The 56,394-nt window shown below is 71.1% G+C and carries 53 protein-coding genes (1 of these 53 only partly in view); 25 read left to right on the top strand and 28 right to left on the bottom strand.

Annotation, left to right across the window (positions count from 1 at the left end):
* The 8 genes from ABZ860_RS36845 to ABZ860_RS36810 form a co-directional block, all read left to right on the top strand.
* Positions 1–571, top strand: partial view of a sigma-70 family RNA polymerase sigma factor gene (locus ABZ860_RS36845; protein ID WP_142565707.1) — the 3' portion only. Its footprint begins 71 nt before the window's first position; the window shows 571 of its 642 coding nt (coding positions 72–642); the start codon falls outside the window, past its left edge; it ends in the stop codon at positions 569–571.
* Positions 568–834, top strand: a complete 267-nt coding sequence (gene rsrA, locus ABZ860_RS36840; protein WP_357229624.1) for a mycothiol system anti-sigma-R factor — start codon at positions 568–570, stop codon at positions 832–834. Before ABZ860_RS36845 ends, rsrA begins: the two co-directional genes overlap by 4 nt.
* A gap of 84 nt (positions 835–918) precedes the next feature.
* Positions 919–1,836, top strand: a complete 918-nt coding sequence (locus ABZ860_RS36835; protein WP_357229622.1) for an NAD-dependent epimerase/dehydratase family protein — start codon at positions 919–921, stop codon at positions 1,834–1,836.
* 25 nt (positions 1,837–1,861) lie between these two features.
* Positions 1,862–2,458 carry a hypothetical protein gene (locus ABZ860_RS36830; RefSeq protein WP_357229620.1) on the top strand — a complete coding sequence of 199 codons (597 nt, stop codon included), beginning with the start codon at positions 1,862–1,864 and terminating at the stop codon, positions 2,456–2,458.
* Between the two features lie 330 nt (positions 2,459–2,788).
* Positions 2,789–4,144, top strand: a complete 1,356-nt coding sequence (locus tag ABZ860_RS36825; protein ID WP_357229619.1) for an HD-GYP domain-containing protein — start codon at positions 2,789–2,791, stop codon at positions 4,142–4,144.
* Positions 4,141–5,430: an HD domain-containing phosphohydrolase gene (locus ABZ860_RS36820; protein ID WP_357229617.1), complete on the top strand. Its 1,290-nt coding sequence runs from the start codon at positions 4,141–4,143 to the stop codon at positions 5,428–5,430. The genes ABZ860_RS36825 and ABZ860_RS36820 overlap by 4 nt, the downstream gene beginning before the upstream one ends.
* Before the next feature lie 133 nt (positions 5,431–5,563).
* Entirely contained in the window at positions 5,564–6,898 is a 1,335-nt protein-coding gene (locus tag ABZ860_RS36815; protein WP_357229615.1) for a biotin carboxylase N-terminal domain-containing protein, read from the top strand.
* 31 nt (positions 6,899–6,929) lie between these two features.
* Complete coding sequence (locus tag ABZ860_RS36810) at positions 6,930–7,142, top strand: biotin/lipoyl-binding carrier protein (protein ID WP_357229613.1); 213 nt, start codon at positions 6,930–6,932, stop codon at positions 7,140–7,142.
* Between the two features lie 14 nt (positions 7,143–7,156).
* Here ABZ860_RS36810 and ABZ860_RS36805 read toward each other — a convergent pair whose 3' ends face one another.
* Positions 7,157–7,534, bottom strand: coding sequence for a hotdog domain-containing protein (locus tag ABZ860_RS36805; RefSeq protein WP_357229611.1), 378 nt, complete (start codon positions 7,532–7,534; stop codon positions 7,157–7,159).
* A 491-nt stretch (positions 7,535–8,025) separates the two neighbouring features.
* On the opposite strand from ABZ860_RS36805, the gene ABZ860_RS36800 reads away from it, so the two are divergent.
* Entirely contained in the window at positions 8,026–9,741 is a 1,716-nt protein-coding gene (locus tag ABZ860_RS36800) for a serine/threonine-protein kinase (protein WP_357229609.1), read from the top strand.
* A 54-nt stretch (positions 9,742–9,795) separates the two neighbouring features.
* Here ABZ860_RS36800 and ABZ860_RS36795 read toward each other — a convergent pair whose 3' ends face one another.
* From ABZ860_RS36795 to ABZ860_RS36775, 5 genes are all read right to left on the bottom strand, one after another.
* Positions 9,796–11,442 carry an acetolactate synthase gene (locus ABZ860_RS36795; protein WP_357229607.1) on the bottom strand — a complete coding sequence of 549 codons (1,647 nt, stop codon included), beginning with the start codon at positions 11,440–11,442 and terminating at the stop codon, positions 9,796–9,798.
* 157 nt (positions 11,443–11,599) lie between these two features.
* Positions 11,600–12,598 (bottom strand): biotin synthase BioB, encoded by a 999-nt coding sequence (gene bioB / locus ABZ860_RS36790; protein ID WP_357229605.1) that lies wholly within the window; start codon positions 12,596–12,598, stop codon positions 11,600–11,602.
* 34 nt (positions 12,599–12,632) lie between these two features.
* Positions 12,633–13,355, bottom strand: a complete 723-nt coding sequence (gene bioD, locus ABZ860_RS36785; RefSeq protein ID WP_357229603.1) for a dethiobiotin synthase — start codon at positions 13,353–13,355, stop codon at positions 12,633–12,635.
* Positions 13,356–13,631: 276 nt separating this feature from the next.
* Positions 13,632–14,360 (bottom strand): GntR family transcriptional regulator, encoded by a 729-nt coding sequence (locus tag ABZ860_RS36780; RefSeq protein ID WP_142565677.1) that lies wholly within the window; start codon positions 14,358–14,360, stop codon positions 13,632–13,634.
* On the bottom strand, positions 14,357–15,544 hold the full coding sequence (locus tag ABZ860_RS36775) for an 8-amino-7-oxononanoate synthase (protein ID WP_357229601.1): 1,188 nt from the start codon (positions 15,542–15,544) through the stop codon (positions 14,357–14,359). The genes ABZ860_RS36780 and ABZ860_RS36775 overlap by 4 nt, the downstream gene beginning before the upstream one ends.
* A gap of 68 nt (positions 15,545–15,612) precedes the next feature.
* On the opposite strand from ABZ860_RS36775, the gene ABZ860_RS36770 reads away from it, so the two are divergent.
* Positions 15,613–17,076: a PAS domain-containing sensor histidine kinase gene (locus ABZ860_RS36770; protein WP_357229599.1), complete on the top strand. Its 1,464-nt coding sequence runs from the start codon at positions 15,613–15,615 to the stop codon at positions 17,074–17,076.
* 280 nt (positions 17,077–17,356) lie between these two features.
* On the opposite strand, the gene ABZ860_RS36765 is transcribed toward ABZ860_RS36770, so the two are convergent.
* Together ABZ860_RS36765 and ABZ860_RS36760 are read right to left on the bottom strand one after the other, a co-directional pair.
* Entirely contained in the window at positions 17,357–17,611 is a 255-nt protein-coding gene (locus ABZ860_RS36765) for a WhiB family transcriptional regulator (RefSeq protein ID WP_357229597.1), read from the bottom strand.
* 287 nt (positions 17,612–17,898) lie between these two features.
* Complete coding sequence (locus tag ABZ860_RS36760; protein ID WP_357229595.1) at positions 17,899–18,891, bottom strand: diacylglycerol kinase family protein; 993 nt, start codon at positions 18,889–18,891, stop codon at positions 17,899–17,901.
* A 298-nt stretch (positions 18,892–19,189) separates the two neighbouring features.
* Between ABZ860_RS36760 and ABZ860_RS36755 the strand changes: the two genes are divergently transcribed.
* Positions 19,190–19,591: a hypothetical protein gene (locus ABZ860_RS36755; RefSeq protein ID WP_357229593.1), complete on the top strand. Its 402-nt coding sequence runs from the start codon at positions 19,190–19,192 to the stop codon at positions 19,589–19,591.
* Positions 19,592–19,730: 139 nt separating this feature from the next.
* On the opposite strand, the gene ABZ860_RS36750 is transcribed toward ABZ860_RS36755, so the two are convergent.
* The 3 genes from ABZ860_RS36750 to sodN all read right to left on the bottom strand — a co-directional run bounded on the left by ABZ860_RS36750 (position 19,731) and on the right by sodN (position 21,571).
* On the bottom strand, positions 19,731–20,531 hold the full coding sequence (locus ABZ860_RS36750; RefSeq protein ID WP_030511447.1) for an RNA polymerase sigma factor SigF: 801 nt from the start codon (positions 20,529–20,531) through the stop codon (positions 19,731–19,733).
* Positions 20,531–20,956 (bottom strand): ATP-binding protein, encoded by a 426-nt coding sequence (locus tag ABZ860_RS36745; RefSeq protein WP_079316287.1) that lies wholly within the window; start codon positions 20,954–20,956, stop codon positions 20,531–20,533. Before ABZ860_RS36745 ends, ABZ860_RS36750 begins: the two co-directional genes overlap by 1 nt.
* A gap of 213 nt (positions 20,957–21,169) precedes the next feature.
* Positions 21,170–21,571 (bottom strand): superoxide dismutase, Ni, encoded by a 402-nt coding sequence (sodN, locus tag ABZ860_RS36740; RefSeq protein ID WP_139580370.1) that lies wholly within the window; start codon positions 21,569–21,571, stop codon positions 21,170–21,172.
* Between the two features lie 84 nt (positions 21,572–21,655).
* Here sodN and ABZ860_RS36735 point away from each other — a divergent pair, with 84 nt between their 5' ends.
* A complete protein-coding gene (locus ABZ860_RS36735) occupies positions 21,656–21,970 on the top strand; it encodes a S24 family peptidase (RefSeq protein ID WP_357229591.1) in 315 nt (104 codons plus the stop codon).
* Positions 21,971–21,989: 19 nt separating this feature from the next.
* On the opposite strand, the gene ABZ860_RS36730 is transcribed toward ABZ860_RS36735, so the two are convergent.
* Complete coding sequence (locus ABZ860_RS36730) at positions 21,990–22,517, bottom strand: CGNR zinc finger domain-containing protein (protein ID WP_357229589.1); 528 nt, start codon at positions 22,515–22,517, stop codon at positions 21,990–21,992.
* A 294-nt stretch (positions 22,518–22,811) separates the two neighbouring features.
* Between ABZ860_RS36730 and ABZ860_RS36725 the strand changes: the two genes are divergently transcribed.
* Together ABZ860_RS36725 and ABZ860_RS36720 are read left to right on the top strand one after the other, a co-directional pair.
* On the top strand, positions 22,812–23,975 hold the full coding sequence (locus ABZ860_RS36725; protein ID WP_357229587.1) for an NADP-dependent malic enzyme: 1,164 nt from the start codon (positions 22,812–22,814) through the stop codon (positions 23,973–23,975).
* A gap of 221 nt (positions 23,976–24,196) precedes the next feature.
* Complete coding sequence (locus ABZ860_RS36720; RefSeq protein ID WP_357229585.1) at positions 24,197–25,618, top strand: hypothetical protein; 1,422 nt, start codon at positions 24,197–24,199, stop codon at positions 25,616–25,618.
* 16 nt (positions 25,619–25,634) lie between these two features.
* Here the strand turns inward: ABZ860_RS36720 and ABZ860_RS36715 are convergent, their stop codons facing one another.
* From ABZ860_RS36715 to ABZ860_RS36700, 4 genes are all read right to left on the bottom strand, one after another.
* Positions 25,635–26,756: a hypothetical protein gene (locus tag ABZ860_RS36715; RefSeq protein WP_357229583.1), complete on the bottom strand. Its 1,122-nt coding sequence runs from the start codon at positions 26,754–26,756 to the stop codon at positions 25,635–25,637.
* 170 nt (positions 26,757–26,926) lie between these two features.
* Complete coding sequence (locus tag ABZ860_RS36710; RefSeq protein WP_357229581.1) at positions 26,927–27,211, bottom strand: hypothetical protein; 285 nt, start codon at positions 27,209–27,211, stop codon at positions 26,927–26,929.
* 68 nt (positions 27,212–27,279) lie between these two features.
* Positions 27,280–28,461 carry a hypothetical protein gene (locus tag ABZ860_RS36705; protein WP_357229579.1) on the bottom strand — a complete coding sequence of 394 codons (1,182 nt, stop codon included), beginning with the start codon at positions 28,459–28,461 and terminating at the stop codon, positions 27,280–27,282.
* Positions 28,462–28,746: 285 nt separating this feature from the next.
* Positions 28,747–29,865 carry a hypothetical protein gene (locus tag ABZ860_RS36700; RefSeq protein WP_357229577.1) on the bottom strand — a complete coding sequence of 373 codons (1,119 nt, stop codon included), beginning with the start codon at positions 29,863–29,865 and terminating at the stop codon, positions 28,747–28,749.
* A 211-nt stretch (positions 29,866–30,076) separates the two neighbouring features.
* Between ABZ860_RS36700 and ABZ860_RS36695 the strand changes: the two genes are divergently transcribed.
* Entirely contained in the window at positions 30,077–30,568 is a 492-nt protein-coding gene (locus tag ABZ860_RS36695) for an SSI family serine proteinase inhibitor (protein ID WP_357229575.1), read from the top strand.
* Positions 30,569–30,701: 133 nt separating this feature from the next.
* Here the strand turns inward: ABZ860_RS36695 and ABZ860_RS36690 are convergent, their stop codons facing one another.
* Positions 30,702–31,862 (bottom strand): serine protease, encoded by a 1,161-nt coding sequence (locus ABZ860_RS36690; protein WP_357229573.1) that lies wholly within the window; start codon positions 31,860–31,862, stop codon positions 30,702–30,704.
* A gap of 347 nt (positions 31,863–32,209) precedes the next feature.
* Between ABZ860_RS36690 and ABZ860_RS36685 the strand changes: the two genes are divergently transcribed.
* Positions 32,210–33,172, top strand: coding sequence for a zinc-binding dehydrogenase (locus tag ABZ860_RS36685; RefSeq protein ID WP_357229571.1), 963 nt, complete (start codon positions 32,210–32,212; stop codon positions 33,170–33,172).
* On the opposite strand, the gene ABZ860_RS36680 is transcribed toward ABZ860_RS36685, so the two are convergent.
* The 7 genes from ABZ860_RS36680 to ABZ860_RS36650 form a co-directional block, all read right to left on the bottom strand.
* A complete protein-coding gene (locus tag ABZ860_RS36680; RefSeq protein WP_357229569.1) occupies positions 33,162–33,401 on the bottom strand; it encodes a hypothetical protein in 240 nt (79 codons plus the stop codon). The genes ABZ860_RS36685 and ABZ860_RS36680 overlap by 11 nt on opposite strands.
* 52 nt (positions 33,402–33,453) lie before the next feature.
* Positions 33,454–34,194: a helix-turn-helix transcriptional regulator gene (locus ABZ860_RS36675; protein WP_357229567.1), complete on the bottom strand. Its 741-nt coding sequence runs from the start codon at positions 34,192–34,194 to the stop codon at positions 33,454–33,456.
* Positions 34,195–34,237: 43 nt separating this feature from the next.
* Complete coding sequence (locus ABZ860_RS36670) at positions 34,238–35,062, bottom strand: DUF4097 family beta strand repeat-containing protein (protein ID WP_357229565.1); 825 nt, start codon at positions 35,060–35,062, stop codon at positions 34,238–34,240.
* A 209-nt stretch (positions 35,063–35,271) separates the two neighbouring features.
* Positions 35,272–35,445 (bottom strand): DUF6104 family protein, encoded by a 174-nt coding sequence (locus ABZ860_RS36665; protein WP_167530605.1) that lies wholly within the window; start codon positions 35,443–35,445, stop codon positions 35,272–35,274.
* A gap of 79 nt (positions 35,446–35,524) precedes the next feature.
* Positions 35,525–39,208, bottom strand: coding sequence for a multifunctional oxoglutarate decarboxylase/oxoglutarate dehydrogenase thiamine pyrophosphate-binding subunit/dihydrolipoyllysine-residue succinyltransferase subunit (locus ABZ860_RS36660; RefSeq protein WP_357229563.1), 3,684 nt, complete (start codon positions 39,206–39,208; stop codon positions 35,525–35,527).
* A gap of 196 nt (positions 39,209–39,404) precedes the next feature.
* Positions 39,405–40,046: a phenylalanine--tRNA ligase beta subunit-related protein gene (locus ABZ860_RS36655; RefSeq protein WP_357229561.1), complete on the bottom strand. Its 642-nt coding sequence runs from the start codon at positions 40,044–40,046 to the stop codon at positions 39,405–39,407.
* A gap of 10 nt (positions 40,047–40,056) precedes the next feature.
* Positions 40,057–40,632 (bottom strand): TetR/AcrR family transcriptional regulator, encoded by a 576-nt coding sequence (locus tag ABZ860_RS36650; RefSeq protein ID WP_357229559.1) that lies wholly within the window; start codon positions 40,630–40,632, stop codon positions 40,057–40,059.
* Between the two features lie 70 nt (positions 40,633–40,702).
* Between ABZ860_RS36650 and ABZ860_RS36645 the strand changes: the two genes are divergently transcribed.
* Positions 40,703–41,479 (top strand): SDR family oxidoreductase, encoded by a 777-nt coding sequence (locus ABZ860_RS36645; protein ID WP_357229557.1) that lies wholly within the window; start codon positions 40,703–40,705, stop codon positions 41,477–41,479.
* A 108-nt stretch (positions 41,480–41,587) separates the two neighbouring features.
* Entirely contained in the window at positions 41,588–42,322 is a 735-nt protein-coding gene (locus ABZ860_RS36640) for a type 1 glutamine amidotransferase (protein ID WP_357229555.1), read from the top strand.
* 66 nt (positions 42,323–42,388) lie between these two features.
* Here the strand turns inward: ABZ860_RS36640 and ABZ860_RS36635 are convergent, their stop codons facing one another.
* Positions 42,389–44,926 carry a glycoside hydrolase family 9 protein gene (locus ABZ860_RS36635; RefSeq protein ID WP_357229553.1) on the bottom strand — a complete coding sequence of 846 codons (2,538 nt, stop codon included), beginning with the start codon at positions 44,924–44,926 and terminating at the stop codon, positions 42,389–42,391.
* Between the two features lie 194 nt (positions 44,927–45,120).
* Here ABZ860_RS36635 and ABZ860_RS36630 point away from each other — a divergent pair, with 194 nt between their 5' ends.
* The 3 genes from ABZ860_RS36630 (at position 45,121) to ABZ860_RS36620 (ending at position 48,185) form a co-directional block, all read left to right on the top strand.
* A complete protein-coding gene (locus ABZ860_RS36630) occupies positions 45,121–45,702 on the top strand; it encodes a helix-turn-helix domain-containing protein (RefSeq protein ID WP_357229551.1) in 582 nt (193 codons plus the stop codon).
* A 37-nt stretch (positions 45,703–45,739) separates the two neighbouring features.
* Positions 45,740–47,059 (top strand): MFS transporter, encoded by a 1,320-nt coding sequence (locus tag ABZ860_RS36625; protein WP_357229548.1) that lies wholly within the window; start codon positions 45,740–45,742, stop codon positions 47,057–47,059.
* Between the two features lie 61 nt (positions 47,060–47,120).
* Positions 47,121–48,185, top strand: coding sequence for an MBL fold metallo-hydrolase (locus ABZ860_RS36620; protein WP_357229545.1), 1,065 nt, complete (start codon positions 47,121–47,123; stop codon positions 48,183–48,185).
* A 43-nt stretch (positions 48,186–48,228) separates the two neighbouring features.
* Here ABZ860_RS36620 and ABZ860_RS36615 read toward each other — a convergent pair whose 3' ends face one another.
* The gene (locus tag ABZ860_RS36615; protein ID WP_357229542.1) at positions 48,229–49,743 is read right to left on the bottom strand and encodes an FAD-dependent oxidoreductase; all 1,515 of its coding nucleotides are present in this window, start codon (positions 49,741–49,743) and stop codon (positions 48,229–48,231) included.
* Between the two features lie 415 nt (positions 49,744–50,158).
* On the opposite strand from ABZ860_RS36615, the gene ABZ860_RS36610 reads away from it, so the two are divergent.
* Positions 50,159–50,638, top strand: coding sequence for a MarR family transcriptional regulator (locus ABZ860_RS36610; protein ID WP_357229539.1), 480 nt, complete (start codon positions 50,159–50,161; stop codon positions 50,636–50,638).
* A 152-nt stretch (positions 50,639–50,790) separates the two neighbouring features.
* Complete coding sequence (locus tag ABZ860_RS36605) at positions 50,791–51,699, top strand: SDR family oxidoreductase (RefSeq protein ID WP_357229537.1); 909 nt, start codon at positions 50,791–50,793, stop codon at positions 51,697–51,699.
* Positions 51,700–51,727: 28 nt separating this feature from the next.
* Here ABZ860_RS36605 and ABZ860_RS36600 read toward each other — a convergent pair whose 3' ends face one another.
* A complete protein-coding gene (locus ABZ860_RS36600; protein ID WP_357229534.1) occupies positions 51,728–54,145 on the bottom strand; it encodes a glycosyl hydrolase family 65 protein in 2,418 nt (805 codons plus the stop codon).
* Positions 54,142–54,885, bottom strand: coding sequence for a beta-phosphoglucomutase family hydrolase (locus ABZ860_RS36595; protein ID WP_357229531.1), 744 nt, complete (start codon positions 54,883–54,885; stop codon positions 54,142–54,144). Before ABZ860_RS36595 ends, ABZ860_RS36600 begins: the two co-directional genes overlap by 4 nt.
* 156 nt (positions 54,886–55,041) lie before the next feature.
* Between ABZ860_RS36595 and ABZ860_RS36590 the strand changes: the two genes are divergently transcribed.
* Positions 55,042–56,229 (top strand): ROK family protein, encoded by a 1,188-nt coding sequence (locus tag ABZ860_RS36590; RefSeq protein WP_357229529.1) that lies wholly within the window; start codon positions 55,042–55,044, stop codon positions 56,227–56,229.
* 19 nt (positions 56,230–56,248) lie between these two features.
* Positions 56,249–56,394: ATP-binding cassette domain-containing protein (locus tag ABZ860_RS36585; protein ID WP_357229658.1), on the top strand; the 146-nt coding region annotated here is incomplete at its 3' end.

The raw sequence follows: 56,394 nt of genomic DNA, 5'->3' as shown, positions 1-56,394 counted from the left end.
GCCGTTTCTCGACCAACTGTACTCGGCGGCGCTCCGGATGACCCGAAACGCAGCGGATGCGGAGGATCTCCTGCAGGAGACCTTCGCCAAGGCCTTCGCCTCCTTCCACCAGTTCCAGGAGGGGACGAACCTCAAGGCCTGGCTCTACCGCATCCTCACCAACACGTTCATCAACAGCTACCGGAAGAAGCAACGGGAGCCCAAGCAGGCGGGCACCGAGGAGATCGAGGACTGGCAGCTCGCGCGGGCGGAGTCGCACACGTCCAGCGGGCTGAAGTCGGCCGAGATCGAGGCGCTCGAGCACCTTCCCGACAGCGACGTGAAGGACGCTCTCGCCGCGCTCCCCGAGGAGTTCCGCATCGCCGTCTATCTGGCGGACGTGGAGGGCTTCCCGTACAAGGAGATCGCCGAGATCATGGGCACGCCCATCGGGACCGTGATGTCGCGCCTCCACCGGGGCCGCCGGCAGCTGCGCAACCAGCTCGAGGACTACGCGCGCGACCGCGGCCTCGTGCGGTCGGACTCCCGCGGCGCGGGTCTCGGCGGGACGCTTGGCGAGGAGGAGCGATGAGCTGCGGGAACCACCACGACACCCCGTGTAGCGAGGTGCTCGACCGGGTGTACACCTACCTGGACGGCGAGCTGGACAGCGAGCGCATCGCCGAGATCAGGAAGCACCTCGACGAGTGCTCCCCATGCCTGGGGGAGTACGGCCTCGAGGAGGCCGTCAAGCGGCTCGTGGCCAAACACTGCGGGTGCGACCCCGTGCCGCAGGACCTGCGCAGCAAGGTGCTCACCCGGATCGAGCAGGTACGCGCCCAGATGGCGGAATAGCCCCGATCCACGGAAGGCGTGATCGGGCCGTGCCGGGGCAATGCTCGTTAGGATCTTCCGTTACAGGCCGGGAAGGGCGGGGACATGCGGGCACTGGTCACGGGCGGGGCGGGGTTCATCGGGTCCACCCTCGTCGATCGGCTGTTGGAGGACGGCCACGAGGTCGCGGTGGTGGACGACCTGTCGTCCGGCCACGTGCGCAACCCCGACGCCCCCCTCCACGTCATGGACGTGCGCGACCCGGCGCTCGCGGAGCTCGCCGAACGCTGGCGGCCGGAGGTCGTCTGTCACCTGGCCGCGCAGATCAGCGTGCGCAGGAGCGTGGCCGACCCGGTGACCGACGCCAGGATCAACGTCGAGGGCACGGTGAACGTCCTGGAGGCCGCCCGCCGCGGCGGGGCCCGCAAGGTCGTCTACGCGTCCTCGGTCGCCGTCTACGGCAGGCCGGCCGCGATCCCGGTCCCGGGCGACGCCCCCACCGATCCCCGCTCGCCGTACGCCGCCTCCAAGCTTGGCGGCGAGCTGTACCTCGCCACCTACCGGGCCCTGCACGGGCTCGAATACACCACGCTCGTGCTGTCGAACGTCTACGGGCCGCGCCAGTCGCCCGAGGGCGAGGCCGGCGTGGTGGCGATCTTCACCGACGCCCTGCTGGCGGGAAAGCCCACGGTCGTGTACGGCGACGGCTCCCAGACGCGTGACTACGTCTTCGTGGAGGACGTGGTGGACGGCTTCGCCCGCGCCTGCGGGCCGCACGGCGACGGCCGCCGCGTCAACCTCGGCACCGGCGTCCAGACCACCGACCGTGAGCTGCACAGCCTGATCGCCGCGGCGGCCGGAGCACCCGACGAGCCGCGCTTCGAGCCTCCTCGCATGGGCGACCTGCCCGCGATGGCGGTCGACCCCACTCCGGCGTACGAGGCCCTCGGCTGGCGTCCCCGGCACGATTTGCCCACGGGCCTCAAGGCCACCGTCGAATGGGCCCGCCAGGCGCTCGTCTGATCGCGCGCCGGTTGAACCGCCGGCCATGGCGGGACGTCTCAGCGGTGTGATGCGTTCGCGCCCGACCGCCGTCCTCGTCGTCGCCGCCGCCGTGTGCGCGGGAGCCGTACTGGCCGCGTGCGCTCCGGAGCCGAAGGCGGTGCCGGACGCGTGCCCGCAGCGCTGGGGCGGCGCGGGCATCGGCGGCTGGGTGCCCGCCGCCGCGGACGTGGACGGCGCGGACGAGTCGCTGGTGCCCGGCTCGCCCGTCCGGGCGCTGATCTGCGCCTACCCCGGCAGCAACACCGATCCGGGCGGCGAACCGCTGGGCGGGTCGCGGACGCTGACGGACCAGGCGGCGGCGATGGCCCGCGACCTCGCGTACCTGCCGGTGACCACCCAGGAGGCCGACGGGCCCTGCACGCTGGTGGGGGGACCCATGACGAACTACCTGGTCCGGTTCGCCTACGCCGACGGCTCGGCGCTGTGGGTGGGCAGCGCCGAGGAGGTGAACTCCTGCGTCTCGACGACGAACGGCACGGTCCGGACCCGCTCGTACGTCGGGAAGGCCCTGACCGCCGCCTACCAGGAGGGAACGTGGCGGATCACCCGGCCGACGCGGTCGGCGACGTCCGTCGGCTGATGGCCCGGCTCGCCCCGTGAGAAGGCACCGACATACCGGTGCAATTGCACGCGGTGTGATGGCTTGGTTACGGTTTGGCTGCGATGGTCGCGACATCCCGGACCGGCCGCCGGCCCTTCTGTAGCCTGAGTGCGACATCGACGTGGAGGCGGCGCAATGCTTGGGAAGACCGTCGTCAGGCTGATAGTGGCGCTGGCGCTGCTCACTCCGGTGGTGGCTCTGGCTGGTCTCGCGGCCGGCACCCCAGGGATTTCCTGGACGTAGTCACTGCCCGTGGGCCGGCCCATCAGGGCCGGCCCACGGGTCCGATCCGCATTCAAGGTGGCCGCAATGCGGGAACTTCCGTGGCCCGCCAGGGTCTACTTCGTCGCACTCGTCGGAACCGCCGGTCTCGTGATCACGCGTGGTCTCCTCGCGCATCACGGGCTCGTGGCGGAGGACTGGTCGGCGCTTCTCGTCCTGGCGCTGCTCTTCCTGCTCTGCGAGTCGGTGCCGACGCTGCTCAACGTGCCGCACGTCGCGGTGTCGGTGAGCTTCTCCGCCGCGCTGGCCGCCGTGGTGCTCGTCGGCCCGGAGGGCGCGGCCCTGGTCGGCCTGGCCGCGGTCGTGAGCGTGCGCCCCGGCCTGCCGATGGTGAAACGGCTGTTCAACGGCGCGCAGTACGCCCTGTGCGGGTACGCCGCCGGGTGGGCCTACGAGAGCGCGGGGGGACGGGCCGAACTGCCGGAGCCGGCCGACTTCCCGGGCATCCTCGTGCCCTACGCCGCGGCGACGGTGGTCTTCGTGGCCGTCAACTTCGCGCTGACCGCGGTCATCCTGCGGTTGGCGTCCGCGGTGCACAGGGACCAGGTCTCGCTCCGGGCGATGGTGCAGTTCCTGAGTTCCTACGTCGGCTTCGCCACCTTCGGCCTGCTGATCGCGGCCCTGTGGTCGACGGTGCAGTCGATCTCGGCCGTGCTCGTGCTGCTGCCGCTGTTCGTGGCCCGGTGGGCGCTGGGGCACTATCACGCCGAGCAGCGGGCGTACGACGCGACCATCGCGGCGCTGTGCCAGGCGGTGGAGACGAAGGACTACTACACGCGCGGGCACTGCACGCGGGTCTCCGCGGCCTCCTCCCTGATCGCCGAGGAGATCGGGATGGGCACCGAGCGGCTGCGCGCGATCCGCTACGCAGGAATGCTCCACGACGTGGGCAAACTCGGCGTGCCGACCAAGGTGCTGCAGAAGGACGGCCGCCTGACCGAGGAGGAGTACGCCGCGATCCAGCTTCACCCGATGCGCGGGCTGGAGATCGTACGGGGAATCGACTTCCTGGACGAGGCGTTCGCCGGGATCATGCACCACCACGAACGACATGACGGGAAGGGCTACCCGATGGGCCTGGCCGGCTCGGAGATCCCGGAGTTCGCCCGGATCATCGCGGTGGCCGACGCGTTCGACTCCATGACCTCCGACCGCTCCTACCGCAAGGCCAAGTCGATCGAGTTCGCGGTGGCCGAGCTGCGCAAGAACGCGGGGACCCAGTTCGACCCCGACATGGTGTGCGCGTTCGTCAAGGCGCTCGACCGGCACGGCTGGGATATGGCGCAGCCGGTGCCCGTCCCGCCGGACGACGCCGCCGTGGTGACCACCGTGAAGGACCACGACGACCCCACGACGCCCATCCAGGTGGTGTCGGAGCGGTGAGGGAGCGTCGGCTGACGGCCAGGCCGGTGGGGCTCGACTCGGGCCAGCTCCTGCTCATCTGCGCCGCCGGGATGCTGACCGTGGCGGGGATCGCCCACACCACGGCGGAGGGCCTGACCGATCCGCGGGTCGCCATCGGGTTCGGCGCGCTCATCGCCGCCGGTGAGCTGGCCCGGCTCACGATGCCCGGCAACCGCGAGGTCGCCCCGATCTCCACCGCCGCCTCCCTCGGGTACGCCCTGCTGCTCGACGTGGGCGGACGGCCGGCGCACCACTCGGCCCTGCAGGTCGTGGCGGTGATGTCGGTCGGCATGATCGCGGGCGGGCTGCCGCACCTGGCGGTAGGCCGGCCGCCGCGTCTCGACGCGATGGCCCGGCGGCTGCTCGCCGGGTCGCTGCTCGCCTTCGCCTACCGGCCGCTCACCGGCCCGCTGGGGGAACTCTCGCGGGACACGGCCGAGCGGCACGGCAACTGGTGGCCGGCGCTCGGCGTGATGGCGGTGCTCGTCACGGTCATGCTCGCGGCCGACGTGGTGATCGCGGCCATGCTCCGGGCCGACCAGGTCAGGACCGCGTTCGTCGTGGCCGTACGGGACGAGATCAGGATGGCCGCGCCGCTCGGCGCGGCCGTCGCGGCGTCGGGCATCCTGCTCGCGCTCGCCTCGCACAGCATGGACATGACCGCGCTGCCCGCGTTCGCCGCGCCGCTGCTCGTCACGCAGGTGGCGTTCCGCAAGTACGCCGGCATCCGGGCGACCTACCTGCAGACCGTGCGCGCGCTGAGCCGGGTCACCGAGGTCGGCGGGTACGTCGAGCCGGGCCACTCGCGCCGCGTCAGCCAGCTGTCGGTCGCCATCGGCAGGGAGCTCGGCATGGCGGAGCCGCAGCTGCTGGAGCTGGAGTACGCCGCGCTCATGCACGACATCGGCCAGCTCTCGCTGCGCGACCCGATCCCCGGCGGCGCGACCGTGCTGGCCGACCCCGCGCAGGCGCGGCGGATCGCCGAGCTGGGCGCCGAGGTGATCAGGAAGACCGGCGTCCTGCACGGCGTCGCGGAGATTGTCCGGCGGCAGTGCGACACGCTCGGCGAGTCCCCGCCGATGGCAAGCCGCATCATCAAGGCCGCCAACGCGTACGACGACCTCGTGGGCGGATCGACCGACAGGGACCGCGCCGCGGCGGCTCTGGAGCGGCTGCGTCTCGACGGCGGGTCGGCCTACGACCCCGGAGTGGTGGAGGCGATGGCGCGCGTCGTCGACCGACTCGTGCTCGTAACGCGCTTGTAGCAGACGTAGCATCGGAACGCTTCCAACGGCACGCCGGGCCCGTCGTCGTTGTGGCGACCCTACAGATTCGGCCCCCGCGTTCAGTCGGAACGGTCGGAGGGACGGAGCGGGGGATCACCCTAGAGTTGGGTGCGTGTTCGACTCAGTTCTCGTCGCCAACCGTGGTGAAATCGCGCGCCGGATCATCCGCACGGTGCGGGGCATGGGGCTGCGCGCCGTCGCGGTCCACTCCGAGGCGGACGCCGATCTGCCGTTCGTGCGTGAGGCCGACGACGCCGTGCTCCTCGGCCCCGCGAATCCGGCCCAGAGCTACCTCGACATCGACAAGGTCCTCCAGGCCGCCCGTACGACGGGAGCGCGGGCGGTCCACCCCGGATACGGGTTCCTCGCGGAGAACGCCGCGTTCGCCCGTGCGGTGATCGACGCCGGTCTCGTCTGGATCGGCCCGGACCCCAAGGCCATCGAGCAGATGGGCGACAAGATCAACGCCCGCAACCTGATGGAGTCGGCGGGTGTGCCGGTCGCCGCCGGGACCAGGGAGCCGGTCTCCGACCTCGCGCAGGCCGGGCGAGCCGCCGAGGAGATCGGGTTCCCCGTGATGGTGAAGGCGGCCGGCGGAGGCGGCGGAATCGGCATGGGCGTCGCCCGCGACGAGGAGTCGCTGGCCAAGGCGTTCGAGCAGGCCTGCCGGGCGGCCGCCCGCTTCGGCGGCGAGCCGGCCATCCTGCTCGAGCGCTACATCGAGCGGGCCAGGCACGTCGAGGTGCAGATCCTCGGACTCGCCGACGGCACCGTGGTCGCCCTGGGCGAGCGCGACTGCTCGGTCCAGCGGCGCCACCAGAAGGTCGTGGAGGAGAGCCCGTCCCCCGGCGTCACCCCGGAACTGCGCGAGCGGATGCTCGCGGCGGCCGTACGGGCCGGGGAGGCCGTGTCGTACCGCGGCGCGGGCACGGTGGAGTGCCTGGTGGACGCGGACGCCCAGGACTTCGTCTTCCTGGAGATGAACACCCGGCTCCAGGTGGAGCACCCCGTCACCGAACTGGTCACCGGCCTCGACATCGTGGAGCATCAGATCCGTGTCGCGGCGGGCGAGGTCTACTCCGTCGAGCCGCGGGTGAGCGGCCACGCGATCGAGTTCCGCGTCTACGCCGAGGACCCCCGCAGGTTCCTGCCCGGCCCTGGCAAGATCGGTGTATGGGAGGAGCCGGCGGGCGAGGGGGTGCGCATCGATTCGGGATACGCGGCGGGCAACACCGTCACGCCGTTCTACGATCCGCTGATGGCCAAGCTCTGCGTCGTCGGCGCCACCCGCGAGGAGGCGCTGGAGCGGGGCCGGCAGGCCGTCGCCGGGTTCCGCATCGAGGGCCCGAAGCACAACCTGCCGTTCTGCGCCGAGTTGCTCGACCATCCCGAGTTCGTGAGCGGGGACTACGACACCGGGCTGGTCTCCCGGATGAGAAAAGCCTGATCTGCTGAATTGAGTTGAGGGGAGTTCCCGCGTGGCCGAGGTGCGCGCCGAGATGGTGGCGAACGTCTGGAAGATCGTTGTGAGCGAGGGGGAGGCCGTCGAGGAGGGCGACACCCTTGTGATCCTGGAGTCGATGAAGATGGAGATCCCCGTCCTCGCCGAGGACGCCGGGACCGTCTCGAAGCTTCACGTGCAGGAGGGCGACGTCGTCCAGGAAGGAGACGTCATCGCCGTCATCGAGTAGAGCGGGCCGGGTGTTCAGAGACGGGACAGGAACCGTTCCCGGTCGACGACGACCCGCTCGATCGTGCCCGTGGCGACCAGGGCCCCGGTCTTGTCGACGGCCCTGACCGAGAAGACGAGCCGCCTGCCGTCCACCTCCGTGAGCTCGACGCCGATCTCGACGTGCATCCCGACCGGGCTGGGCAGACGGTGCTCGAGCAGCACCCTGGTCCCCACCGTGGTCTGCCCCGGCTCCAGGTGATGCTGGACGGCCTTGACCGTGGCTCCCTCGGCGAACGACAGCAGCCGCGGCGTGCCCAGCACCGGCACGTCGCCGCTGCCGACCCGGATCGCCGTGTCCTCGCGCTCCACCATGATGAGGACCTCGGCGCGCAGACCTGGAGCAACACTCATGCGGGTCAGCCTATTGGCTCGTCATTCCGCGGACGCCTGTGGAGACCGCGAGGCAACTAAAAGGGGCCCGGAAGCGTCTTAGTTGGCAGCGGGGACTCCATGATGCTTTCCCGGCGGCGGAGGCGGGCAGCGGTTAGGGTGGTGCACTGTGGACCTCTACTGCGATCACTGCGGCCGTCCGGCCGGGAACGGTGATCACGCGGCCTGCCTGGCCGCCAGGGCGATGGAGCCACCGCGTTACTGCCCGCACTGCCGCCGCCGCATGGTCGTCCAGGTCACGCCCACGAACTGGACGGCTCGGTGCTCGGTGCACGGTAGTACGGGCGGGTAACAGGTAGGCTCGACCTTCGATCCCCCGAGCCTGGATCCCTTGCGCGTACAGGGTTCCGTGAACTTGTCGTTATCTGCCCGCGACACGAACCTGCTTTGTTGGACACCTTCGGGGGTCGATTTGACTTAGGGGGTACGGGGCGCAAATGGTGGCCCAAGGCATGACCCTGGCTGGGCGTTACCGGTTGGACGCCCGGCTCGGCGCCGGGGGCATGGGCGAGGTATGGCGTGGTGAGGACACTGTCCTCGCCCGCACCGTCGCCGTCAAGGTGCTTCTCCCCGGTCGTCTCGACGACCCCGGATTCGCCGTCCGCTTCCAGGGCGAGGCCCGCGCGATGGCGACCGTGAACCACCCCGGCGTCGTCGACGTCTACGACTACGGGGTCACCGAGGTCCCCGGCGACGGCTCCACCGCGTACCTGGTCATGCGGTTCGTCGACGGCGAGCCGCTCGACCGCCTGCTGATGCGCCTCGGGCGCATCGGCGCCGAGCCCGCGATGGAGCTCATCGCGCAGGCGGCCTCCGCCCTCCAGGCCGTGCACGAGCGGGGGATCGTGCACCGGGACGTCAAACCGGGCAACCTGCTGGTGCGGTCCGACGGCACGCTGGTGCTGACCGACTTCGGGATCGCCCGCGCCGACCAGGGCAGCCGCCTCACCGACGCCGGAATGGTGCTCGGCACCGCGGCCTACTGCGCGCCGGAGCAGGCCGAGGGCGCTCCGGTCACGCCCGCCGTCGACATCTACGCGCTGGGCGTGGTGGCGTACGAGTGCCTGGCCGGGCAACGTCCCTTCGACGGCGACTCGCCGGTGACGATCGCGCTCAAGCACATCCGCGAGGAGCCGCCGCCGCTGCCGCCGGACGTGCCGCCCGCCGTCCGGGCCATCGTCGAACGGGCCATGTCGAAGGACCCTGCCCGCCGCTGGCCGTCCGCCGCCGCCATGAGCCAGGCCGCCCGGCAGTCGGTGCTGCCGCCCGGTGTCGGAATGCCCGGCACGGCGGTCCCGGACGCCGCGGCCGCGTACGGCCCGCAGGGCATCGCCGGAGGGGGCTACGGCCCGCAGGGCGTCACCGGGGGCCCGACCGCCACGGGCATGGGGGCGCCGCCTCCGCCCACGGGCCCGGCCACCCAGGCAGGTCCCTACCCGGGCGGGCCGGAGGCCGTCCCGGCCACCGGTGCGACCTACCGCGTCACGCGAGAGTCCTGGAACGACGCCCCGGCCGTGCCGCCGGCGACCGTCGCCTCCCCGCAGCAGGGCTCCCGTACGGCCCGGCGCGCGGCGCAGCGGTCCAGGAAAGGCCGGGGGATGCCGGTCGCGGCCGGCGTGGCGGGGTTCGCGGTCGTCGGCGGCCTGGCCGTCCTCGGCATCAACATGGCCTCGGCGGGGTCCACGACCCCGGAGTCGCCCGCTCCGTCCCTGACGGTGCACACCACCGACCCGCCGACACCGTCGCCCACGCGGACCTACTCGCGGCCCCCCGCGAGGCCCTCCCAGGACGTGCCGGTGTCGCGGCCGAGCCCGACCAAGACGAAGCCGAGTCCCACGCCGAGCCCGACTCCCAGCCCGTCGCCGAGCCGCACCGCCTCGCCGACGCCCTCGCCGAGCTCGACCAAGGGCATGGTCAAGGTGCCTCAGCTCAAGGACCTGCCCGAGAGCTCCGCGCTGGCGCGGCTCAACATGCTGGGTCTCACCCCGAAACCCGTCTACGACGGCGAGGGGGAGTGCAAGGGGACGGTCGTCAGCCAGAAGCCGGCGGCGAACACGCTCGTCAAGGAGGGCACGGCGGTCACGTTCACCGTGAAGAAGGACTGCCCGCCCCCCTCGCCAACTCCGTCGCCCAGCCCGGCCGCGACCCGCTCTCCCGCATCGTCCTGAGGCCCGCCGGACCGGAGCCCCGCGCGACGGACGTACGCGGGGCTCCGCCCGCGGTCACACTCCGGTCGTGTTCCGCGGGTAGGCGATCGCCGGGTCGGTGGCGATGTTCACCAGATAGGGCACGCCGGAGTCGAAGGCGCGGCGCAGCGCCGGGCCGATCTCGCCCGGCGACGTGACGAGCTCACCGCCGCCGCCGAGCGCGGTGACGACCTGGTCGTAGCGGCACTGCGGCTGGAGCTCGGCCGCCACGTCGTAGCCGTACAGCATCTGCATGGGGTGCTTTTCCAGGCCCCACATGCCGTTGTTGCCGCAGATCATGACGACCGGCATGCGGTGGCGGACCAGCGTGTCGACGTCCATCAGCGAAAAGCCCGCGGCGCCGTCGCCGAGCAGCAGCACGACCTGCGACGACGGCCTGGCCAGACGCGCCGCGATGGAGTAGCCGAGCCCGGTGCCGAGACAGCCGTACGGGCCGGGGTCGAGCCAGTTGCCGGGCCTGCGCGGCTCGACGTACTTTCCGGCGTAGGAGACGAAGTCGCCGCCGTCGCCGATGACGACCGCGTCGTCGGCGAGCACCTTGTTGAGCTCGCCGTAGATGCGCATCGGGTGGATCGGGTCGGCGTCCGACTCCAGCAGGGCCGCGTCACCGGCGGTCGCCGCCGCCGCGGCCTCGCCCAGCCTGCTCACCCACGGCTCGTACGCCTTGGGGTTCACCCCGGCGGTCCCGCAGGCCGCCGACAGCCCCCAGAAGATGACCGACAGGTCGCCCGCGGCCGACCCGGACAGGCCGGTGTGCGTCGCGAGCTGGGAGGGCGCGTCGGCGATGTGGACGACCCTGGCGAGCGGCGCGCCCTCCTTGCCGCCGAACCAGCCGTACGCGAGCCGGAAGTCGAGGGGGGTGCCGACCACGATGACGAGGTCGGCCTGGCCGAAGGCGACGCCCCGGGCGCGGGTGACCAGCAGCTCGTGCCCGGCGGGCAGGACGCCCCGGCCCTGGCCGTTGGGGACGACGGGCAGGCGCCACTCCTCGGCGAAGTCCCGCGCGGCCTCCTCGGCGCGCTCCATCCACACGTCCGAGCCGAGCACCAGCACCGGGCGCTCGGCCTCGGCGAGCAGCCGAGCGATGCCGGCGAGCGCCTCGGGGTCGGGCTCCAGCGGCGACGGGGTCAGCGTCTCCGAGACGTACTCGGGCGACGGGGAGAACAGGTCGTCCATGTGGACGTCCAGGAACACCGGGCCGCGATGCGGGGCCAGGGCGGTCCTGAAGGCCATCTCGACGTCCTGCCCGATGGAGTCCGCGCCCGATCCGGTGAAGGCGAGCTTGGTGATGGGCTCGAACAGCGGCGGATGGTCCATCTCCTGCAGGGCGCCGGCGCCCCAGCGTGAGCGCGGAGCACGTCCGCCGAGCACGACGACCGGGGAGCCGTTGAAGTGGGCGGTGGCGACTCCCGAGACGCCGTTGGTGACGCCGGGGCCGGCCGTGAGCACGGCGAGGCCGGGCTTGCGGGTCAGCCGGGCCGTCGCCTCGGCCGCGAACACCGCGCTCTGCTCGTGGCGCACATCGAGAATGCGCATGTTCTGATGGACGGCCCCGTCGTACAAGGGGAAGACGTGCCCACCGGACAACGTGAACATCGTTTCCACGCCGTAGGCCTGGGAGACGGCGACGGCGATGTCGCCTGCGTGTTTGGGGGACTCCATAGAGTGAAACCTACCAGTCGGTCACTTACCGGAACAGATGGGCGGCCAATGCCCTCCAGCCACAGGAGAACCTCGGTCACTCCCGCTGATGCCCGGTGTCGTCGCGGCTACTCCGCCCCCGCAGGCTGGGATTCCAGCCGATCGTTCGCCGACGGCCTCAGAGGGTCTGGGAGAGCGCCTTGACGGGCATCTTCAGGTCGGCGAGCAGCTCCAGATCGCGCTCGGGCGCACGGCCCAGAGTGGTCAGGTAGTTGCCGACGATGATGGCGTTGACGCCGCCCAGCATGCCGTCCCTCGTGCCGAGGTCGCCCAGGGTCAGCTCGCGGCCCCCGGCGTACCGCAGGATCGTACGCGGCAGGGCGAGGCGGAACGTGCCGATCGTCTTCAGCGCCTCGGTGCCCTCGACGAGCGGCTGGTCGGCGAACGGCGTGCCCGGGCGGGGGTTGAGGAAGTTGAGCGGCACCTCGTCGGGCTCCAGCTCACCCAGCTGGGCGGCGAACTCGGCCCGCTGCTCCAGGGTCTCTCCCATGCCGACGATGCCGCCGCAGCACAACTCCATGCCCGCCTCCCGGACCATGAGGCAGGTGTCCCAGCGCTCCTCCCAGGTGTGGGTGGTGACCACGCGGGGGAAGTGCGACCGGGCGGTCTCGAGGTTGTGGTTGTAGCGGTGGACCCCCATCTCGGCCAGTTCGTCCACCTGCGCCTGGGTGAGCATGCCGAGCGAGCAGGCCACGTTGATGTCGACCGCCTCGCGGATCGCCTTCACGCCCTCGTGGACCTGGTCCATCAGCCGCCTGTCGGGTCCGCGTACGGCCGCGACGATACAGAACTCCGTCGCCCCGGTCGCGGCCGTCTCGACGGCCGCCCGGACGAGCGAGGGGATGTCGAGCCAGGCCGCGCGCACCGGGGAGGAGAACTGGCCGGACTGCGAGCAGAAGTGGCAGTCCTCGGGGCAGCCGCCGGTCTTGAGCGAGACGATCCCCTCCACCTCGACCTCGGGACCGCACCACTTCATCCGCACCTCGTGCGCCAGTGCGAGCAGGTCGGGCAGGCGCTCGTCCGGCAGCGTCAGGCACTCGAGCGCCTGGGCCGCGTCGAGGCCCCTGCCCTCGTCCAGAACCTGAACGCGGGCGATCTCCAGGATGTCGGTCTTCACGCGGCACTCCCGTCGGTCCTCGGCGGCACTCCTGTCACAGGGGCAGCTTAAGGGTCGAGCGGAATCCGGCCGGGTCGAACATGCCGCCGAGCGCGGGAGTCAGTCCGGCGCGGGCGGCGCGGGCGAACGCATCCCGGCCGAGCGCGCCCGCGCCCTCCGGCAGCGCGCCCGACAGCGGCCGGGCGGCGAGCATCTCCAGGTCCGCGACGTTCGACCGCTCGGCGAGCCCCGGATCGGCCGGCCAGGACCCGATCACCAGGCCCGCCAGGTCGAGGCCCCGGCCCGCCATGGCCTCGAGCGTCAGCGCCGTGTGATTGAGCGTGCCCAGCGCGGCGCGCGCCACCACGAGGACGGGGGCGTGCAGCCGCCGCGCCAGATCCGCGAGCGTGCCGCCCTCCTCGTCGTAGCGGACCAGCAGGCCCCCGGCGCCCTCGACGAGCACCAGCCGGTGCGACTCGGCCAGCTCCTCGATCCTGGCCGCCGCCGACGCGAGCGACAGCGGCGGCATGCCGGAGACCCGGGCCGCCGCGGCGGGGGAGAGCGGATCGGGATACCGCGTCATCTCGAAGGTCGTGGTCACCCCCGACAGGCGGATCACCTCGTCGAGGTCTCCGGGCTCGCCGGCCGCCACCCCGGTCTGCGCCGGCTTCACCACCGCGACCGTCGCGCCCCGCGCCCTGGCCAGGACGGCGAGTGCGGCCGTCACCACCGTCTTGCCAACCCCGGTGTCCGTCCCGGTCACAACAAGAATGCTCACTGTGTTTCCCGCTTCGCTCTCGGGGCGCTTATACCCGCCAGGTCGTGCCGGAGGCGCGCCGTAGGCACTTCCCTCGTCGCGCTTGGTCGCTGTGTTTCTTCGCCTCGCTCCGCTTGGCTGCTCGGGGCGCCTTTAGGCCGTGTCTTCCCTCGTCGCGCTTGGTCGCTTCGCTCCCGCGCGCTCCTCAGTCCAGATCACGGCCGCGCCCCTCGCAGCTCCCGCGCGCTCCTCAGTCCAGATTGGCGGCGCGGCCCCTCGGCTCGCTCGGATTTCCGCTCAGGGGCGGCGGAGGCGGGTGACGAACTTGTAGCGGTCGCCGCGGTAGAGCGACTGGGCGTACTCGACGGGGTTGCCGTCGGCGTCGAAGGCGTGCCGGGTCAGCAGCAGCATGGGCAGGCCGACGTCCACGCCCAGCACCTGCGCGTCGTACGGCGTGGCGAGGACGGTCTCTATGACCTCCTCGGCGTCGGTCAGCCGCACGTTGTAGGCGTTGTGCAGGGTCTCGTACAGGGAGGAGTGCACCTCCAGCTCGCGCCGCAGGCGCGGGAACCGGCGGGCGGACAGGTGCGTGGTGTCGATGGACATCGGCTCGCCGTTGGCCAGGCGCAGGCGGTGGATCCGCAGGACCCGGCCACCGGGGTTGATGGCCAGCCGCCGCCCGAGCGCCTCGTCGGCGGTGATGTAGCTGATGTCGAGGATCTTGGTGTCCGGCTCCAGGCCGACCGTGCGCAGGTCACCCGTGTAGGAGGTGAGCTGCAGGACCTGGGCGACCTTGGGCTGGGCGACGAACGTGCCCTTGCCCTGGATGCGCAGCAGCCTCCCCTCGACCACGAGCTCCGACAGCGCCTGCCGGACCGTCGTCCGGGAGGTCTCGAAGCGCACCGCCAGGGCGCGCTCGGGCGGGAGCGCGCTGCCCGCGGGCAGGCTCTTGGTGAGCTCCAGAAGGCTGCGCTTCACGTCGTAGTACTTCGGAACCCGGGGAGAGTCCTCGCTGTGCTCCGTCACCTGTCCACCCTCAACTCGGCCACATCGCCCAGCTCGGGCGATGTCGTCAACTCGGCCACAGCGGTGAGCGCACCCCGGACCACCGCGAGATCATCGGACCTCAGATCGGCCCTCGCGGTCAACCGCAGACAGGACCGGCCCCGAGGCACCGATGGTGGGCGGAAGCATCCCACGCGGACCCCGAGTTCCGCACACAGGGCTCCCGCTGACAGGGCGAGCCTGGGCGAGCCGAGCACGACCGGCACCACGGCGGCCGCCGGATCGGCCGTCTCCAGGCCGAGCTCGCGGGTCAGCGCGGCCAGTTCCCCGGCTCGCTGCCGGGCGCGTCCGGGCAGGTCAGAAGTGCTCTCCAGGATGTCGAGGGCGGCCAGGGCGGCGCCGGCGCAGGCCGGTGCGAGGCCGGTGTCGAAGATGAACGACCGGCCGGTGTCCACGAGCGTGCCGATCATCTCGGGAGCTCCCAGGACGGCGCCGCCCTGGGAGCCCAGGGACTTCGACAACGTGACGGTTCTCACAACGTCGGCACATCCGGCGAGGCCCGCCGCGTGCACCGCGCCCCTGCCGTGGTCGCCCACCACGCCGAGCGCGTGGGCCTCGTCCACCACCAGCAGCGCGCCGTGCCGTACGGCCGCCTCGTGCAGGGCGCGCAGCGGCGCGAGGTCGCCGTCGACGGAGAAGACGGCGTCGGTGACGACGAGGGCGTGCTCCTCGGCGCGCTCGGCCAGGGCCCTGTCCACCGCCTCCGCGTCCCCGTGCGGCGTGACCACGACCCGCGCCCGTGACAGCCGGCAGGCGTCCACGATCGAGGCGTGGTTGCCGGCGTCCGAGACGATCAGGCCGCCCCGTCCGAGGGCGGCGACCGCGGCGAGGTTGGCGAGGTAGCCCGAGGAGAACACCAGGGCCCGGGCCGCTCCGGTGAACGCGGCGAGCCGGTCCTCCAGCTCGGCGTGGAGCCGGGTGGAGCCGGTGACCAGACGCGAGCCCGTCGAGCCCGCCCCCCACTCCCGGGTGGCCCGTACGGCCGCCTCGACGATCCGCTCGTCCCGCGCGAGCCCCAGATAGTCGTTGGAGGCCAGGTCGAGCAGGCCGTCGTGGTCGGGCGTGCGCGGGCGAAGGACGCGGCGCAGGCCGGCGGCCTCCCGCTCGGCGGCGGCCGCGCGCAGTCTGTCCAACGGCCCTGTCATGAGGTGCATCTTGCCAGGTGGCGATGGTCGATTCGCTTTCGACCCGGACGGCGGCGCATCATGCACTCGTGCCGACTCTCAGCGACCTGGTGTCGCGCCACACCGCACTCGATTCCGCCGGCGTCGACTGGATCCACTCGCTGGTCTCGGACTGGCAGCTGCTCGCCGATCTGTCGTTCGCCGACCTCATACTGTGGGTTCCCGACCAGGGCGGCACGAGGTGGGTGGCGGTGGCCCAGATGCGGCCCACGACCGGCCCCACCGTCTACCACGACGACGTCGTGGGCGCGTCCATCGCCATGGGGGAGCGGCCGCTGATCGACGTGGCCTGGACCGAGCACCGCATCTGCAGGGAGGGCGACCCCGACTGGTCCAGCGGCGTGCCGGTGCGCGAGGAGACGATCCCCGTACGGCGCGGCAAGGACGGCCCGATCATCGGGGTCATCCAGCGCTCGACCAACCTGTCGTCGGCGCGCACTCCGTCGCGCCTGGAGCTGACCTACCTCCAGAGCGCGTCCGATCTGGCGCAGATGGTGGCCGAGGGCAGGTTCCCCTTCGCGGAGGAGGAGCCGATCCTGGTCAGGTCGCCCCGGGTGGGCGACGGCCTGCTCCGCCTGGACAAGGCCGGACGGGTCACCTACGCCTCGCCCAACGCGCTGTCGGCCTATCGCAGGCTCGGCCTGCACGCCGATCTCGTGGGCGCGGACCTGGGGAAGACGACCGCCGACCTGTGCTACTCCGACGAGCCGATCAACGAGGACCTGATGGTCGTCGCCAGCGGACGGGCCCCCCGGGAGACCGAGGTGGAGAACGGCGGAACGGTCGTGCAGCTACGGGCGATCCCGCTGATCGTCGGTGGTGGCCGCATCGGCGCGCTGGTGCTGATCCGCGACGTGACCGAGCTGCGGAGGCGCGAGCGGGAACTGCTCACCAAGGACGCGACGATCCGCGAGATCCACCACCGGGTCAAGAACAACCTGCAGACCGTGGCCGCGCTGCTGCGGCTCCAGGCGCGCCGGCTGAACAACCCGGAGGGCCAGGAGGCGCTGAACGAGGCCGTACGGCGGGTCGGCTCGATCGCGATCGTCCACGAGATCCTCGCCCAGATGCCGGAGGAGATGGTCGAGTTCGACGACATCGCCGACCGGGTCATCGCGATGACGGCGGAGGTGGCGCTCGCGCAGGTGGCGATCAAGCGGGTCGGCAGCTTCGGCGTGCTGCCCGCCGCGGTCGCGACCCCCATCGCCATGGTGCTGACCGAGCTGCTGCAGAACGCGGTCGAGCACGGGTTCGCCCACTGCTCCGGGAACGTCCAGATCGTCGTCTCCCGAGACGCCGACCGGCTGGAGTTCGCGGTGGCCGATGACGGCAAGGGCCTGCCCGAGGACTTCGACCTGGAGGCCACGGGAAGCCTCGGCCTTCAGATCGTCCGCACGCTGGTCGTCGGCGAACTGTCGGGCCGCCTGGGCGTGTCCAGGAGAGAGAGCGGGGGCACCGAGGTCAGTCTCAGCATCCCGGTGCAGTCGGGCTGAGCCCCCGCGGGAGGCTCGATCTCAGGGGCCTCGATCTCAGGGGCCTCGATCGCCGGGGCCCCTGTCTCCCGCGCCGGCCCGGGCATCGCGCAAGGCTCCACAGGGGGTCCCGCTGTGCGAGACCGGTGTGGGGGATGCCATAGTGGACGCGATGCGTTGGTGGACAGACGGCCCTATGGGCGGGAGGCTACGCGGCCGTCTCGGCCGGGCTCCGGCGCCCCGCGAATCGGTGAATGCCATGGCAGGCATTCACCGAAGGCGTTCGCGTGTGGCGGGGGAGTCAGACGGCGGCGCGGGCGCGGGCGCGAGCCGTACGGCGCTTGAGGGCGCGACGCTCATCCTCGCTGAGCCCGCCCCAGACTCCGGCGTCCTGACCCGACTCGAGGGCCCACTTGAGACAAGAATCGGCGACCGTGCATCGCCGGCATACCTGCTTGGCCTCTTCGATCTGCATGAGCGCCGGACCAGTGTTCCCGATCGGGAAGAACAGTTCGGGGTCCACGTCACGGCAGGCAGCGCGGTGGCGCCAGTCCATGCGTTCCACTCCTTCGTAAAGTGGAGCCTCCGTGGCTCCTCTGGCCGTCAACTTTGTGAACTCTTTCACTAGCTGATGCGAACGATCACCCGGATCCTGGGTGGGGGCCGGGGCTCGTCCGCGTGATCGCCGGGGCTCCTCACGGAGGCGGTGGTCTCCGTAAAGGTCCTACGTTCCGACGTCGTAGTTCAGCTTTTCAGCCGTTCCAACACCACACAAGAGGTTTGGGACAAGGTTTTGCCCGTCGTGGCTGTCGGATGCGTCACACTATGACTACATGTAACAGGCTAGACGAGGACTTGTAACGCGTCCGGGATAGCGCGGAAGATCACCCACTCGTGTTCTCCCAGATAGTCGCCGTCGAGCTGGAAGGCGACCGGGCGGGAGGCGTGGAGGGTGAACTCGGCCTCGTCATGGAGCTGAACGAGGTGTTTACCGCGCGGCAATCCCCGGTGTTCGCCGATGATCTGCCGGGCGAGCGTGAGCACGGTCGGCAGGCTCATCTTCCGGAGCCCGAGCATGTCGAGCCCCGTCTCGAAACCGGCCCACGGCGTCGGGTTGATCGGACGTGTGCCGGCGTATGTCCACGGCGACGTGTTGGACACGATCGCCATGAAGATCCCATCCTCTGTCGGCCGGCCGGGACGTGTCAGCCGGATCGCCGGCCGCTGCCGGTCCGTCACGAAGAAGTGGCGGACCGTCGTGTTCACGTAGAGAGCGGGCAGCGCGCGATGCCCCGCGCTCCGCAGGCCCTCCACGGCTCGGACGACCTCGGCGTCGTATCCCAGCCCAGCACAAAATGTGAAATATCTGGACCTCTTCTGGTCAGGTGGCGCATCTGCCCCCGGGTCCGGACCCGAAACCTCATCGTGCCAAATCGCCTGTCCCAATCCGATAATCCGGCGGCGTCCTTCGCGTAGCGCCTCCAGGACGGCGCCGGTCGCCTCGACCGGGTTGTTGGGCAGCCCGAGTGCGCGGGCGAAGACGTTGGCGCTGCCTCCGGGGATCACGATGAGCGCGGGCCGTTCGCTCGCGCCGCCGCCGGGCCGGGCGTCGAGCAGGCCGTTGACGGTCTCGTTGATCGTGCCGTCGCCGCCGAGGACCGCCACCGCGTCGAAGCCCTTGGCGTGCGCGGTGGCCGCGAGCGCGGTCGCGTGGCCGCGGTAGGCGGTCTCCTCGACCGACAGGTCGACGGCGGCGCCGAGCGCCCGGATCAGCACGTCCCGGGTGCGCCGGTGCGTCGAGGTCGCCTTGGGATTGACGAGGAGGAGTGCCCGCATGCCTGAAGGTTAACGAACGGTTTACCGCTCGTGTCGGGTGACGCCTCCTCGTGCCTCTCCCTCCGACCTTCGCCCCGTCGCGTCGCCCAGAGCGGCACCTCGCTACGTTGTCGCCCCACCCACGAAAACTCCTCGCAAGCTCGGACTTTCCGCGGGGCCCGGGAAGATCGTTCGTAGCTCCGCTACGAGCTCCTCCTCCGCCTTGCGATGCACCACTCTGGACACCGCGCCGTACGGGCGGATCTTGTCGGTCGAGGCACCCGAGAAGGCGCGTGTGCCTGCGGGTAGGGTTGGGCGCGTGATCAGCAGTTCCGTCGGCCGCCCCGGCACACTGACCGTGGCCGCCGCCATCCTGGGCGCGGAGGGCCTGCTCGCCCTCGCCCTGGGCGGTTATGTCGCGGTCGAGACCGTGATCGGCGAACCCACCGACATGGTCACCAGCATTGCGGTGGCCGGGTTCGGCGTGCTCGGCGGCGCCCTGCTGCTCTGGGTGGCCTGGGGCGTCTGGCAGGTGCTGCGCTGGACCCGGGGCCCGGCCGTGGTGACGCAGATATTCGCGCTTCCTGTGGCGATCAGCCTCATCCAGTCCGCGCAGTACGCGTTCGGCGTCCCGCTTATCGCCGCGGCGGCGGTCGCCCTGGTCGCGTTGCTCGCGCCGGCCTCCACCCACGCCCTCATGGGCGAGGACGGCGCGCGCTGAGTGGACACCGGCGTAGAGACTGGTGCAGGCGCCGACGCTGACAGTCGGTGCGGGCGTCGACACTGACCGGGCGCCGCCGGGGGGAGCGCGGCGTCGCGGTCGTCCGTCTCCGATCGTTCCGGGCCGTGCGGCCGGACGATCAGTCCTCTGCGGTGAGGCCCTCGCGGAGCTGGGCCAGGGTCCTGGCGAGCAGCCGGGACACGTGCATCTGCGAGATCCCCAGCTCTGTGGCGATCTGCGACTGCGTCATGTTGCCGAAGAAACGCAGCAGCAGGATGCGCTTCTCACGCGGAGGCAGGCGCTCGAGCAGCGGCTTGAGCGACTCGCGATACTCCACACCCTCCAGCGACTCGTCCACGATGCCGAGCGAGTCGGACACGGCGGGAGCGTCGTCGTCGCCGGAGTCCGGCGCGTCGAGCGACACGGTGGAGTAGGCGTTGGCCGACTCCAGACCCTCCAGGACCTCCTCCTCGCTCATGCCCAGGTGGACGGCGAGCTCGGCGACCGTGGGCGCGCGGCTCTCCCGCTGCGACAGTTCGCTTATCGCCTTCGTGAGCGAGAGCTTCAGCTCCTGAAGCCGGCGCGGCACGCGGACCGCCCAGCCCTTGTCGCGGAAGTGCCGTTTGATCTCGCCGACGATGGTCGGCGTGGCGTACGTGGAGAACTCCACGCCGCGTGCGAGGTCGAAACGGTCGATCGACTTGATCAGTCCGATCGTGGCGACCTGCGTGAGGTCGTCGAGCCACTCGCCCCGGTTGCGGAAGCGGCGGGCCAGGTACTCCACCAGTGGCAGGTGAAGCTCGACCAGCTCGTCGCGGATGCGCTGGCGCCTCGGGTCGTCCGGCGGGAGCTCCGACAGCTCGGCGAAGAGTGTGCGCGCGCGTACGCGGTCCGGCACCGCCGAGTCGCCGGAGGTCATCGCACTCGTCCTTTCCGTCATCACGACGGCCTCGCCGTGCTCCGGCGCTTACGCAGCACGATCGCCAGGTGGTCGGCGTGGTCGGAGATGGCGTCCACGTCGTCGGCCAGCGCGGTCAGCACCATCCAGGCGAAGTCCTCCCGGTTGGGCGAGCTGACTCCGAGCGTGTTGACCTCGACGCGAACCGTCATCTCCTGGCCCGTGAGTTCGAACTCCGCGAGGAGGTCCGTTCCGGGCACGGCGTGCCGCAGCAACATGGCGCACGCCTCGTCGACGGCGATGCGCAGGTCCTCGATCTGGTCGAGGGTGAAGTCGAGCCGTGCGGCGAGCCCGGCGGTTGCCGTGCGCAGCACGGACAGGTAGGCGCTCACGGCGGGCAGCCGGACACTCACAGCATCGCGAATCCCGGTCAGATCCACCGCAGGCGTCTCGGTTTCCTCGGTCACGTTCCTCCTCGCCCCTTCAGCCGGCTGAGTGCCGCTGACTGCAACCTACCGCCACTCGCGCGGTGCTGCCCCGGCTGGACGCGCTCATTGTGGCGATCCTTGGAGGTAACTGCACGTAAATTCCGTACTACCGAATATGGAGTTTGTATGGGCCTTGGGATGATCTGGCCCCGCGCGACCGTGGAGGCCGTGCGGGGCCTGAGATCCCGCGGCTCAGGCGGCCTTGGTCTCCCAGAAGATCTTGGCGATCTCGTCGATCTTCGCGAGGAGGTCGTCGGCCAGGGAGGGGTCGACGGTGCCCTTGGCTCCGGCGGCGCCGGCGAGCTTCGTGGCGTCCCAGAAGAGCTGGTGGAGCTGCGGGTACTGCTCGAGGTGCGGGGGCTTGAAGTAGTCGGTCCAGAGCACCCACAGGTGATGCTTGACCAGCTCGGCCCGCTGTTCCTTGATGATCAGCGCGCGGGTCCTGAAGACCGGGTCGTCGTTGTCGGCGTACTTCTTAATGATCGCCTTCACCGACTCGGCCTCGATGCGGGCCTGCGCCGGGTCGTAGACCCCGCACGGCAGGTCGCAGTGGGCGGACACCTCGTGCCGGGGTCGCAGCAGTCGTGCGAGCATCGGAATCCTTCCTTAGGAATGCTGGTGACAGCACTGTTCCAGGACCGACCTTACTCGTCTCGAAATCACTGTGCGGAGGGGGATGTGCTCACCGCCGTGTGTGTCTCCGGCGATTCGATGCTGCCCGCGTTGCGGCCCGGAGACTGGCTGCTGGTACGGCTCGGCGCCCCTGTCCGCCCGGGCGACCTGGTGGTCGCCAGGCGGCCGCACGGGCTGATCGTCAAGCGGGCCTTCCGGCTCACGGGCGACGGCTGGTGGCTGGAGAGCGACAACCAGTCGGCCCCCGGGCGCCGCGACAGCTGGGACTTCGGCGCCGTGCCCGAGGAGGACGTCGTGGGCAGGGTCGTGCTGCGCTACTGGCCAAGGCCCGCGCTGCGCTTCCCCGCTCCGGCCGCCTGACCAGGCCGGCCCGGCCCTGTCAGGCGCCCCGCTTGCGCGCCCGGTAGGCGGCCACGTTGGCCCGGCTGGCGCACCGCTCCGAGCAGTAGCGGCGCGACCGGTTGGAGGAGGTGTCGAGGTAGGCGTTGCGGCACGGCGTCGCCTGGCAGATGCCGAGCCGGTCCACGCCGAGCCGGGTCACGACGCTGGCCAGGCCCATGACCGACCCGACCGCGAGGGCGTCGGCGACCCGGCCGCCCTCGGTCAGGTGCAGGTGCCAGGGCTGCCCGTCGTGCCCCGAGATCTGGGGATGCACGGGATGGCGGACCAGCAGCCCGTTGAGCCGCTCGACCACGTCCACGTCGTCGCCCTCGGCGGCCGACGCGAAGACCTCCGCGAGCTCGTCGCGCAGCTCGCACAGCGCGTCGATGTCACGACGGGTGAGGCGGGCTGCCGCCTCCGTACGGCCCGTCTCCTCCAGCAGGGCTCGCAGGGAGAAAGGGTTTTTGAGTTCGTCGCCCATGTTGACCAGCTGAACGGCCAGCTCGGCGTAAGACGTCAAGTCCACTGGGGCGCCCAAGTACGTAAGAGATCACCGGCAAAGCCGAGTATTACACGCCCGGTGGCCTGGGGGAACACCTGGGCTCGCAACGATATGTGACCCGATCGGGCAGGGGCGGTTGTCACTTCGTGTGGCACAATCAGGGAACGGGTGACCCCCGTACCCCCCTCAAGAGACGACCGTCAACGACGACGGCCTCCGGCGGCTACCGAAGCCAGGGCTCTCGTTCTCTTGACGGCGTCTACCGAAGGAATTCGTCCTTTCGACACTGGGGTCGCTGTGACCGTCACATCTGTTTCCTTGGAATCTCTCGACCTGGATCCCGCTTTCGCGCTGCACCGCGGCGGCAAGCTGGAGGTCCGCTCCACCGTCCCGGTCCGCGACGCCGACGACCTGTCGCTCGCGTACACGCCTGGGGTCGCCCGCGTCTGCACCGCCATCGCCGACAACCCGGACCTGGTCAACGACTACACCTGGGTGTCCAACGTCGTGGCCGTGGTCTCCGACGGCACCGCCGTCCTGGGGCTCGGCGACATCGGGCCGGCCGCGGCCATGCCCGTGATGGAGGGCAAGGCCCTGCTGTTCAAGCAGTTCGCCGACGTCGACGCGGTGCCCATCTGCATCGACTGCACCGACGTGGACGCGATCGTCGAGACCGTGGTCAGGCTCGCGCCGTCGTTCGGCGGCATCAACCTGGAGGACATCAGCGCCCCCCGCTGCTTCGAGGTGGAGGAGCGCCTGCGGGCGCTTCTCGACATCCCCGTCTTCCACGACGACCAGCACGGCACGGCGATCGTGGTCCTCGCCGCGCTGCGCAACGCGGCCCGCCTCACCGGGCGGTCCCTCGGCGACCTGCGGGCGGTGGTGGCCGGCGCCGGCGCCTCCGGCGTCGCCGTGTCGCGGATCCTGCTGAACGCCGGGATCGGCGACATCGCGGTCTCCGACTCCAAGGGGGTCATCCACGCCGGCCGCGAGGACCTGAACCCGGTCAAGCGGGCGCTGGCCCGCGACACCAACAGGGCCGGCCTGTCCGGGTCGACCGAGCAGGCGCTCGCCGGCGCCGACGTCTTCGTCGGCCTGTCCGGGTCGACGGTCTCGGAGCAGGCCATCGCGGCCATGGCGCCGGACTCGATCGTGTTCGCGCTGTCCAATCCCACTCCCGAGGTGGACCCCGCGGTGGCGGGCCGGCACGCCCGCGTGGTCGCCACCGGCCGGTCCGACTATCCCAACCAGATCAACAACGTGCTGGCCTTCCCCGGGGTCTTCCGCGGCGCGCTCGACGTCCGCGCCACGACGATCACGGAGAACATGAAGGTGGCGGCGGCGGACGCGCTGGCGGCCGTGGTCGGGGACGACCTCGCCGAGAGTTACGTCATCCCCTCGCCCTTCGACGCCCGGGTCGCGCCCGCGGTGATCGCCGCCGTGGCGCGGCAGGCCCGGGAGGACGGCGTCGCCCGCAAGTAGCCGTCCTCCGGCAGGCACGGACGTAGGGACGGGCAGGCACGGACCCGGAAGGGCCGCGCACCGCGTGACGCACGCGGTGCGCGGCCCTTCGCCTTTCCTCGTCAGTCTGTCCTTGTCAGTGCCGTCAAACATTTGGGAATCCCTTTAGGTCCTCACGGTTAGTGCTATAAAGAAAGCTCTCCGTAACCAACTCGGCTATTGCCTGTCCCGGTTGGAGAGCGATGCGACGTGACCCCAACCGCCTGCTCCAGCAGCACCTCACCGAAGCCGGACTGTCCCGCAAGGGCCTTGCCCGGCGGCTCAACGGTCTCGGCTCGGCCCGGGGGCTGCGGGGGATGCGGTACGACCACGGTTCCGTGCTGCGCTGGATCGGCGGCCGCCGCCCGCGCGAACCGGTTCCCGGCCTGCTGGCCGAGATCTTCTCGCTGCGGCTGGGGCGGCAGGTGTCCAGGGAGGACATCGGCATGCCGCGCGGAACGGTCCCCGCCGATCTGGGACAGGAGTTCCCCCATTCGTGGGAGGAGGGTGTGGCAAGCGTGACAGCACTGTGGAGGGCCGACGTCGAGCGGCGCAGGTTCCTGCTCGACTCCACCTTCGCCCTGGGAGCGGGCTCGGCGGGCATCGTCCGCTGGCTGGCGGCCCCCGACGGGGAGCGGCTCTCCGCGAACGGGCCGCGCCGGGTCGGGCCCTCTGACGTGGCCGCGATCCGTGAGGTCACCCGGTCGTTCGGCGAACTGGACAACCGGTTCGGCGGCGGCAGCATCCGCGGCCCGGTCGTGCGCTATCTGCACACCGCCGTGACGCCGCTGCTGCGCGAGGGCGCGTACGGCGAGGCCACCGGGCGCTCGCTGGCGACGGCGGCGGCCGAGCTGACCCGGCTGGCGGGGTGGATGGCCTACGACCTGGAGCAGCACGGGCTGGCCCAGCGCTACCTGATCCAGGCGCTCGGCCTGGCGCGCGGTGCGGGCGACCACGCCCTGTGCGGCGAGATCCTGGCCGGGATGAGCCACCAGGCCGTCTACATCGGGCATCCCCGGCACGCGCTGGAGCTGGCCAGGGCGGCCGTGGCGGCGGCCCGGCGCTCGGGGGTCGGCACGCTGCTGGCCGAGGCCCGGGTGCTGGAGGCGCACGCCCTGGCCCTGCTCGGGGAGCGCACGGCGTGCGGCGGCGCGCTGCACGAGGCGGAGGTCGCCTTCGACAGGCGCAGACCTCAGAACGAGCCCGGCTGGATCGGCTACTTCGACGAGGCCTACCTGGCCGCGAAGTCGGCCCACTGCCTGCGCGACCTCGGCGACGGGGCGCGGGCCGTACGGCAGGCCCGGCGCTCGCTGGTGATGGACGGGCGCTACGTGCGCGGCAAGATGTTCAATCTCTCGCTGCTCGCCACGGCGCTCATCCAGGAGGGCGAACTGGAGGAGGCGTGCCAGGCGGCGTCGTCGGCCCTGGATCTGGCCGACGGCATCCAGTCGGCGCGCACCCGGACGTACGTGGCGGACATGTGCCGCCGGTTCGCGCCGTACGCCGCGGAGCCGCGGGTGGCGGAGCTGCTGGAGCGCGGCCGGGGCCGCGCAGGGCACAGGGAGAGCACGGGCAGCCAGAGCGTGGACAGGCGGAGCGCGAGCATGGAGGCGGTCGGCGTCTGAGCGGACGCCGACGGCCTCAGCCGGCGCGCCGGGCCGTGTTGTAGACCTGGAACAGTTCTCCGTCGAAGTACGGCGACAGGCCGGTTCCCGGGCCGGACAGGCCGATCGTCAGGCCGTTCAGGTATCCGAGACCGCGCACGCCGCGGTAGGCGGCCAGCCACGGTGACCCGGAGGCGGCGGTGAAGGCCGAGCGGACGGCGATCAGCTCGTTCGCCCTCCTGGACAGGTCCTGGGCCAGGTAGGGCCTGCCGTAGGCACGGGTGAGCCGGGTGCGGCCGCCGGCGAGGCCCTCGGCGGTCCGCATCGGATAGCCGAAGATCGCGAGCGGCCGGTCGACCGGCAGGTTGTAGGCGAGGCCCTGCCCGCCGACCTTGTCGCCGAGACGCCCCGCGGGCAGCAGCCTGACGCCGGTGTAGCCGGTGGCCGTGCGGTACTTCGGCCCGGCGGAGAACGCCGCGTACTGCGCCGCGTCCCGCAGCGCGACGCGCTTGGGTAGCAGGCCGGCGTGGACGCTGACGAACGCGTAGTCGCGGTCCAGGTCGCCATATCTGGTGAAGTCGCTGTGGGCGAAGGCCCGGTCGCCGGCGTAGACGCCCCAGGGCGTGCCGCCGCCGGCGAATGCCGGAATGAAGATCCAGTAGCGGTAGGGCGCCGGGGTGGCCTCTCCTGCGGACTCTGCCGGGGAGTTCGTGGCATACACGCAGTGGCCGGCCGTCGCCACGAGATTGCGGTGATCGGACTGTACGGACGTGCCCGCGCACCAGTGGGGGCGGCCGTCCGAGCCGACGAAGAAGACCTTGCCCGTCGTCCTCGGCAGGTTGACGTTCCTCGACGGACCCGCGGCCCGCTTGACCCCGGCGGAGGCGGGCACCACGCCCCGCACGCCGCCGGGAGCGGTGTCCCCGGCCGTGACGGGAGTGGCGTCGATCCCGGCCGGCGCGGAAGCGGGAGTGGCCTCCGCGAGCTGGCGTCCGCCGTCCCTGAGCCAGTAGGCGATCACGGACGCCGCCTTCGCGCCGGAGACGAGGGGCGTGGTCACGGTGATCTCGTAGGCGTGAGCGGGCACCGCCGTCCCGCTGACGAGCAACGTGGCCGTCGCCGCCGCACCCCACAGCGGGGGGAGGAGGATGCGCTTCAACCGGATCTCCTTGCTGTGGAACGTCTCCCGCGCCCCAACACGTGAATGGGCTGCGAAGGAACATACAGCGATGGGGATCAAGTCGGGAAAACAACGCGGACGGAGCGTCGTTCTTCCCGGAACGCCGAAGTGCCCCGCCGCGGCGCGACGGGGCACTTCCTGGGGGGTGCTCAGGCCTGTGGCGTGAGACCCGGGGCCTCCTGGGCGAAGGTGATGACGATGTCCCGGCCGTTGGCGTAGCTGACCACCGGCCGTCGCAGCTCCTCACCCACCCTGCGGGCGACCGTCTGCCACAGGTCCACCATTTCCGGGCTGTCCGCGGTGATCCTGAACCGCCCCTGCGTGACGAGGTGTTCGGCGACGAGCTGCGAGAAGGCGATCTCGCCGCGCGCCCTTTCGTCCGCGTCCAGGGGGGTGCGACGGAAGGCGGGCTGCGTACCGGAAGGGTGGGTCATCCTGATCTCCTCGTGATCGCCGTCCACTCAGCATGCCACTGGCGGACCGGCAGCGAGGTGTCCGCGACTCAGGCGATGGAGCCGGACCAGTTGTTGGCGGCGGCCTTGTAGACGCCGTAGGTCTCGCCGTCGAAGTACGGGGAGACGCTGGTGTCGATCCGCTGGTTGCCGTCGGTGTCCGAGACGCCGCTGGTGACGCCGTTCAGGTAGCCGAGCCGCTTGGCGCTGCTGTACCTCAGCAGCCACGACGAGCCCGAGGAGCCCTCACCGGTGAAGGACGACTTGACGCCCACGAGCTCCTCGGCCTTGACCGAGGGGGCCTTGGCGGCGAAGGTCTTGCCGTACGACCACTTGAGGGTCTGGCCGGTGAAGGCGTGGTTGCCGTCCGGGTGCGACCCGCTCGGGTAGCCGAACACGTAGACCGAGCTGCCGACCTTCTGGTTGTAGGCCAGGCCCTGACCGCCGACGTTGCTCTCGAGCCGGCCGACGTCGGTGAACTTGACGACGTAGTACTTGCCGCCCTGGCTCCTGCGGAGGAAGCGGTCGTAGCTGGAGTAGGTCTTCCTGTCGACCTGCTTCCAGTTCCACTCGGCGACGTTGCGCAGGTCGCCGCCGCGCCCCGCCTTGATGCCGTTGTAGACGGTCACGAAGGCGTAGTCGCGGTCGCCGTCCTCGTAGACGTCGAAGTCGTAGTGCGTGTAGGCCGTCTTGCCGACGTAGATGCCCCACGGCGCCTTGCCCTGGTAGTAGCCGGGGATGAAGACCCAGCGGTCCAGGGTGGCCTTGTTCGTCTTGGTGTCGTAGACGCAGTGCCCGGCCGTGGCGACCAGGTTGCCGTACTTCGACTGGACGGAGGTCGCGCTGCACCAGTGCGGCCTGCCGTCGCCGCCGCGGAAGAAGACCTTGCCGGTGGTGCGCGGCAGGTTCACGTTCTTCAGGGAGCCGCTGGGCTTCCCGGTGCTGGTCGGCGAGACGGTGCCGGGCTTGCTGTCGGCCGACGGCCCGCCGGTCGAGATGTGCTTGGCGCTGACCTGGCTCTCGTACCCGTACGGGGTGGCGTGGACCAGGTTGGAGGCCTTCTGGTTGAGCCAGTAGGCGATGACGTTCTTCGCGGCGATGCCGCTGCCGGCCAGCGTGTCGGAGGCCGTGTCACCGGCGGCCTGAGCGGGGACCGCCAGGGTGGCCCCGACGAGGCCGGCGACGGCCACGCCCCCGATGGGGAGGATCAGGCGCTTGACTCGCGTGTTCATGAATCTCCAGGTGCTGTCGTGGTCCGCCACATGCGTCCCACCCGTCAGTAAAGGGCTAGTAAAGACAGTACCTCTCACGTTTATTCGTGTTTTACGCGCTTTCCGGCCCGTCGCTCGCGTGACTTTTCCGTGATCTCAACAACGCGTGTCAAGATCGAGTGAGTGCCGGGAGATCAGTGCAGGTCTCCTCGGACGCCTTCTGTGTCAAATCGAGCACTCGGTGCAGTCGGGGAGGGGCGGGTGATGTGACGGAGATCACATCTTCGCCTCGCCGGCGGAGAGAGCTCAGTCCGTGCCCTGCTTGCCGGCCTGGGTGTACACCCGCTCGGTCAACTGGTTGAAGTAGGGCGTGGAGACGGCGTCGAGACGTCCGCCGCCGCTGAGATTCCAGGTCAGGCTGGTGATCCCGGTGAGGTAGCCGGTCCGCGTGGCGGCGCTGTAGCCGATCACCCAGGGGCCGCCGCTCGCGCCGGCGGTGAACGGGCAGCCCGGCAGCCGCACCCCGTGTTCGAGCTGCCATGTCGGCGCGCTGACGAACTTCTTCTCGGTGGTGCCGTCGCAGGACTTCACCGTCTGGCCGGTGTACGGGCGGCTGCCGTCGGGGTTGGCCCCCGCGGGGTAGCCGAAGACGTACGTCGGCCGTCCGAGCGGCTTGCCCGAGGCGAAGCGGAAGGCGCCGACCTTGTCCTCCAGCCGGCCCACGTCGACGGCCCGGTACTTGAGCCGCCCGTTCTCCACGTACGGCTGCCAGGAGAAGCCGCGGTGCACGGTGACGAAGGCGTAGTCGCGGTCGAAGTCGCCCTGGCCGGCGAAGTCCTCCTGCATGTAGAGCGTGTGGCCGACGAAGATGCCGGAGGGGGCGACGCCGTCGTGGTAGCCGGGGATGAAGACCCAGTTCTGCACCGGCTTGTCCTGCGACAGCGCGTACGCGCAGTGCCCTGCGGTGGCGACCAGGTTGCGGTGGGCGGAGTGCACCGCGGAGGCGGAGCACCAGTACTCCTTGTCGCCGACCTTGAAGAACACCTTGCCCACCATCGGCGGGGAGGCCACGGGCGGGGGCGCCGCGGCGCGCGGTGCCCCGGTGCGCGTCTTCGCGTCTCCCGGACCCACCTCCACCGCGGAGGTCGTGCTCTTGGTGGAGGGCGACGGCTTCGTGCTCGGCACGTAGCTGCTCGCCTGCTTGAGCCGCTCGGGGCTCCAGTAGGCCGCCACCCGCTGCTCGTCGGCGTCGCTGGGAGCGAGGGGGAAGGCGCTGACCCCGTTCTTGTTGACGCCGGTCACCGGCGTCGTGGCCGCGCGGGACGCGGCGGTCGCGGGAACGGCCGGTCCCTGACTCCACAACACGGCGACCGCACTCGCGGCGGCGACGACGCCACCGGCGGCGAGTGTGAGCTTCCTGGTCACCGTGAGCCTCTCGGGGCGGAGATATGGACAGTAAGGGGTGATTTTTCCAGATCCATACGGTTGTGGCACACCTTCTTGTCCAGCTCGTTATGAATCGAGCGGAACAGATGTGATCTGTGGTACGTCACGTTTCCGGTGAGCTCCGGAGTGGACGCTTGCCCCGAGGGTCTCCCATGAGAACGCTGGTCACCAGCGGAAACGGGGGGATCGCATGAAACCGCTGCTTGTCCTACTGGCCGGTGCGGCGCTGGCCGCCGGCCCCTCTGCCCAGGCCTGGGCCCAGCCGGGCGCCTTCGGCGACGGCGGGACGTCGGCCCCTGCGCGGGCGGACACCCTGCCGGCTCCGCCGCCGCCCGAGGTCGCCCTGCGGGCGTCCCGGCCGCCGGCCTTCCGGGTGCGGGCGGTGATCCTGACCGTCGCCAACGGCGAGCAGGCGGAGCCGCCGGCGCGGTCGGTGTTCCTGAACTGCGCTCCGGTGGGCGGCTCGCACCCTTCGGCGGACAAGGCGTGCGCGTGGCTGAACAGGGCGGGCGTCGACCCGAGCGCTCTGCGGGTGAACGCGGCCGAGCCCTGCACGATGATCTACGCACCTGTCACGGTCACCGCCAGCGGCATCTGGGACGGGAAGTACTTCCAGTTCCGGCGCACCTTCGGCAACGACTGCGAGTTGCGGTCGGCCGCCGGGGCGCTGTTCGACTTCTGACAGGGACAGTCGACCGCACGCGGCGTACAGGGAACGTAAAGGTCGACCGGGGAGCCGTGACACGAGGGGGCCCGGCGGATCGTCCGCCGGGCCCCCTGCCTGACCGAACGGCCGTGCGGTCAGACGTCCGCGATCACTGTGTCCACCGGTTGGCGGCCACCTTGTAGACCTCGTAGGTCTCGCCGTTGAAGTACGGCGAGGAGATCCGGTCGTACCGGTCGTTGCCGTCGCTGTCCCACGCCACGCTGCTGATGCCGTTCAGATAGCCCGTGCGGGTCGCACTCTTGTAGCCCGTCAGCCAGGGGCCGCCGCTGGCGCCGGAGGTCATGCCGCACGCGACCCCGAGGTGCTCCTGGATGTCGTACTTCGGCACGGCCGGCATCGGAGCCGACCGGCCGTAGCACCACTTCATCGTCCGGCCGGTGAAGGGGCGGTCGCCGTCCGGGTGCGGCCCGGCGGGATAGCCGAACGCGAACACCTTGACCTTGGTGCTGCGGTTCCAGGTGAAGCCCTGGCCGCCCACGTTGTCGCCGAGGCGGCCGACCGGGGTGCGTACGTAACGGGTGACGTTCCCGTCCTTCTTCGGCGTGAGTGTGAAGCCCGACGACACGTTCACGAACGCGTAGTCGTAGTCGTAGTCCTCCCTGACCACGAAGTCGTCGTGTGCCTGGAACCACTTCGCCGGGTAGATGCCGTACGGCGCCTTTCCTTCCCATGCCTGATTTCCGTCCCAATACGACGGGACGAACACCCAGTTGTCGTAGAACTGGTTGGTCGCCGGGTCGTACACGCAGTGCCCGGCCGTCGCGACGACGTTGCGGTAATGGCCCTGCACGGAGGTGCCGGAGCAGTATTTCCAGCTTTTCGGGTCCAGGGGGTTCCTGCCCGGCAGGGTGAAGAACACGCGGCCGACGGTGCGGGGCAGGTTGACCTGCCTGCTGATCGTGCCGGACCCGCCGGCCCCGCTTCCGGCGGCGCCGGCCGGCGGGACCGTGCCCGCCCTGCCGTCCGGAGTGGCGTCGCCGGCCCTGCCGAAGCCCTTGACGGAGTTGCCGAGTTCCTCGGTGTAGTCGGTGGCCGCCCGCAACCGCTGCGGCGACCAGAAGCCGGCCGCCGCGTCGGGCGTCTGGGGCGCGGCCTTGGCGGTCACGTCGCCGGGGGCGGCCTGCGCCGCCGCGATGGCCCTGGCCGCACCGGTCGCGGCCGAGGAGGCCGTGGGGATGGCGCCGACCACGCCGGCCGCGAGGAGCGCGCCGGTGAGGGGAACGGCCAGACGCCGTGCTGGGGGGATCATGGAGCTCCTTTCCCTGGGACGGTGAGGGTGCGTCCCATTCCTCAGGAAAACGCTCCGAGGGTAATGACCGGATCTTTCAAAATGCTGTGGATATAACCAGAACAATCGGCACTTTGCCCTATCTGTTATCCATAGCGAGTGGTTATGAGTGACGTGGTGCCAGGTCATGACCCTTCGGTCGCGGCACGTCGCGTTGGGATGCCAAGTGGTTTACGGCCATTCTTGACCGGTCTTGTTTGATTTCCATCGCTCTGGTCCCGCTGATGGACACGAGCATCAAAAGGCGCCGGCGGCGAGCCGCGCGGGGGCCGTCGGGTCCGGCGCGACGGCCGGAGTAATGTTCTGGCATGTTCGCCGTCACCGCCACACAGTTCGATCCGGACGACCCGATCAAGGGCCTGACGCTCGGGGAGCACCCCGAGCCCGCCGTACCGGAGGGATGGACGACCGTCACGGTCCGGGCCGCCGCGCTCAACCACCACGACCTGTGGACCCTCAAGGGCGTGGGGATCAGCCAGGAGCGGCTGCCGATCGTGCTCGGCTGCGACGCGGCGGGGGTGGACGAGGACGGCAACGAGGTCATCGTCCACTCCGTCATCGGCACGCCGGTCGGCGGGGACGAGACCCTCGACCCGGCGCGGTCGCTGCTGTCGGAGAAGTACGACGGGACGTTCGCGGAGAAGGTCGCGGTGCCCCGCCGCAACCTGGTGCCCAAGCCCGCGGCGATCTCCTTCGAGGAGGCCGCCTGCCTGCCCACGGCGTGGCTGACGGCCTACCGCATGATCTTCGACAAGGCCGGGCTGGAGCCGGGCTCGACGATCCTGGTCCAGGGCGCCGGCGGCGGCGTGGCGACCGCGCTGATCGCGCTCGGCCGGGCCGGCGGCTTCCGCGTCTGGGCGACCAGCCGCTCACAGGACAAGCGGGAACGGGCCCTCGCACTCGGCGCCGACCGGGTCTTCGAGACGGGCGCGCGGCTGCCCGAGCGGGTGGACGCCGTCATGGAGACCGTCGGCGAGGCCACCTGGAAGCACTCGCTCAGCTCCCTGCGCCCGGGGGGCCGGATCGTCACCTGCGGCGCGACGAGCGGCATGGTCGCCCCGACGCAGCTCGCGCAGGTCTACTTCCTGCAAAAGTCGATCATCGGATCCACGATGGGGACGCGTGAGCAGCTCGCTCGGCTCGCGGTGTTCCTGGAGCAGACGGGCGTCCGGCCGGCGATCGACCGGGTGCTGCCCCTGGCCGAGGCCGAGGAGGGCTTCACGGCCATGCACCGCGGCGAGGTCTTCGGCAAGGTGGTCTTCACGCTCTGACGGCCGCCCGCGCGGCGCGGGCGGCGCTCTCGTCGCCGCCCTCCCGCTGCCGGTCGCGCCGGAGGACCCGGTCGCCGTGGACGTTCCGTCCGTCACCCGGCCGTTCCGGCTCGCGGACCGGCCGGGCATACGGCGACGGGGGGAGGGGTGAGCGCAGGAACGGATTGCGCCAGCCGTACGGGCTCAACTCGGCTCCTCGCTGGTCGGTGGTGTTCGTGGGGGGTGTCACAGGCCGGTCGAGAGCGGTTTCAGGGACGAAGAGTTCAGAAACGGGGGCGGTCTCAGGAGCGCAGTGCCCGGCGGATGCGCTCGGCCGCCTCGTCGAGGGCTGCCCGGCACTCGGCCAGCGCCCGTTCGCCGGGCACGCCCGCGCCGGATGCCCGGTGGACGTCGGCGACGAAGTCGGCCAGCATCCGGCTGAGCGCGGCGTCGTGGCCGCCCTGCCGGCCGCCGCCGAACCCCCAGGACTCCTCCCAGATACGGCGCCACTCGTGCTGCCAGCGCTCGCTCTCCTCCTGCCACTGGCGCTTGTGGCGGCGCCACTCCTCCTTCTGCCTGCGCCACTCCTCCTTGGCGTGGTCGCGCTGCCGCCGCCACTCCTCCTTCTGCTCACGCCGGGTGTCACGGTTGTCGTGGCCGATGTCCCTGGCCATCTGGGTGAGCTCCTCGCGCAGGGAACGCACGGTCTGCCGCACGTCCTCCTTCACCTCGCGCGCGATGTCCTGGACCGAGGCGGTGATCTCCTGTTCCAGGTCGGCCAGCTCGTCCATCCGGTCGTTCAGCTCGGCCCGCCCCTTGTCGGTCAGCGTGAAGACCTTCTTGCCGTCCACGACCTCGTGGGTGACCAGGCCCTCGTCCTCCAGCCGGGCGAGCCGGGGGTAGATCGTGCCGGGAGAGGGGGAGTAGACGCCGAGGAAACGGTCCTGGAGGAGCCGGATGATCTCGTAGCCGTGCCGCGGGCTCTCCTCCAGCAGCTTTAGCAGGTACAGCCGCAACCGGCCGTGCCCGAACACCGGGCTCATGCTCTCTCCTCGCCGTGTTCCCTGATCCGCTCGCTGCGCTCGCTCATGCTTTCTCCTCTTCTCGCCTGCCGGCGGGCTGGCCGCTCAGCAGGGTGACGGCGCCGGACACCGTGGTCGCCGAGAGGGACGCCATGCCGCCGCCCAGCCGGCCGCTGAGCGAACGGGCCCCGGGGACCGAGGCGACGTACAACTCGGGGAAGGCCGACTCGATCCTGCCTGAGGTCGAGTGGGCGGACACGTCGGTGTCCACGTCGTGCGGGAGCCGTACGACGATCGCGCCCGACATGCTGTGCACGGTGACGTGAGCGGTGGGCTCCAGTTCGAGGTCGGCGGTGACGCGGCCGGACACCGTGTTCGCGCGCAGCCGCCGCGGCCGGCCCGCGGCGACGGTGAGGTCGCCGGAGACGCTGGAGAAGGACAGGTCGCCGGCGAGCCCCCGGCTCTCCACCGAGCCCGAGACCGTCTCCGCCTGCACCTCGCCGCTGACGCCGTCGAGGACGATCTCTCCCGACACGCCCTTCACGCCGGTGATCCCCTCCATGCCCGCCACGACGGCGGAGGCGGAGACGACCCCGGCCTGGACGGGGCACGTCCTCGGCACGGTCAGCGTCAGCGTCGTCCTGCGCGGGCCCGGGCGTAACCAGCCCAGGATCCCGTCCCACGTCAGGTCCTTGTACGCGACGGTCAGGCGGCCGTCGTCCTCGTCGTGGGTCACCACCAGCGGCGAGCCGTCCACCTCCGTCACTTCGAGGGTCGGCGGGCCGTCACTGGCCAGCACGGCCAGCCGACCGGCCACGACGCGCACGTTGAGCGCGGTGACCTCTCCGAACGTGAGCCGTCCGGGAGAGTCGATCGTCCATTGGGGCATCGCTCAGGCCCTTCCACGCGAAGTCCTGCGTCCGCGCGGGTCGGCACCACACGGACGAACCATCCACAAACAAGATATATCGCGTTTGTGCAAAGTCAAGATGTATCGCGTCTTCGCGTTCGTCTCAGGGGCTGAGCCTCGCCGTGAACCGTCCTCCTCGGGCGTCCTCGCCGGCCGTCCTCGTCAGTGGTCCTCGTCAGTGGTCCTCGTCAGTCGTCCTCGTCCAGGCGGGCGAGCCAGGTGGCCAGCCGCTCGACGGGCACCTCGAACTCGGGGTTGAGGTCCACGAACTCGCGCAGCCGCTCCGCGAGCCAGCCCACGCTGACCTCCTCCTCGCCGCGACGCTCGACGAGCTCCTCGATCCCCCTGTCGGTGAAGTACATGCCTCGCTCCAGTGAATGACCTGATCATGGAGAGAGGTCCCCCACGAGCGTGGGGGACCTCCTCAGCGGTGCGGGATCCTCAGCCGAAGATCTCGTCAAGGATGCCGTGCAGTTCCTCGTCGTGCTTGGCGTGCGAGCCGACGGCCGGCGAGGAGTTCGGCGTACGCGAGACCCGGCGGAAGGTGCGGCCCCCGAGCAGGTCGGGCTTCTCCACCATCTTCAGGCTGAGGTAGGGCCACGGGCCCATGTTGACGGGCTCGTCCTGCGCCCAGAGCAGCTCCACGTCCGCGCCGTAGCGGGCCAGCTCGGCCTTGAGCGGGTTCTCCGGGAACGGGTAGATGCGCTCCAGGCGGACCAGCGCCACGTCCTTCCTGCCGTCCTTCTCGCGCCGCGCGAGCAGGTCGTAGTAGATCCTGCCCGAGCAGACCACGACCTTGCGGACCGCCGACGGGTCCACCGTCGAGTCGCCGATGACCGGGCGGAAGGCGCCGGAGGTGAACTCCGAGGTGGCCGAGGCCGCCGCCTTGAGCCGCAGCAGCGACTTGGGCGTGAACACGATGAGGGGCTTGCGCCGCTCCGACAGCACCTGCCAGCGCAGCAGGTGGAAGTAGTTCGCCGGGGTGCTCGGCTGCGCCACCGTCATGTTGTCCTGCGCGCACTGCTGCAGGTAGCGCTCGATGCGGGCGGAGGAGTGGTCAGGGCCCTGGCCCTCGTAGCCGTGCGGCAGCAGCAGCACGACCGAGGAGCGCTGACCCCACTTCTGCTCGCCGGACGAGATGAACTCGTCGATGATCGACTGGGCGCCGTTGGCGAAGTCGCCGAACTGCGCCTCCCAGGCGACCAGGGCGTCCGGGCGGACCACGCTGTAGCCGTACTCGAAGCCCATGGCGGCGAACTCGCTCAGCAGCGAGTCGTACACATAGAACTTCGTCGTGCCGTGGTTGAACGTCTTGAGCGGGGTGTGCTCCTCGCCGGTGACCCGGTCGACCAGCACGGCGTGGCGCTGGCCGAAGGTGCCGCGGCGGGAGTCCTGGCCGACCAGGCGGACCGGGTGGTCGTCGATGAGCAGCGAGCCGAACGCGAGCAGCTCACCGGTCGCCCAGTCGATCGCGTCCTCGGCGACCATGGCGCCGCGGCGCTGGATCACCGGGGCGAGACGCGGGTGGACGGTGAAGCCCTCGGGGAGGTTGAGCTGGGTCTCGATGACCCGCTTGACGACCTCCTCCGAGATCGCCGTCTTGGTGTCCTCGTGCGACCACGGGATCACCTCGTCGGGCTCGGGAACCCGGACCGCGCCGGGCGCCGGCGGCTGCTTGACGGCCTCGCGGGTCTCGGTGAAGGCCCGCTCCAACTGCTCCTGGTAGTCGCGCAGGGCCTGCTCGGCCTCCTCGACCGTGATGTCCCCGCGGCCGATCAGGGCCTCGGTGTACAGCTTGCGGGTCGAGCGCTTGGCGTCGATGAGGTCGTACATCAGCGGCTGCGTGAACGCCGGGTTGTCGCCCTCGTTGTGACCGCGCCGCCGGTAGCAGACCATGTCGATGACGACGTCCTTGCGGAACGTCTGGCGGTATTCGTAGGCCAGCCGGCCGACCCGCACGACCGCCTCGGGGTCGTCGCCGTTCACGTGGAAGATCGGCGCCTGGATCATGCGCGCCACGTCGGTGGCGTACACGCTCGACCGCGAGGACGCGGGGGAGGTGGTGAAGCCGACCTGGTTGTTCACCACGATGTGCACCGTGCCGCCGGTGCGGTAGCCGCGCAACTGGGACAGGTGCAGGGTCTCGGCGACCACGCCCTGGCCGGCGAACGCCGCGTCGCCGTGGACGAGCACGGGCAGGACGGTGAAGCCCTCCTCGCCGCGCTCCAGCAGGTCCTGCTTGGCCCGGACCACACCCTCGAGGACGGGGTCGACCGCCTCCAGGTGCGAGGGGTTGGCCACCACCGAGGTGCTGATCTTGTTGCCGTCGTGCGCGACGAAGTCGCCGCTCGCGCCGAGGTGGTACTTCACGTCGCCGGAGCCGTGCGCGCTGCGGGGGTCGATGTTGCCCTCGAACTCCCCGAAGATCTGGGCGTACGACTTGCCCACGATGTTGGCGAGCACGTTGAGCCGGCCGCGGTGGGCCATGCCGATGACGACCTCGTCGAGGCGCTCCTCGGCCGCCGAACTGATCACCGAGTCGAGCAGCGGGATCAGCGACTCGCCGCCCTCGAGGGAGAACCGCTTCTGGCCGACGTACTTGGTCTGCAGGAAGGTCTCGAACGCCTCGGCGGTGTTGAGCCGGCGCAGGATGTTGAGCTGCTCCTCGCGGCTGGGCTTGGCGTGCGGCCGCTCCACCCGTGCCTGGATCCAGGCCCGTTCCTCGGGGTTCTGGATGTGCATGTACTCGATGCCGATGGTGCGGCAGTACGAGTCGCGCAGCACGCCGAGGATGTCGCGCAGCTTCATCAGCGGCTTGCCGCCGAAGCCGCCCGTCGGGAACTCGCGCTCCAGGTCCCACAGCGTCAGGCCGTGCGACTGGATGTCGAGGTCGGGGTGCTTGCGCTGGCGGTACTCCAGCGGGTCGGTGTCGGCCATGAGGTGGCCGCGGACCCGGTAGGCGTGGATGAGCTCAAGCACGCGCGCGGACTTGGCCACGTCGTCGTCGTGGCTGGCCGAGATGTCCTGGACCCAGCGGACCGGCTCGTAGGGGATGCGCAGCGACTCGAAGATCTCGTCGTAGAAGTCGTCGGCGCCGAGCAGGAGCTGGTGGATGCGGCGCAGGAAGTCGCCCGACTGGGCGCCCTGGATGATCCGGTGGTCGTAGGTGGAGGTGAGCGTCATCACCTTGCTGATGGCCAGGCGGGACAGCGTCTCCTCAGAGGCGCCCTGGTATTCCGCCGGGTACTCCATCGCGCCGACGCCGATGATCGTGCCCTGACCGGGCATGAGGCGCGGCACCGAGTGGACCGTGCCGATCGTGCCGGGGTTGGTCAGGGAGATCGTCGTGCCCTGGAAGTCGTCCACGCCGAGCTTGCCCGCGCGGGCCTTGCGCACGATCTCCTCGTACGCCACCCAGAACTGGCGGAAGTCCATGGTCTCGGCCTGCTTGATCGACGGCACGAGCAGCTGGCGGGAGCCGTCGCTCTTCTGCACGTCGATCGCGAGGCCGAGCCCGACGTGCTCGGGCTTGACGAGGACCGGCTTGCCGTCCACCTCGGCGTACGAGTAGTTCATCTCAGGCATGGACTTGAGCGCCTGGACGATCGCGTAGCCGATGACGTGGGTGAAGGAGATCTTGCCGCCGCGGCCGCGCGACAGATGGTTGTTGATGACGATGCGGTTGTCGATCAGCAGCTTCGCGGGGACCGCGCGGACGCTCGTGGCCGTGGGGACGACCAGCGAGGCCTCCATGTTGGCGGCCGTGCGCGCGGCGGCGCCGCGCAGCTTCTCCTCGACCGCACCTGCCGGGGCCGGGGCCTGCGGCTTGGCGGCCGCCTTGACCTCGGGCTTCGCCTGCGGCTTGGGCTGGGGGGGCGCCGTCTGCGGGGCCGGGGTCACCGGGGCTGGAGCCTCGGGCGCGGCCGTCGCGGTCGCGCCGTTCGCGACGTCGGCGGACTTGGACGGAGCGGGCTTGGCCGTCCCGTTGTAGTCAGCGAAGAAGTGCCACCAGGCCTGGTCAACAGACTCGGGATCTTCGAGATACTTCTGGTACAACTCGTCGACAAGCCACTCATTTTGTCCAAAGCTTGCCAGCGGGTTTGTCCGCGACGACTCAGACGACACGGCGGAAATCGCCCTCTTCCGCAGATCGGCGTTGATGTTTGGTGAACCTGTCCAAGGCTACTCGCCTCGCACACCGACGTGCGCCCCGGCGGGTCGCAGGTCCCGGCCCATCCTCCCAGGATCGATAAAACAGGTCACGCGCGGATAGCCCGTCTGGGTGGTGAGGTGTCCCTTACCCTCTGGTCACAACGACTGGTCAGCCGATGAGCCGCGATTCGATCCGGATATTGGGAGCTATATCGGACAGCATACCCGCGAGGTCGTCGCCCGCGGCACGCAGCGCGTCCAGAGAGAGCGGTTCGAGGCGCTCCAGCAGGAAGAGGGCGTCCACCGTCTCCTCGGTGATCCTCGTCCTGACGCACTGCCGCCAGTTCCACCGCCGGCAGGTGACGCCCGCGTCGTCGCGCCACACCACCTCGCCGATCTCCGGGTCGCCCAGCGCCTCCTCCGAGGGCTCGTCGCCCGTGGCCCGCATCAGCCGGGCGGCGCCCCGGTAGCGGCGCAGGTCCTCGCCGCCGATCGGCAGGCCGTGCCGTACGGACACGCTGTTGTAGGCGTCCACCACCAGGTTGATCTCGGGGAGCGGCATCCGGCGGACCAGTGCGTCGACCGACGGCCGGGTGCGCTGGGGCTTGGCGCCGAAGGCGCGGTAGGCCGCCCGCCAGGCCTCGATCCTCTCGTCGTCGAGTGGCACGGCGTGGGCCGCCGCGTCGGCGAGCCAGGCCCGCGAACGGTCGTCGGACGGCCCGTTGTCCAGGCCGTACGCACCGACCACCAGGACGGCGAAGTCCGGACGCAGCGCCGTGACGGCGTCGTCCACCCAGATGTCGTCAATCACGCGCGACAGCCTACGGCCAGGCGCGCAGCGCCAGCGTTGCCGCCGCGTCGAGGTCGGCCCGGGTCGCGCCGTCCCTGGCCTGCGTGGACATGCCCTGGATGACGGCGGCGAAGAACGTCGCGAGCGCGGGGGCGTCGGTCCGCGGCGGGAGAAGGCCGGCCTCGACGTCCTGCTCGATCCGGCGGCGGATCGCCGCCTTGCCCGCCTCGCGGTGCCCGCGCAGTTCCTCGATCACGGCGGCGTCGCTCGTGTTCACCCCGGCCGAGATGATCATGCAGCCGGGCGGGTGCGCCGGGTCGGTGTAGACCTGCGCCGCCTCGCGGAGGAGGCGTTCGACGGCCGCCCGCGCGGTCGGCTCCCCGGCCAGGGCGCGGGAGCTGAACGCGCCGTGGGTCTCCTGGTAGCGGCGCACGGCCTCGCCGAACAGCCGGCGCTTGTCCCCGAAGGCGGCATAGAGGCTGGGCGGGTTGATCCCCATCGCCGCGGTCAGCCCGGCGACGGAGGTCGCCTCGTAGCCGTGCCGCCAGAACTCCTCCAGCGCCCGTTCCAGCGCGACGTCCCGGTCGAACGCCCTGCTTCTTCCCATGGCCCGATTTTATAGCGATCGCTACAAGTCATGTTATTGTGTAGCGGTCGCTACAAAAAAGGGGACGGACATGGCTGTACTGAGCGGTAAGACGGCGCTGACCGGTAAGACGGCACTGGTGACGGGTGCGAGCAGGGGGATCGGGCGCGGCATCGCCGAACGCCTGGCGGCCGACGGGGCGCTGGTGGCGGTGAACTACGCCAGGGACGAGGCGGCGGCCAAGGACACGGTGGCGGCGATCGAGGCCGCCGGCGGCCGGGCCTTCGCGGTCAGGGCCGAGCTGGGCACGCCGGGCGACGTGGACGAGCTGTTCGCCGGGCTGGACCGGGGGCTGGGGCCGCAGGCGCCGATCGACATCCTCGTCAACAACACGGGGATCACCGTGCGGGGATCGATCGAGGAGGTGAGGCCGGAGGTCTACGACAGGGCGTTCGCCGTCAACACGCGGGCGGCCTTCTTCGTGACACAGCGGGCGTTGCCGCGCGTTCCCGACGGCGGGCGGATCGTGACCGTCACCTCGGGCGTGACCCGGATCGCGTTTCCCGAGGCGATCGCGTACGCGATGACCAAGGGCGCGCTGGAGACCTTCACGCTGGCACTGGCCAAGCACCTCGGGCCACGGGGGATCACCGTCAACAACGTGGCGCCGGGGATCATCGACACCGACACGAACGCGGACTGGCTGCGCGGCGACGAGGCGGCCTGGGCGGCGTCGGCCGGCCGGGCGGCGCTGGGCCGGGTGGGGACGCCGCGGGACGTGGCCGGAGTGGTGGCCTTCCTCGCCTCCGACGACGCCCGCTGGGTCACCGGCACCACGGTCGACGCCACCGGCGGCAGCGACCTGTGACCCTGGCAGGGACCCCGGCAGGCGACGGCGTCGAGGCCGCGGTCCCACATCGATCATGAAGCGGGGGAGCGTCGTCGCAGACGGGCGGGGGCGGTAGAGTCCGGGCCCATGCCGGAAACGCCACGTGTGCTCGCCGTACAGAACGGAGCGAACGGGGGGCCCGGGCGCTTCGGGGAATGGCTGGACGCCGCCGGGGTCGCCGTCGACGTGGTCACCGCCTTCGACGGGTCCGCCCTCCCGCCACGGCTGGAGCACGACGGTCTGATCGTGCTCGGCGGCGGCTACCTGCCGGACGACGACGACGCGGCGCCCTGGCTGCCGTCCGCCCGTGCCCTGGTCGAGCAGGCGCTCGACCTGTCGGTGCCGTTCTTCGGCATCTGCCTGGGCGGGCAGATGCTGGCCTCGGTCGGCGGCGGGAAGGTCCAGGGCGACGCCGGGGGGCCCGAGCACGGCAGCACGTCCATCACCGTGAGGGCCGAGGCGGCGGACGACGCGGTCTTCTGCGGGCTGCCCGCCGCCGTCCCCGCGATCGAGAACCACATCGACGCCATCACGGCCCTGCCGCCGGGCGCGGTCTGGCTCGCCGAGACCGAACGCTGCCCCTACCAGGCCTTCCGGCTGGGCGACCGCGCCTGGGGCGTGCAGTTCCACCCCGAGGTGGGGCCCGAACGCATCCGGCAGTGGGATGTCGAGCACACCCGCAGGCGGGGTCTCGACCTCGACGGGCTGTACGCCGCCGCCGTGACCGACGACCCGCTCGCGCGGGCCGCCTGGGCCGGGGTGGCCTCCCGTTTCGCCGCCTTGGTGAAGGAGGGCCGCCCCCAGCCTGGGCGCAGGGGGTGAAGTGGAACCGGCCGCCGCCCCTGCTGGGGCGGCGGCCGGAGTTCTGCTGATCCGGTACGGATCGGGTCAGGCGCAGGCGGCGCCGTTCAGCGTGAACAGGTCGGGCGTGGGGTTGGCCCCCGGCGCGGACTGGCCGTTGAAGCCGAAGGTGACCGACTGGCCCGGCTTGATGGTCTTGTTCCACACCTCGTTCGCGGCGGTCACGGTGGCCGCCTGCTGGGAGAACTTGGCGCTCCAGCTAGAGGTGACCTTCTGGCCGCCCAGGAACGACCACTTCAGCGACCAGCCGTCGATCGCCTTCGTGCCGGTGTTCTTGAGCGTGATCTGGGTGGTGAAGCCCGTCGGCCACGTGCCGTGCGTGGTGTAGGTGACCGTGCACGCGCCCGGTGCCTTGACCGTGCCGTCGCCCTGGTCGGCGACGAACGCCGAGATCCACGACAGCGGCGAGTTCCAGTTGATCGTCAGCTCGTTGGTCGCCCACGAGTTGATGTCGTCGATGTAGCAGAACTGCGGCTTGCAGCCCTTCAGCTTCGCCTGGGCCACCGGGTCCTGGATGCCGGAGTTGGCACCGCCCGCGAGCGAGCCGCGCGGCGGGTTCGGCAGCGAGGTGTCCAGCGAGTGGGCGTACCACCTGCTGTGCTGGTTCTTCGACGCCACCTCGCCGTAGCCGGTCACGTACGACTGGTTGAGCGCGTTGCGGCCGAAGATGTAGTCGAGGCCCTCCAGCGCGCCGTCGCGGTACTTCACGTCGCCGGTGAGGTCATAGGCCGTGGCCAGGACCACCAGGTTGTTGACGATGATGCTGTTCGATCCCCAGTCGTAGGACGCCGTGTCGTACGGCAGGCCGTACGGGTGGGCCTTCAGCGCGGCGAGGTACTTGTCCGCGCCGGCCACCACCGAGGCGCGCACCTCGTCGCGTCCGGGCAGGGCGTTGGGCACGGTCGCCAGGTCGAGGCGGCCGAGCGCCGCGACGTTGCCCCAGTCCATCGCGCCCGTCTTCCAGATGTCGGCCGTGTGGAGCGGCGAGGCGAGGACGAAGTCCTTGTACTCCTTGTCGCCCGTCGTGATGTAGAGCTCGGCCGCGGCCCAGTAGAACTCGTCGCTGACGTTGGCGTCGTCGTAGGTGCCGCCGCCGACGCCGTCGGAGGGGGAGGCCAGCAGGTTCGGGTTCGCCTTGGCCGCCGCCCACGCCTTCTTCGCCGCCGCCAGGTTCTTCGCGGCGAACGCCGCGTCGTACGGCGCGAAGATCCGGGCCGCCTGTGCGGCCGTCGCGGCGAGGTTCAGCGTGGCGGCCGTGGAGACGGGGTGCAGCTCGCGCTTCTGCGCGTCCTGGTCGGGCAGCAGCGGCAGGCCGGTCCAGTTCTGGTCGTGGATCTTGTGGTGGACCATGCCGTCGGACCGCTGCATCTTCAGCAGGAACTCCTGCTCCCAGCGGGCCTCGTCGAGCACGTCGGGAACGGCGTCGCCGCTCTCGGGGATGTTCAGGCTGCCGATCGGCTTGGCGGTCGCGGCGTTCTTGGTGCGCTCGAACTCGCTCATGAGCTGGGCGACCGAGATGCCGCCGTTGACGACGTACTTGCCGTGGTCGCCCGCGTCGTACCAGCCGCCGGACACGTCGAGGGAGTAGTCGCAGACGCCCGGCTGGCACGGGACGTTCGTGTCGCCCTGGTTGGGGGCGACGCCCACGTGACCGGCGGGCCGGCCGTAGCCGGGACGCAGGGCGTCGTCGATCGCGATCCCGCTGCGCTGGGTGTAGTAGAACTTCAGCGCGTCGAGCTTGAGGCTCGCATAGGCGTCGGGCTTGATGTCGAACGGCCGGCTGGTCTGGCCGTCGGCGGTCAGCGTGTAGCCGGTCCCGGCCTTCGTGTACGAGCCGAAGTCGACGGAGTGGACGTTCTGCCCGGAGCTCGCGTCGACGCCGCGCGGGGTGGTCGTGCCGTGCGCGACCACGGTCCCGGCGGAGTCCTTGAGCTGCCAGGGCAGCGCCTCGGTCGCGTCGGTGACCACGGTGGCGTTCTTGGGGCCCTTGGGCAGGTAGGCCACCTGGTTCACGCGGACCCGGGGGCCGGTGTCGGGCGTGTAGACGTCCGGCGGCGCCCCGCCCTTGAGCGAGACGTTGTCCACGCAGAACCGCCAGGCCGTCGCGCTGCCGCCGAGCTGGAAGACGACCTGCGCGTTGGGCAGGTCGACCGGCGAGGTGAAGGTGTAGCTGTAGGTGTTGCCCGAGACGCTCAGCTCGGGGGCGGCCGACACGTACTGCGTGTAGGGGTCGGTCGGGAGCTGGACGTACGCCCTGGCGACCTTCCCGGGGTTCGCGGTGGCGAAGAAGCTGAACGCGTAGGTCTCGTCCTTCACCAGGGGGATGTCGTTGACGCCGATGATCGCGTCCCACGGGTTGGTCGTGCCCGCGGGGACGTCGGAGCAGAGCCGGCCGTCGGACAGTTCGAAGTTCAGGTTCGCGGTGTGCCACCACGGGTCGGTGGCGGTGTCGAACGTGCCGTTGGGGATCTGTTCCGGGCCCTCCTCCGCCGTGGCGGGAGGTGAGCCGGTCAGGCAGGCCGTGGCCAGCGCCGCCACGGCGAGGATGCCGATTCGTCTGAGCACAGTGGTCCTCGGGGGGAGTGGGAGCGCTCCCAAAGTGGAGAGCGAATCGCATGTTTCCTCTGGGTTTCCGCGGGCGTCAACGATCCGGGCGGCCGGACGCGCCTGACCGGGCATTGCGAGGGGGTGGAGCTGAAACTTTCATTTCCGCAAAGGGATTTTTGCAAAGTTATCTTTGCAATGTTAGCGTCGGCCCCATGGATCACGAGGTCTTCCACGTCGACGATCCCCGCACCCTGAAGGCGGTCGCCCACCCCCTGCGGGTGCGGCTGCTGGGGGAGCTGCGCACCAACGGCCCGGCGACCGCGACCGAGCTGGCCGCGCGCCTCGGCGAGAGCTCCGGCTCCACCAGCTATCACCTGCGCCAGCTCGCCCGATACGGCTTCGTGGAGGCCGATCCCGACCGGCGCGACCGGCGCGAGCGCAGGTGGCGGGCGATCCACCGCTTCACCTCCTGGAGCGACGTGGAGATGGCCGCGACCGCCGAGGGCCGCGAGGCCGCGGCGTTCCTGCGGCGGCGCCAGCTCGAGAAGTTCACCGCCGACGTCGAGAACTTCGAGCGTGAGCGTGACCTGTGGAGCGAGGCGTGGGTGGAGGCCGCCGGGATGTCCGACGTGGTGGTACGGCTGTCGCCGGCGACGGTGGCGTCCCTCTACGAGCGGGTGTCGGCCATGATCCTGGAGGCCGCCGAGCGGGATCGGGACGACCCGGACGCGCGTCCGGTCGCGGTCCTGCTTGCGGCCCATCCGCACCGGGACCCGGCGGCCGGTCATGTCTGAGCCGGTCGTGAACGAGCCGGTCGTGAACGAGCCGGCCATGCCTGAGCCGAGCGTGCCCGAGCCCGGGCGGTCGCCCGCGCAGACCCCGCGGCCGGGCGTGCGTGAGCACGGGCGCTACGCCGCGATCGAGTTCCTCACCTGGCTGCCGACCGGCCTGACGCTGGCCCCGATGGTGCTGCTCATGTCCGCCAGGGGGCTGGACATCGCGGAGATCGGCCTGGTCGGCGCGGCCTACTCGGTCACCGTCGTCGTGCTCGAACTGCCGACGGGCGGGCTCGCCGACATCGTCGGCAGGCGCCCGGTGCTCGCCGCGTCGGCCGTCGTCGGCGTGGCCGGGCTGGCCGTGATGGCCATGGCCCACTCGGTGTGGCCGTTCCTGGTCGCGTCCGTGCTCAAGGGCGTCGCGCGTGCGCTGTCCAGCGGGCCCGCCCAGGCCTGGTACGTCGACACCCTGCACGCCCGCTACGGCCCGGACGCCGACCTGAAGCCCGGGCTCGCGGCGGGCAACGTCGCGGGCTCGGCCGCCCTCGCGCTCGGCACGCTCGCCGGCGGCCTGCTCCCGCTGGCCGTACGCCGGGACCCGCTGGCCGCGCCGGTCTGGGCGGGAGCGGGGGCCGCGCTCGTCCTCCTCGTGGCCGTGCTCCTGCTCATGCGCGAGCCGAGCCGTACGGGAAGGGAGCCCGCCCGGGCGGCGATCCGCCTGGCCGAGGTGGTCCGCGACGTGCCGGTCACGATCGTCGCCGGGATCCGGCTCGGCCTGGCCGACCGTGCCCTCGGCCGGCTGCTGCTGCTGGCCGCCGGGGCCGGCGTGATGCTGAACAGCATCGAGATGCTGACGCCCGGACGCCTCGCGGCCCTGACCGGGGAATCCGAGACGGGCGGCGCGGCCTACGCCTTCGTGACCTTCGCCGGGTTCGCCGCCAACGCGCTCGGCAGCTCCCTCGCGCCGCCGGCCGCCCGGCTCGCCCGCGGCTCGGTGCGCGCGGCCGCCTCGGCCACGGTCGTCACGGCGGCGGCGGTCGGCGCGCTGGCCGCCTCGACGGCCCTGCGGGGCGCGGCCGGGGTCGTCGCGACCGCGGCGGCCTACGTGCTGCTGTTCACCGCGCTCGCGGTCGCCTCCCTGCTCAGGTCCGAGCTGCTGCACCAGCGGGTCGCCGCCGAGCGCCGGGCCACCGTGATGTCGGTGGACTCCCTGCAGCTCCAGTTCGGCGGCATGCTTTCCTCGCTCTTCCTGGTGCCGCTGTCGGGGGTCGCCGGCGTCGGCCCCGCCTGGATGCTCACCGCCGTGGTCGTCCTCGCATCCGCTCTCCTGTACGTACGGCTCCCTGCCGGTCCCGCTCTGAGGCACCCCCGGTAGAACCATATTCGGTAAGGCGGCACAATCAAGCGGGCAGGGCTGCGAGAGGGGCGGGGAGCCGATGAGCAAGGTGATCGTGACCGCGGCGAACGAGGCGCAACGCGCGGCGTGGCTGGGCGGGGGGCTGCCCGAGGTCGAGCGGGTGCGGCCGGGGCTGTGGTCGATTCCCGTCCCGATCCCGATCAACCCGCTGCGCTACGTCCTGGTCTACGCCCTGGAGGTCCCGGACGGTGTCGTGATCATCGACGCCGGATGGAACACCGAGGAGGCGTACGCCGCGCTCGTCGCGGGGCTCGCCACGGCCGGCTACGAGATCACCGACGTGAAGGCCGTGCTGGTCACGCACATCCATCCGGACCACTACGGCCTGGCCGGGCGGATCCGGGAGGTCTCCGGCGCCTGGATCGGGCTGCACCCGGCCGACGCCCGCATCGTGCACGACCGCTACGACGAATCGGCGATCGAGTCGCTTGTGCAGCGGGAGCGCTCCCTGCTGGTCAGGTGCGGGGTGCCGGACATGACGGCACAGGAGCTCGCCGGGGCGTCGGTCATGCTGCGCCAGTTCGTCACGATGGCGACGCCCGACCGGCTCATCGAGGACGGCGACCGGCTCGACCTGCCCGGCTGGGACCTGCGGGCGATGTGGACCCCCGGCCACTCGCCCGGTCACCTGTGCTTCGTGGAGCCGGAGCGCAGGCTGCTGTTCTCCGGCGACCACGTGCTCGCCCGGATCACGTCGATGGTCGCCGTACACCCCCAGTCGGCGGCCAACCCGCTCGCCGACTACCTCGACGCGCTGCGGGCGGTGGGCAAGCTCGACGTCGAGGAGGTGCTCCCCGCGCACGAGTACCGGTTCCTGGAGCTGGCGAAGCGGGTGGACTACGTCATCGGGCACCACGAGGAGCGGCTGGCGGAGGTGCGGCGGGTCGTGGCGGAGGGCGACGGCTCCACCTGCTGGGACATCGCCACCCGGCTCACCTGGTCGCGCAGCTGGGAGGAGATCCCCGCGCACATGCGGCGGGCGGCCAACAACGAGACGCTCGCCCATCTGGTGTGGCTGGAGCTTCGGGACATGGTCACCCGCGTGCCGGGCGAGCCCGACCTCTGGTACGCGCCGTCCGCCTGACGCGGCCACCCGCGGCCATACCGGCCGCTGCGCGGTCCGGTGCTCATCGCGACGCTCCGATCGGGCTCGTGGGTGCGGTGGTGTTCAGGTGGGTTCCGAGGTAGGCGTCGACGACGTCCAGGTCGGCGGTCACGGCGGCGACATAGCCGTCGGGGCGTACCAGGACCCACTGTCCGGGGACGAGTCCGTAGCCGTCGCGTACGTACCGGCCGGTGTCGACGATGTCCCCGCGTTCGCCGATGGTGTGGACATGCACGCCGTGCCGGGCGGCGGGGGCGTCGCCGGCGGGCACGCCGTAGCCGATCAGCGTCCAGTGAATGCCCCTGAAAAGGGAGAACAGGCGGGTGGGCAGGCCGCCGGCGCCGGTGACGGGCGCGTCGGGGGCGCGGTCGCCGGCGCGCACGCCCGTGGTGCGCTGCGGGTCGGTGAGAGTGAGCGGCGAGTCGGGGTAGCCGAGGTCGAGCTGGGAGACCTCCCGCTTACGGCTGGTGTCGCCGCTCTTGGCCGCCTCCAGCAGCCGCTTCGACAGGCCGAGCACCGCCTCCGCGACCGGGCGGCGCTCCCTCTCGTAGGACGTCAGCAGCCGCTCCGGTGCGCCGCCGAGCACGGCGGCGAGCTTCCAGCCGAGGTTGTAGGCGTCCTGCACGCTGGTGTTCAGTCCCTGCCCCCCGGTCGGCGGGTGGACATGCGCCGCGTCCCCGGTCAGGAGCACGCGGCCGACCTGGTAGGTCCCGGCCAGGCGCGCGTTCATCTCGTACGCCGAGGCCCACGGCACCGAGTGGATCAGTATGTCGTCGCGGCCGGTGCGCTCGCGCACCAATGCGGTCAGACCCCGCGCGGACAGGTCGACGTCCACGTCGAAAGGAACCGGCGCCTGGAGCTGGAACATCTCGGTCCCGTAGAGCGGGCACAGGAAGATCTGGTCCGCGCCTGCCTGCCCCCAGCGGTGCCACGCATCGGTGGAGAGCCCCTCGACGATCACATCGGCCACCACGGCACGCACCCCGAGGGTGACGCCGTCGAAGGCCACTCCCAGGGACTTGCGCACGAAACTCGACCCGCCGTCGGCGCCCACCAGGTAGCGCGCGCGCACCGTACGAACACCGTCGGGGGTGAGGATGCGCGCGGTCACCCCGTCCTCGTCCTGGTCGAAGCCGACGAGCTCGTGGTCGTAGTGCGGGGCGTGGCCGAGCTCGGCCAGCCGCTCGCGAAGCCTGCGCTCGGTGAGGAACTGCGGGACCAGCAACGCCATCCGGTAGGGCTCGTCCGGTGTCGGTCCGGTCATGTCGGCCATCATGGTGTCGACCGGGCCGTCGTCGGTGTAGACGCGCTGGAGCGGATATTCGCCACCGGAGGCGACGATCCTGTCGATCACCCCGAGGTCCTCGAACACCTCCTGGGTGCGCGGCTGGATGCCCTTGCCGCGTGATCCGGCGAACGGGTGCGCGGCCTTGTCCATCAGCAGGAAGCTCACGCCCCGGCGGGCCAGTTCGATCGCGAGGGTCTCCCCGGACGCCCCGGATCCACAGATGATCACCTCGACATCGGTGTCGGTCATGTTCAGCCCCTCTTTCGCAGGGATCCGGACGGCCCTGCCGTCCAAATTATGTGTAAAGCGCACTCATCTTAAGAAGGGCTTCGACTGCTCGTCAATCGCGATAGCCGTGGATATGGTCGTGATTTGGAGGCGGGAGATCGAGCCATGCTGGTCAGAAAGGGTGTTGAATACACGTATTGGAAGTCGGAGTTCCACCCGGCGTCGCGAGGCATCGGGCGGTACCCGCGAGACCGGCGCCGCGGCGCCCCGGGGAGGCCGGGCGTCCGGACGGCGGGCGGACCCGCCGTCGCGAGATCCGCCTCTCCGGCGTCGGCGGCGCCGCGGCTAGACCTCCTAGAATTGCCCTTCACATCCGATGCGCGAGAAGGCCGGATACTCAGGAAGGCTCGATACAAGGAAGGACGGTGCGGCCGCCTTGACCACACGGCGACGCCAGACCACGTTGCGCCGTCTCCACGGAGCCATCATCGATCTGGTCGTGCTGATGAACCTGCCCAGCCGCGACGACGACCTGCTGGCCGAAGCCGGCGTCTCCCTCGACCGCGCCCTGTTCCCCCTGCTCGTGGGCGTCGAGCGATTCGGGCCGATCGGGGTGGGCGAACTGGCCGAACGAGCCGGACGCGACTACACCACTATCAGCCGCCAGGTCGCGAAACTCGCCGCCCTCGGACTCGTCGAACGACGCCCCAGCCCTGCCGACGCCCGGGTGAAAGAGGCCATCATCACCGCCGAGGGCCGCCGCGTCACCGACGCTCTCGACGCCGCCCGCCAACGCATCGCCGGTCCCGCTCTCGCGCAGTGGAGCGACCGTGACCTCATGGAACTCGAACGCCTCATGCGCCGCTACGTCGACGACATGTTCGCCGCGGCGGACAAGGCCGCCGACGGCGACTGACGAGCCGCCCCACTGCGGCTGATCCGGGCCCGAGCGGTACGGCGGCGTGAGCCGGCGGCGGGGCATCAGGCCGGCCGGCTGCCTCTGACCGCCGGCGCCGCCGGAGGTTAAAGTGCTACCAGAACCTTGTTCTCTTCTGGAAGGGTGGCGCCATGTCGGCTGCTGAGGGGTCCGAGCTCAGGTTCGACGGAAGGGTGGCGATCGTCACCGGAGCGGGGCACGGGCTCGGCCGGTCGCACGCGCTGCTGCTCGGCGGGCGCGGGGCGAAGGTCGTCGTCAACGACCTCGGCGGCGCCCTCGACGGCTCCGGCGCGTCCTCCGGCCCGGCGGCGGAGGTCGCCGAGCTGATCGTGAAGAACGGCGGGGAGGCGGTGGCCAGCACCGACAACGTCGCCACCCCGGAGGGCGCGGAGGCGATCGTGCGGACGGCGCTCGACGCGTTCGGCCGCGTCGACGTCGTCGTCAACAACGCCGGCATCCTGCGCGACCGTTCGTTCGGGAAGATGACGGTCGAGGAGTTCGACGCCGTGATCGCCGTGCACGTGCGCGGCTCGTTCCTGGTCAGCCGGGCGGCGTTCCCGCACATGAAGGAGCAGGCGTACGGGCGGATCGTGAACACCTCCTCGCCCGCCGGGCTGTTCGGCAACTTCGGCCAGGCCAACTACTCGACGGCCAAGATGGGCCTGGTGGGCCTGACCAAGACGCTCGGCATCGAGGGCGCGCGGGCGAACATCAAGGCCAACGCCATCGCCCCCGTCGCGTGGACGCGGATGACCGAGACGCTGCTGCCCGCGGAGTTCGAGAGCAAGTTCACCCCCGAGCGGGTCAGCCCGCTGGTGGCATACCTGGCCCACGAGAGCTGCGAGACCAGCGGCGAGGTGTTCTCGGTCGGCGCCGGGCGGATCGCCCGGGTGTTCGTGGCCGAGGGGCCGGGCTGGCGGACCGACGACCTCACCGCCGAGGCGATCCGCGACAACTGGGAGTCCGTCATGGCCGAGCAGCCCTATCTCCCCACCAAGCTGGGCGAGCAGGCCGGCGCCTCCCTGCAGGCGATGCTCTGACCTCCTCGCGTCCCGCCCGGCCGGGGGGTCACAGCTCCTCGGCCGGCTCCTCGGCCGGCTCCTCGGCCGGGCAGGTGAGGTCGGTGGACACGTCCCCGGGCCGCCGGGGTACGGGCGCCCGGCCCGGCGGCTGCCTGACGTGCAGGTGCGGGAAGGGCGGCGGCGCGTTGCGCCGGGCCTGCGGCTGCGCGCCGAGCGTGAACTCCTCGCCGTGGTGCGTCAGCGTGATGGGCGGGCCGTGCAGGAGCCGGTACGTCGTGCCGTCCGGGGTGACGTCGATGCGCAGCCGTCGGCCCCGGTACCGGATCTGGAAGGCGAGCCGAGTGATGCCCGAGGGCAGGCGGGGGGCGAAGCACACCCGCCCCTCGCGGGCCCGCATGCCGCCGAACCCGGCCACCAGCGCGATCCACGCCCCGGCGAGCGAGGCCATGTGGACGCCGTCGCGGGTGTTGTGCTCCAGGTCGCGCAGGTCCATCAGCGCGGCCTCGCCGAGGTAGGCGTAGGCGAGGTCGAGCTGCCCCACCTCGGCGGCGAGCACGGCCTGGGTGCAGGACGACAGCGAGGAGTCCCGCACGGTCAGCGCCTCGTAGTAGGCGAAGTTGCGCGCCTTCTGCTCGGGCGTGAACCCCTCGCCGCACAGGTGCATGGCCAGCACGAGGTCGGCCTGCTTGACGACCTGCTTGCGATACAGGTCGAAGTAGGGGAAGTGGAGCAGCAGCGGATACTGCTCGGGCGTGGTGCCCGCGAAGTCCCACACCGCGTGCCCGGTGAACCCCTCGCTCTGCTCGTGGACCCCCAGCCGCTCGTCGTACGGCAGGAAGATGGCGGCGGCGCAGTCGCGCCACATCGCCGTCTCCTCCAGCGTGACCCCGAGCCGCTCGGCCCGGTCGCGGTGGCGCACGGCCGTCGCGGCGGCGGCCCGCAGGTTCCGCTGGGCCATGAGGTTGGTGTAGACGTTGTTGTCCGCGACCGCGCTGTACTCGTCCGGGCCGGTCACGCCGTCGAGGCGGTAGCGGCCCTCGGCGTCGTGGTGGCCGAGCGCGCACCACAGCCGGGCGGTCGCGACGAGCAGCGGCAGGCCGATGTCCCGCTCGAAGTCGGTGTCCTCGGTCGCGTCGACGTACCGCGTGACCTCGGCGGCGATGTCGGCGTTGACGTGGAAGGCCGCCGTGCCCGCGGGCCAGTATCCCGAGCACTCCTCGCCGTTGATCGTCCGCCAGGGGAAGGCCGCCCCGGCCAGCCCGAGCTGCTCGGCCCGCGCCTGGGCGAGGGGGAGGATCGACTGCCGCCACGTCAGGGCGTCGGCGGCGGCCCGCGGGTAGGTGTAGGTGGCCACCGGCAGCACGAAGCTCTCGGTGTCCCAGAACGCGTGCCCGTCGTAGCCCGAGCCGGTCAGCCCCTTGCCGGGGATGGGCCGCCGCTCCAGCCGGGCGCCCGCCTGCAGCAGGTGGAACAGCCCGAAGCGCACGGCCTGCTGCACCTCGGCGTCGCCCTCGACCTCGACGTCCGCGCCCGCCCAGAAGTCGTCGAGGAAGGCGCGCTGCTCGGCGCACAGGCCGTCCCACCCGGTGAGCCGGGCCGCCGCCAGCGCCGCCACGACCTGGTCGTGCATCGCGGGCCTGGACCGCTTGGCCGACCAGCCGTAGGCGAAGAACTTGTCCAGCCGCAGCCGCTCGCCGGGCACGAGCCGGGTGGCGATCGTGACCCGGCTGACGTTGCCGCCGCCGTCGCATTCGACCCGGGTGCCGTCCGGGCCGTCGATCTCGTGGCGCATCCCCGCCGCGACCCGCAGCCGGCTGGCCCGGGTGGAGTGGACCATCACGCACACGTCGTTGCGGGCGGCGACGTTCTCCTCCAGGACCAGGGGCGCCTCCAGCGCGGCGGCGGCCCGGGGGTCGGCGGTCGGCGGCGGCACGGTCTCGTTGGCGACCAGTTCCGACTGGACGACCACGTTGAGCGGCTGGTCCACCGGCTCCACCTCGTAGCGGACCGCGGCCACGGCCCGGTGGGTGAACGACACGAGCCGGGTCGAGGTGACGCGCACCTGCGCCCCGGTCGGCGAACTCCAGCGGACCTTCCGGGTGAGCGTCCCCGCCCGCAGGTCGAGGACCCGCTCGTGTGAGTGCAGTGTGCCGTAGCGGACGTCGAACGGCTCGTCGTCCACGAGCAGCCGGATCAGCTTGCCGTTGGTGACGTTGACGACCGTCTGCCCCGACTCGGGGTAGCCGTAGCCCGCCTCGGCGTACGGCAGCGGGCGCAGCTCGTAGAAGGAGTTGAGGTAGGTGCCCGGCAGCCCGTACGGCTCGCCCTCGTCGAGGTTGCCGCGCAGCCCGATGTGCCCGTTGGACAGCGCGAACACCGACTCGGTCTGGGCGAGCACGTCGGTGTGCAGTTGGCACTCCCGCACCGACCACGGCTCGACGACGAAGGCGGGATGCTTGATCATTTGTCGTCCAGGAGTTCGGAGAGGTCCGACACCACCACGTCGGCGCCGTTGTCCCGCAGGGCTTCGGCCTGATGCCCGCGGTCCACGCCCACCACGACCGCGAAGCCGCCCGCGCGCCCGGCGGCGACCCCCGCCAGCGCGTCCTCGAACACCGCGGCCTCGGCCGGAGCGATCCCGAGCGCCTCGGCGGCGGCGAGGAACATGTCGGGGGCGGGCTTGCCGGCCAGCCCGCGCTCCCCGGCCACCTCGCCGTCGATCCGTGCGTCGAACATGTCCTCAAGGCCGGCCGCGGCGAGCACGCGCGCGGTGTTGGCGCTGCTGGAGACGACCGCGCGGCGCATCCCGGCGTCGCGGACGGCGTGCAGGTAACGCAACGAGCCCTCGAAGACCTCCACGCCCTGCCGGTCGAGGATCCCCTGGACCAGCTCGTTCTTGCGGTTGCTCAGGCCGTTGACGGTGGGCATGCCCGGCGGGTCGTCCGGCTTGCCCTCGGGCAGGTCGATGCCCCTGGCCCGCAGGAATCCCCGCGTGCCGTCCAGGCGCTTCCTGCCGTCGACGTACCGCTCGTAATCGCCGGTCTCGTCGAAGGGCACGAACGGCGTGCCGGTGGCGACCGCCCGCTCGCGCAGGTATTCGTCGAACATCTCCTTCCACGCCGCGGCGTGGATCCGGGCCGTGCGCGTGAGCACCCCGTCCATGTCGAACAGGCAGCCGCGCACCTCATCGGGTAGCCCCAGCATGCGCCCTCCCACCGTCTTCCTTGCTCTCCTACCCCGTCAGCGGCTCCTAACTTTTGTTGATTTCAGCGAAAGGTTGCATCACATCGATAAAAGGTCTTCCCTGATCAGCTGAAAAGAGGTACGTTTCCAGCCAATCACCGGGACGCGGAGGCGTACGTGAAGAGGACGACCATCAGGCCGGAGAACGTCCATCAGGCCGCGCTCCTGCGGTTGCTGAGGGACGGCGGGCATTCCCGTGCCGAACTCGGCGACGTGGTGGACCTGTCACGGTCGAAGCTCAACGTCGAGCTGGACCGGCTGATCGAGCTGGGGCTCGCCGAGCCCGACGGACTCGCCGCCTCGCGGGGCGGCAGGCGCTCGGGACGCGTACGGCTGGCCGGCGACATCCGGTTCGCCGGGATCGACATCGGCGCCACCTCGATCGACGTCGCGGTCACCGACGGTGAGCTCAACGTGCTCGGTCACCTGAGCGAGCCCTGCGACATCAAAGAGGGGCCCGCCGTCGTGCTCGACCGGGCCATCGAACTGCTCGGCAAGCTGAGCAGGGACGGGCTGTTCACCGACCTCAGCGGCGCCGGCATCGGCGTCCCCGGGCCGGTGAGCTTCGCCGAAGGCGTTCCGGTGGTGCCGCCGATCATGCCGGGCTGGGACCGCTACCCCGTGAGGGAGACGGTCGGGCAGGCGCTGTGCTGCCCCACCGTGGTCGACAACGACGTCAACATCATGGCCCTCGGTGAGCTGCACGCCGGTCTCGCGCGGCACGTCGACGACTTCCTGCTCGTCAAGATCGGCACCGGCATCGGGTGCGGCATCGTGGTGGACGGCAAGATCTACCGCGGAGTGTCCGGCAGCGCCGGCGACATCGGCCACATCCGCGTGGACGACCTTGGGCCGGTCTGCTCCTGCGGCAACTCCGGCTGCCTGGAGGCGTATTTCGGCGGCGCCGCGCTGGCGCGCGAGGCCGTCGCGGTGGCCCGCTCGGGCGGCTCGCCGTACCTGGCCGAGCGGCTCGCGGTCGCGGGCACGCTGACGGCCGAGGACGTCGCCGCCGCGGCGGCCCAGGGCGACGCGGGCGCGATCGGGCTGATCCGCGACGGCGGGCGCCGGGTGGGCCAGGTGCTGGCGAGCCTGGTCAGCTTCTTCAACCCCGGACTCGTGATCATCGCGGGTGGCGTGGCCAAGCTCGGCCACGTGCTGCTCGCGGAGATCAGAAGCGTCGTCTATCGCAGGTCGCTGCCGCTCGCCACCGGAAACCTGCCGATCGTGCTGTCCGAACTGAGCGACACCGCGGGTGTCATCGGCGCCACCCGCCTCATAAGCGATCACGTTTACTCCGCCAACTGATCATCATTGGGAGATCCCCATGGGAGACGAACACCCCCTGCTCCAAATGAGGGGGATCGTCAAGCAGTTCCCCGGCGTGCGTGCGCTGGACGGCGTGGACCTTGAGGTCAGGGCCGGGGAGGTGCATTGTCTGCTCGGCCAGAACGGTGCCGGGAAGTCCACGCT

Source organism: Microbispora sp. NPDC046973, assembly GCF_040644495.1.
Classification (GTDB): domain Bacteria; phylum Actinomycetota; class Actinomycetes; order Streptosporangiales; family Streptosporangiaceae; genus Microbispora.
The sequence above is the reverse complement of the archived record's forward strand: the minus strand, read 5'-3'. Positions and strand labels throughout refer to the sequence as shown.

Excerpts from the sequence above, each read along its gene's own strand:
- rsrA (WP_357229624.1), top strand. The coding sequence starts at position 568 with ATGAGCTGCGGGAACCACCACGACACCCCGTGTAGCGAGGTGCTCGAC.
- ABZ860_RS36835 (WP_357229622.1), top strand. The coding sequence starts at position 919 with ATGCGGGCACTGGTCACGGGCGGGGCGGGGTTCATCGGGTCCACCCTC.
- ABZ860_RS36830 (WP_357229620.1), top strand. The coding sequence starts at position 1,862 with ATGGCGGGACGTCTCAGCGGTGTGATGCGTTCGCGCCCGACCGCCGTC.
- ABZ860_RS36825 (WP_357229619.1), top strand. The coding sequence starts at position 2,789 with ATGCGGGAACTTCCGTGGCCCGCCAGGGTCTACTTCGTCGCACTCGTC.
- ABZ860_RS36805 (WP_357229611.1), bottom strand. The coding sequence starts at position 7,534 with ATGAGTGTTGCTCCAGGTCTGCGCGCCGAGGTCCTCATCATGGTGGAG.
- ABZ860_RS36800 (WP_357229609.1), top strand. The coding sequence starts at position 8,026 with ATGACCCTGGCTGGGCGTTACCGGTTGGACGCCCGGCTCGGCGCCGGG.
- ABZ860_RS36795 (WP_357229607.1), bottom strand. The coding sequence starts at position 11,442 with ATGGAGTCCCCCAAACACGCAGGCGACATCGCCGTCGCCGTCTCCCAG.
- ABZ860_RS36775 (WP_357229601.1), bottom strand. The coding sequence starts at position 15,544 with ATGACAGGGCCGTTGGACAGACTGCGCGCGGCCGCCGCCGAGCGGGAG.
- ABZ860_RS36765 (WP_357229597.1), bottom strand. The coding sequence starts at position 17,611 with ATGGACTGGCGCCACCGCGCTGCCTGCCGTGACGTGGACCCCGAACTG.
- ABZ860_RS36760 (WP_357229595.1), bottom strand. The coding sequence starts at position 18,891 with ATGCGGGCACTCCTCCTCGTCAATCCCAAGGCGACCTCGACGCACCGG.
- ABZ860_RS36750 (WP_030511447.1), bottom strand. The coding sequence starts at position 20,531 with ATGACGGAAAGGACGAGTGCGATGACCTCCGGCGACTCGGCGGTGCCG.
- sodN (WP_139580370.1), bottom strand. The coding sequence starts at position 21,571 with ATGCTCGCACGACTGCTGCGACCCCGGCACGAGGTGTCCGCCCACTGC.
- ABZ860_RS36720 (WP_357229585.1), top strand. The coding sequence starts at position 24,197 with ATGCGACGTGACCCCAACCGCCTGCTCCAGCAGCACCTCACCGAAGCC.
- ABZ860_RS36710 (WP_357229581.1), bottom strand. The coding sequence starts at position 27,211 with ATGACCCACCCTTCCGGTACGCAGCCCGCCTTCCGTCGCACCCCCCTG.
- ABZ860_RS36705 (WP_357229579.1), bottom strand. The coding sequence starts at position 28,461 with ATGAACACGCGAGTCAAGCGCCTGATCCTCCCCATCGGGGGCGTGGCC.
- ABZ860_RS36695 (WP_357229575.1), top strand. The coding sequence starts at position 30,077 with ATGAAACCGCTGCTTGTCCTACTGGCCGGTGCGGCGCTGGCCGCCGGC.
- ABZ860_RS36690 (WP_357229573.1), bottom strand. The coding sequence starts at position 31,862 with ATGATCCCCCCAGCACGGCGTCTGGCCGTTCCCCTCACCGGCGCGCTC.
- ABZ860_RS36685 (WP_357229571.1), top strand. The coding sequence starts at position 32,210 with ATGTTCGCCGTCACCGCCACACAGTTCGATCCGGACGACCCGATCAAG.
- ABZ860_RS36675 (WP_357229567.1), bottom strand. The coding sequence starts at position 34,194 with ATGAGCCCGGTGTTCGGGCACGGCCGGTTGCGGCTGTACCTGCTAAAG.
- ABZ860_RS36670 (WP_357229565.1), bottom strand. The coding sequence starts at position 35,062 with ATGCCCCAATGGACGATCGACTCTCCCGGACGGCTCACGTTCGGAGAG.
- ABZ860_RS36665 (WP_167530605.1), bottom strand. The coding sequence starts at position 35,445 with ATGTACTTCACCGACAGGGGGATCGAGGAGCTCGTCGAGCGTCGCGGC.
- ABZ860_RS36650 (WP_357229559.1), bottom strand. The coding sequence starts at position 40,632 with ATGGGAAGAAGCAGGGCGTTCGACCGGGACGTCGCGCTGGAACGGGCG.
- ABZ860_RS36645 (WP_357229557.1), top strand. The coding sequence starts at position 40,703 with ATGGCTGTACTGAGCGGTAAGACGGCGCTGACCGGTAAGACGGCACTG.
- ABZ860_RS36640 (WP_357229555.1), top strand. The coding sequence starts at position 41,588 with ATGCCGGAAACGCCACGTGTGCTCGCCGTACAGAACGGAGCGAACGGG.
- ABZ860_RS36630 (WP_357229551.1), top strand. The coding sequence starts at position 45,121 with ATGGATCACGAGGTCTTCCACGTCGACGATCCCCGCACCCTGAAGGCG.
- ABZ860_RS36625 (WP_357229548.1), top strand. The coding sequence starts at position 45,740 with ATGCCTGAGCCGAGCGTGCCCGAGCCCGGGCGGTCGCCCGCGCAGACC.
- ABZ860_RS36620 (WP_357229545.1), top strand. The coding sequence starts at position 47,121 with ATGAGCAAGGTGATCGTGACCGCGGCGAACGAGGCGCAACGCGCGGCG.
- ABZ860_RS36615 (WP_357229542.1), bottom strand. The coding sequence starts at position 49,743 with ATGACCGACACCGATGTCGAGGTGATCATCTGTGGATCCGGGGCGTCC.
- ABZ860_RS36605 (WP_357229537.1), top strand. The coding sequence starts at position 50,791 with ATGTCGGCTGCTGAGGGGTCCGAGCTCAGGTTCGACGGAAGGGTGGCG.
- ABZ860_RS36600 (WP_357229534.1), bottom strand. The coding sequence starts at position 54,145 with ATGATCAAGCATCCCGCCTTCGTCGTCGAGCCGTGGTCGGTGCGGGAG.
- ABZ860_RS36595 (WP_357229531.1), bottom strand. The coding sequence starts at position 54,885 with ATGCTGGGGCTACCCGATGAGGTGCGCGGCTGCCTGTTCGACATGGAC.